This window comes from Nocardioides sp., assembly GCF_050246775.1.
GTDB lineage: Bacteria > Actinomycetota > Actinomycetes > Propionibacteriales > Nocardioidaceae > Nocardioides.
Map to the genome: position 1 here is coordinate 169064 of NZ_JBFWVK010000003.1, position 57467 is coordinate 226530.

At 70.1% G+C, this 57467-nt stretch carries 50 protein-coding genes (2 of these 50 running past the window's edge); 16 read left to right on the forward strand and 34 right to left on the reverse strand.

Annotated features, from left to right (window positions below):
• Positions 1-290 carry the 5' portion of a DUF302 domain-containing protein gene (locus tag AB7I40_RS15820; protein ID WP_428345733.1) on the reverse strand. Its footprint begins 115 nt before the window's first position, so the window shows 290 of its 405 coding nt (coding positions 1-290); the start codon lies at positions 288-290; the stop codon falls past the left edge of the window.
• A 178-nt stretch (positions 291-468) separates the two neighbouring features.
• Positions 469-1050, reverse strand: a complete 582-nt coding sequence (locus AB7I40_RS15825) for a GAF domain-containing protein (protein WP_428345732.1) — start codon at positions 1048-1050, stop codon at positions 469-471.
• 330 nt (positions 1051-1380) lie between these two features.
• Between AB7I40_RS15825 and AB7I40_RS15830 the strand changes: the two genes are divergently transcribed.
• Entirely contained in the window at positions 1381-2394 is a 1014-nt protein-coding gene (locus AB7I40_RS15830) for a LuxR C-terminal-related transcriptional regulator (protein ID WP_428345731.1), read from the forward strand.
• Between the two features lie 5 nt (positions 2395-2399).
• On the opposite strand, the gene AB7I40_RS15835 is transcribed toward AB7I40_RS15830, so the two are convergent.
• Together AB7I40_RS15835 and AB7I40_RS15840 are read right to left on the reverse strand one after the other, a co-directional pair.
• Positions 2400-3266: a hypothetical protein gene (locus tag AB7I40_RS15835; protein ID WP_428345730.1), complete on the reverse strand. Its 867-nt coding sequence runs from the start codon at positions 3264-3266 to the stop codon at positions 2400-2402.
• Positions 3267-3326: 60 nt separating this feature from the next.
• Positions 3327-3767, reverse strand: coding sequence for an OsmC family peroxiredoxin (locus AB7I40_RS15840; RefSeq protein WP_428345729.1), 441 nt, complete (start codon positions 3765-3767; stop codon positions 3327-3329).
• 79 nt (positions 3768-3846) lie between these two features.
• On the opposite strand from AB7I40_RS15840, the gene AB7I40_RS15845 reads away from it, so the two are divergent.
• The 3 genes from AB7I40_RS15845 (at position 3847) to AB7I40_RS15855 (ending at position 10419) form a co-directional block, all read left to right on the forward strand.
• A complete protein-coding gene (locus AB7I40_RS15845; RefSeq protein WP_428345728.1) occupies positions 3847-4281 on the forward strand; it encodes a MarR family winged helix-turn-helix transcriptional regulator in 435 nt (144 codons plus the stop codon).
• 74 nt (positions 4282-4355) lie between these two features.
• A complete protein-coding gene (locus tag AB7I40_RS15850; RefSeq protein WP_428345727.1) occupies positions 4356-9596 on the forward strand; it encodes a CHAT domain-containing protein in 5241 nt (1746 codons plus the stop codon).
• A gap of 34 nt (positions 9597-9630) precedes the next feature.
• Positions 9631-10419 (forward strand): caspase family protein, encoded by a 789-nt coding sequence (locus tag AB7I40_RS15855; protein ID WP_428345726.1) that lies wholly within the window; start codon positions 9631-9633, stop codon positions 10417-10419.
• On the opposite strand, the gene AB7I40_RS15860 is transcribed toward AB7I40_RS15855, so the two are convergent.
• The gene (locus tag AB7I40_RS15860; RefSeq protein WP_428345725.1) at positions 10420-11814 is read right to left on the reverse strand and encodes an NAD-dependent succinate-semialdehyde dehydrogenase; all 1395 of its coding nucleotides are present in this window, start codon (positions 11812-11814) and stop codon (positions 10420-10422) included.
• A gap of 74 nt (positions 11815-11888) precedes the next feature.
• Here AB7I40_RS15860 and AB7I40_RS15865 point away from each other — a divergent pair, with 74 nt between their 5' ends.
• Positions 11889-12488, forward strand: a complete 600-nt coding sequence (locus AB7I40_RS15865) for a hypothetical protein (protein ID WP_428345724.1) — start codon at positions 11889-11891, stop codon at positions 12486-12488.
• A 3-nt stretch (positions 12489-12491) separates the two neighbouring features.
• On the opposite strand, the gene AB7I40_RS15870 is transcribed toward AB7I40_RS15865, so the two are convergent.
• The 3 genes from AB7I40_RS15870 to AB7I40_RS15880 are packed head-to-tail and all read right to left on the reverse strand — an operon-like array spanning position 12492 to position 14917.
• Entirely contained in the window at positions 12492-13586 is a 1095-nt protein-coding gene (locus AB7I40_RS15870) for a potassium channel family protein (RefSeq protein ID WP_428345723.1), read from the reverse strand.
• Positions 13587-13596: 10 nt separating this feature from the next.
• On the reverse strand, positions 13597-13947 hold the full coding sequence (locus AB7I40_RS15875) for a hypothetical protein (RefSeq protein ID WP_428345722.1): 351 nt from the start codon (positions 13945-13947) through the stop codon (positions 13597-13599).
• A 4-nt stretch (positions 13948-13951) separates the two neighbouring features.
• Positions 13952-14917, reverse strand: a complete 966-nt coding sequence (locus tag AB7I40_RS15880) for a YihY/virulence factor BrkB family protein (RefSeq protein ID WP_428345721.1) — start codon at positions 14915-14917, stop codon at positions 13952-13954.
• Positions 14918-14935: 18 nt separating this feature from the next.
• Here AB7I40_RS15880 and AB7I40_RS15885 point away from each other — a divergent pair, with 18 nt between their 5' ends.
• Positions 14936-16573, forward strand: a complete 1638-nt coding sequence (locus AB7I40_RS15885; protein ID WP_428345720.1) for an acyl-CoA dehydrogenase family protein — start codon at positions 14936-14938, stop codon at positions 16571-16573.
• Positions 16574-16627: 54 nt separating this feature from the next.
• Here AB7I40_RS15885 and AB7I40_RS15890 read toward each other — a convergent pair whose 3' ends face one another.
• Complete coding sequence (locus tag AB7I40_RS15890; protein ID WP_428345719.1) at positions 16628-17986, reverse strand: cation:dicarboxylate symporter family transporter; 1359 nt, start codon at positions 17984-17986, stop codon at positions 16628-16630.
• A 136-nt stretch (positions 17987-18122) separates the two neighbouring features.
• Between AB7I40_RS15890 and AB7I40_RS15895 the strand changes: the two genes are divergently transcribed.
• Both AB7I40_RS15895 and AB7I40_RS15900 read left to right on the forward strand, forming a co-directional pair.
• Complete coding sequence (locus tag AB7I40_RS15895) at positions 18123-19730, forward strand: sensor histidine kinase (RefSeq protein WP_428345718.1); 1608 nt, start codon at positions 18123-18125, stop codon at positions 19728-19730.
• The gene (locus AB7I40_RS15900) at positions 19697-20416 is read left to right on the forward strand and encodes a response regulator (RefSeq protein WP_428345717.1); all 720 of its coding nucleotides are present in this window, start codon (positions 19697-19699) and stop codon (positions 20414-20416) included. Before AB7I40_RS15895 ends, AB7I40_RS15900 begins: the two co-directional genes overlap by 34 nt.
• Before the next feature lie 21 nt (positions 20417-20437).
• Here the strand turns inward: AB7I40_RS15900 and AB7I40_RS15905 are convergent, their stop codons facing one another.
• The gene (locus AB7I40_RS15905; RefSeq protein WP_428345716.1) at positions 20438-21883 is read right to left on the reverse strand and encodes a glycine hydroxymethyltransferase; all 1446 of its coding nucleotides are present in this window, start codon (positions 21881-21883) and stop codon (positions 20438-20440) included.
• 421 nt (positions 21884-22304) lie between these two features.
• On the opposite strand from AB7I40_RS15905, the gene AB7I40_RS15910 reads away from it, so the two are divergent.
• The 3 genes from AB7I40_RS15910 to AB7I40_RS15920 all read left to right on the forward strand — a co-directional run bounded on the left by AB7I40_RS15910 (position 22305) and on the right by AB7I40_RS15920 (position 25714).
• Positions 22305-24005: a nitrite/sulfite reductase gene (locus tag AB7I40_RS15910; RefSeq protein WP_428345715.1), complete on the forward strand. Its 1701-nt coding sequence runs from the start codon at positions 22305-22307 to the stop codon at positions 24003-24005.
• Between the two features lie 160 nt (positions 24006-24165).
• A complete protein-coding gene (locus AB7I40_RS15915; protein WP_428345714.1) occupies positions 24166-24912 on the forward strand; it encodes a phosphoadenylyl-sulfate reductase in 747 nt (248 codons plus the stop codon).
• Between the two features lie 58 nt (positions 24913-24970).
• Positions 24971-25714 carry a sirohydrochlorin chelatase gene (locus tag AB7I40_RS15920; protein WP_428345713.1) on the forward strand — a complete coding sequence of 248 codons (744 nt, stop codon included), beginning with the start codon at positions 24971-24973 and terminating at the stop codon, positions 25712-25714.
• 165 nt (positions 25715-25879) lie between these two features.
• On the opposite strand, the gene AB7I40_RS15925 is transcribed toward AB7I40_RS15920, so the two are convergent.
• The 14 genes from AB7I40_RS15925 to AB7I40_RS15990 all read right to left on the reverse strand — a co-directional run bounded on the left by AB7I40_RS15925 (position 25880) and on the right by AB7I40_RS15990 (position 36478).
• Positions 25880-26260 (reverse strand): DUF3037 domain-containing protein, encoded by a 381-nt coding sequence (locus AB7I40_RS15925; protein ID WP_428345712.1) that lies wholly within the window; start codon positions 26258-26260, stop codon positions 25880-25882.
• Complete coding sequence (locus AB7I40_RS15930) at positions 26257-27027, reverse strand: HipA family kinase (protein ID WP_428345711.1); 771 nt, start codon at positions 27025-27027, stop codon at positions 26257-26259. Before AB7I40_RS15930 ends, AB7I40_RS15925 begins: the two co-directional genes overlap by 4 nt.
• On the reverse strand, positions 27024-27869 hold the full coding sequence (locus tag AB7I40_RS15935) for a PPK2 family polyphosphate kinase (RefSeq protein WP_428345710.1): 846 nt from the start codon (positions 27867-27869) through the stop codon (positions 27024-27026). Before AB7I40_RS15935 ends, AB7I40_RS15930 begins: the two co-directional genes overlap by 4 nt.
• 168 nt (positions 27870-28037) lie before the next feature.
• Positions 28038-28754, reverse strand: a complete 717-nt coding sequence (locus tag AB7I40_RS15940; RefSeq protein WP_428345709.1) for a GNAT family N-acetyltransferase — start codon at positions 28752-28754, stop codon at positions 28038-28040.
• 13 nt (positions 28755-28767) lie between these two features.
• Positions 28768-29256, reverse strand: coding sequence for a phosphoribosyltransferase (locus AB7I40_RS15945; RefSeq protein WP_428345708.1), 489 nt, complete (start codon positions 29254-29256; stop codon positions 28768-28770).
• Between the two features lie 22 nt (positions 29257-29278).
• Positions 29279-29908, reverse strand: coding sequence for a regulatory protein RecX (locus AB7I40_RS15950; RefSeq protein WP_428345707.1), 630 nt, complete (start codon positions 29906-29908; stop codon positions 29279-29281).
• Entirely contained in the window at positions 29892-30941 is a 1050-nt protein-coding gene (gene recA, locus AB7I40_RS15955) for a recombinase RecA (protein WP_428345892.1), read from the reverse strand. Before recA ends, AB7I40_RS15950 begins: the two co-directional genes overlap by 17 nt.
• 197 nt (positions 30942-31138) lie before the next feature.
• Positions 31139-32260: a sensor histidine kinase gene (locus AB7I40_RS15960; RefSeq protein ID WP_428345706.1), complete on the reverse strand. Its 1122-nt coding sequence runs from the start codon at positions 32258-32260 to the stop codon at positions 31139-31141.
• A complete protein-coding gene (locus AB7I40_RS15965) occupies positions 32257-32934 on the reverse strand; it encodes a response regulator transcription factor (RefSeq protein WP_428345705.1) in 678 nt (225 codons plus the stop codon). The genes AB7I40_RS15960 and AB7I40_RS15965 overlap by 4 nt, the downstream gene beginning before the upstream one ends.
• Positions 32909-33349, reverse strand: a complete 441-nt coding sequence (locus AB7I40_RS15970; RefSeq protein ID WP_428345704.1) for a hypothetical protein — start codon at positions 33347-33349, stop codon at positions 32909-32911. The genes AB7I40_RS15965 and AB7I40_RS15970 overlap by 26 nt, the downstream gene beginning before the upstream one ends.
• Complete coding sequence (locus tag AB7I40_RS15975) at positions 33346-34500, reverse strand: molybdopterin-dependent oxidoreductase (RefSeq protein WP_428345703.1); 1155 nt, start codon at positions 34498-34500, stop codon at positions 33346-33348. Before AB7I40_RS15975 ends, AB7I40_RS15970 begins: the two co-directional genes overlap by 4 nt.
• 3 nt (positions 34501-34503) lie before the next feature.
• On the reverse strand, positions 34504-35154 hold the full coding sequence (locus tag AB7I40_RS15980) for a class I SAM-dependent DNA methyltransferase (RefSeq protein WP_428345702.1): 651 nt from the start codon (positions 35152-35154) through the stop codon (positions 34504-34506).
• Positions 35151-35825 carry a TIGR04282 family arsenosugar biosynthesis glycosyltransferase gene (locus tag AB7I40_RS15985; RefSeq protein ID WP_428345701.1) on the reverse strand — a complete coding sequence of 225 codons (675 nt, stop codon included), beginning with the start codon at positions 35823-35825 and terminating at the stop codon, positions 35151-35153. The genes AB7I40_RS15980 and AB7I40_RS15985 overlap by 4 nt, the downstream gene beginning before the upstream one ends.
• Positions 35822-36478, reverse strand: a complete 657-nt coding sequence (locus AB7I40_RS15990) for a glycosyltransferase family 2 protein (protein WP_428345700.1) — start codon at positions 36476-36478, stop codon at positions 35822-35824. The genes AB7I40_RS15985 and AB7I40_RS15990 overlap by 4 nt, the downstream gene beginning before the upstream one ends.
• Before the next feature lie 113 nt (positions 36479-36591).
• On the opposite strand from AB7I40_RS15990, the gene AB7I40_RS15995 reads away from it, so the two are divergent.
• Positions 36592-37917 carry a hypothetical protein gene (locus tag AB7I40_RS15995; protein ID WP_428345699.1) on the forward strand — a complete coding sequence of 442 codons (1326 nt, stop codon included), beginning with the start codon at positions 36592-36594 and terminating at the stop codon, positions 37915-37917.
• 29 nt (positions 37918-37946) lie between these two features.
• On the opposite strand, the gene AB7I40_RS16000 is transcribed toward AB7I40_RS15995, so the two are convergent.
• The 4 genes from AB7I40_RS16000 to AB7I40_RS16015 all read right to left on the reverse strand — a co-directional run bounded on the left by AB7I40_RS16000 (position 37947) and on the right by AB7I40_RS16015 (position 40655).
• Positions 37947-38984 carry an NAD-dependent epimerase/dehydratase family protein gene (locus AB7I40_RS16000; protein WP_428345698.1) on the reverse strand — a complete coding sequence of 346 codons (1038 nt, stop codon included), beginning with the start codon at positions 38982-38984 and terminating at the stop codon, positions 37947-37949.
• Entirely contained in the window at positions 38981-39769 is a 789-nt protein-coding gene (locus tag AB7I40_RS16005) for an S-methyl-5'-thioadenosine phosphorylase (RefSeq protein ID WP_428345697.1), read from the reverse strand. The genes AB7I40_RS16000 and AB7I40_RS16005 overlap by 4 nt, the downstream gene beginning before the upstream one ends.
• A gap of 71 nt (positions 39770-39840) precedes the next feature.
• On the reverse strand, positions 39841-40035 hold the full coding sequence (locus AB7I40_RS16010) for a DUF3046 domain-containing protein (protein ID WP_428345696.1): 195 nt from the start codon (positions 40033-40035) through the stop codon (positions 39841-39843).
• On the reverse strand, positions 40032-40655 hold the full coding sequence (locus AB7I40_RS16015; protein ID WP_428345695.1) for a class I SAM-dependent methyltransferase: 624 nt from the start codon (positions 40653-40655) through the stop codon (positions 40032-40034). The genes AB7I40_RS16010 and AB7I40_RS16015 overlap by 4 nt, the downstream gene beginning before the upstream one ends.
• A 48-nt stretch (positions 40656-40703) precedes the next feature.
• Between AB7I40_RS16015 and AB7I40_RS16020 the strand changes: the two genes are divergently transcribed.
• The 3 genes from AB7I40_RS16020 to AB7I40_RS16030 are packed head-to-tail and all read left to right on the forward strand — an operon-like array spanning position 40704 to position 46589.
• The gene (locus tag AB7I40_RS16020; protein WP_428345694.1) at positions 40704-41189 is read left to right on the forward strand and encodes an N-acetyltransferase family protein; all 486 of its coding nucleotides are present in this window, start codon (positions 40704-40706) and stop codon (positions 41187-41189) included.
• Between the two features lie 38 nt (positions 41190-41227).
• Positions 41228-45820: an ATP-dependent helicase gene (locus AB7I40_RS16025; protein ID WP_428345693.1), complete on the forward strand. Its 4593-nt coding sequence runs from the start codon at positions 41228-41230 to the stop codon at positions 45818-45820.
• Positions 45813-46589 carry a DNA-formamidopyrimidine glycosylase family protein gene (locus tag AB7I40_RS16030; protein WP_428345692.1) on the forward strand — a complete coding sequence of 259 codons (777 nt, stop codon included), beginning with the start codon at positions 45813-45815 and terminating at the stop codon, positions 46587-46589. The genes AB7I40_RS16025 and AB7I40_RS16030 overlap by 8 nt, the downstream gene beginning before the upstream one ends.
• A 4-nt stretch (positions 46590-46593) precedes the next feature.
• Here AB7I40_RS16030 and AB7I40_RS16035 read toward each other — a convergent pair whose 3' ends face one another.
• On the reverse strand, positions 46594-46902 hold the full coding sequence (locus AB7I40_RS16035; RefSeq protein WP_428345691.1) for a helix-turn-helix domain-containing protein: 309 nt from the start codon (positions 46900-46902) through the stop codon (positions 46594-46596).
• A gap of 34 nt (positions 46903-46936) precedes the next feature.
• A complete protein-coding gene (locus AB7I40_RS16040; RefSeq protein ID WP_428345690.1) occupies positions 46937-47455 on the reverse strand; it encodes a CinA family protein in 519 nt (172 codons plus the stop codon).
• A 37-nt stretch (positions 47456-47492) separates the two neighbouring features.
• On the opposite strand from AB7I40_RS16040, the gene AB7I40_RS16045 reads away from it, so the two are divergent.
• A complete protein-coding gene (locus AB7I40_RS16045; RefSeq protein WP_428348107.1) occupies positions 47493-49346 on the forward strand; it encodes a glycoside hydrolase family 15 protein in 1854 nt (617 codons plus the stop codon).
• On the opposite strand, the gene AB7I40_RS16050 is transcribed toward AB7I40_RS16045, so the two are convergent.
• The 4 genes from AB7I40_RS16050 to AB7I40_RS16065 all read right to left on the reverse strand — a co-directional run.
• Positions 49324-54552 (reverse strand): ExeM/NucH family extracellular endonuclease, encoded by a 5229-nt coding sequence (locus AB7I40_RS16050; protein ID WP_428348108.1) that lies wholly within the window; start codon positions 54550-54552, stop codon positions 49324-49326. The two genes, AB7I40_RS16045 and AB7I40_RS16050, sit on opposite strands and share 23 nt — an antisense overlap.
• Before the next feature lie 154 nt (positions 54553-54706).
• The gene (pgsA, locus tag AB7I40_RS16055) at positions 54707-55339 is read right to left on the reverse strand and encodes a CDP-diacylglycerol--glycerol-3-phosphate 3-phosphatidyltransferase (RefSeq protein WP_428347774.1); all 633 of its coding nucleotides are present in this window, start codon (positions 55337-55339) and stop codon (positions 54707-54709) included.
• Positions 55339-56793: a 30S ribosomal protein S12 methylthiotransferase RimO gene (gene rimO, locus AB7I40_RS16060; protein WP_428347773.1), complete on the reverse strand. Its 1455-nt coding sequence runs from the start codon at positions 56791-56793 to the stop codon at positions 55339-55341. Before rimO ends, pgsA begins: the two co-directional genes overlap by 1 nt.
• A 97-nt stretch (positions 56794-56890) precedes the next feature.
• Positions 56891-57467, reverse strand: partial view of a helix-turn-helix domain-containing protein gene (locus AB7I40_RS16065; protein ID WP_428347772.1) — the end only. The gene runs 1283 nt beyond the window's last position; the window shows 577 of its 1860 coding nt (coding positions 1284-1860); its start codon lies beyond the right edge, outside the window — the gene reads right to left on this strand; it ends in the stop codon at positions 56891-56893.

The window sequence follows — 57467 nt, forward strand, 5'->3', positions numbered from 1 at the left end:
TCGAACGCCTCGACGATGCAGGTCTGGTCGTCCAGAGCGCGGACGACCACGTTGCACGGGAGCACCGCGGCCAGCGACGGGTTCTTGAGCAGCGCCTGGTGGGCCAGCTGAGGTCGGCAGGCACCCAAGATGACCTGCGGAGCCACGTCGACGTCGAGCTTGGCCTTCATCGTCGCCCGGATGTCGATCTCGGTGAGCACCCCGAACCCCTGGTCGGCAAGCGCGGTCCGCACCGCCTCCACCGCATCCGCGTAGGGACGGTTCGTGGTGACGCTGATCGTGAAGCTCATCGATCTCTCCTCGGGGGCTCGGGGAATCCGTGCTCCGCCAGCGTAGCAAATACCCATGGGGGTATGCCATTCGCGACCGCGCACCGACACAACGATGCAGGCTGCATGGTTGTGACGCGCACGAGGCTGGTTCGACCGACGCAACCGTGCACCGTGCACGGTTGGTGCAGTCGCGGACTCAGGGGCGACTGAAGCGCAGCACCCTGGCCGCGGCAGCAGCCGTGACGCCGGCCCGGATCGCGATCTCGGCGAGGAGCTGCCGGGCGGTGCGCAGGTCCAGGTTGCGATCGGCGGCCAGCAGCCCGACCGTCACGTCGACGTCCTTGCGGTCCGCCAACTGCTGAGGTGCCTCCCGCGCGCGTCGCCTCGTGCTGAACGAAAGATCGCCATTGGACACGACCCCGCTGACCGAGGCACCCAAAGCACGGGCCAACTCCTCGTGATGACCGTCGAAAGCATCCGCCGTGGCGGCATAGAGCGACAGGCCGGCCACCACCCTGCCGGACTCGACGATGGGCAGCGACAGGCTGCTCTCGATGCAGTCCTCCGCGATCGCCCGTTGCGCGGGCACCCGCGAGGCGCTTCGGTCGCGGGCGACGAGCGTGAACGTCAGCTCGTCCTCGACCATGGTCATGCTCATGGCCACGCATTGCGGCACGATCCGCCGTACCAGCCGGCCCATCTGCAGCAGGTCGTCGCGAGGATCGTCGTCGCGCATGTACTCATCCAGCGCAACATCAGTCTCGGGCACTGGCTCCATGGCGACACTCCCTCCGAGATTTGCGGACGTTGGGGTCCATGTGCCCGAACCAGCCAGCACCATGCACGCTCACCCCTGCGGCGTACTCGTTGTCGACCGTACGCCGGGGGCCTACGCGCTGCACTCCGCCCGTGAGTCCACCGAGACGTGCCCGTGCCGCCCCCACCCAACCAAAGTGGACGGTTCGTCGGGAACAAATCCACCCCCCTAGGGGTGAGGAGACGGCACTCAATTCCTGACACAGTGCTCTGCGGCCCTGCGCCGCCATGCGGGTCCCGCGTCATCTGGCGGGGCTGTGCGTCCTGACGTCCACACAGAACAGGCGGTCCCTTGCCCCACCGGTTGCCCCAACTCGAACAGGCGTACGCCGCGGTCGCCGCGGCGGAGTCGTTCCACACGTTGGTCACGGCAGCCGAATCCGCCGTGCTGGCCCTCGGCGGCACCGGGGTCTCGGTCGGGGTGTTGAACGGGTCCCGCGTCGCCATCGTCTATCGCGGTGCCGACTCCCCGGCCCTGGAGGACCTGGACTCAGTGCTGGCGAACGCGGACCGGCCGGCGCCGTCGGCCATGCGCTCGGGTGAAGCGGTCTTCCTGTCCAACCAGGAGGTCACCACCCTCACCTACCCTGCGACCGCCGACCTCATGTCGCAGATCGAGTTCGAGGCGGCCGCCTGCCTGCCACTGCAGACCGACACCGAGCCGCTGGGCTTCCTGGTGGCGCACTACCTGGGTGAGCAGGACTTCGACGAGTTCCTGCGAGCCCAGTTCGCCACCCTGGCCGCCACCTGCTCCGGAGCGCTCAATCGGCTGGTCAACATCAGCACCCTCGACGGGCACCTGCCAGCCGCACTGGCGAAGGTGGAGCAGGCCAAAGGCATGCTCATCGAGCGCTGCGGCCTGTCCGAGCCTGCCGCGGCGGTGGCTCTCCAGGCGATGGCCGCGGAGTCGAAGCTGGGGATCCGCGAGGTTGCTGAGCTGCTGATGGCGCGCCGCCGGGTGCCCGGTCTCCAGGCCACGGCAGCGATGGCCGAGGCGGTGCGAGGCGTCTCTCCCGCCACCTCGGGCGGCCCCCTCCCGGCGACTGCGCCTGCCGAGGAGGAGTCCATCCTGTCGGCCAGGGAGTCCGAGCTGATGGCACTGATCACCGCCGGTGCCACCAACCGGGAGATCGCGACCCGGATGCACCTGAGCATCAACTCGGTGAAGACCTACATCCGCTCGGCCTACCGCAAGATCAACGTGACCAGCAGGTCGCAGGCCGTGCTCTGGGGCGTGCGCAACGGATACCTGTCCCACGAGCAGGACCATGGCGATCCCGATGCGGATCAGTCAGTGATGGACTGACCGGCTCAGTGCCGGGCGATCCAGAGCCACTCGTTGACGCCCTCGGCACCGAACACCAGCGCACCACGCCTGGTGAACGTCACCGCCTCACCGAACGTGTGTGCGTCGGGCAGCTTGAACTGCACCCCGGCGCCGCCGACCTTCGAGTAGACGAACGCCGAGTGGTACTGCCGCAACACGAACCTGTTCCCACCCGGTGCGAAGTCGGCTCCGCTCAGGCCTCGGGGGGCGTCGGCCACCTTCACCAGCGCGTTGGGTCGGGTCCGCGACAGGGTGACGGGCGCCCGGTAGATCGCCGCCCCTGATGTGGCCTTGGTGATGATGAAGACCCGGCCCGTGCGCGGCTGGACCATCATGGCCTCGGCGTTGTGCGCACCGTCGGGGTAGGTCAGCACGTAGGAGGTGTGCCGCAGCGCCCGGCTGGCCAGTCGCTTCGGCTCCTTGACGCGTACGACGTTCACCGCGCTGCGGTTGCCGCCGATGTCACCGAACCACAGCGTGTGGCCGGGCCCGGAGTCCATGTCCTCCCAGTCCTTGGCAGGTGCGCCGGGCACACCGAAGGCGGCCTGGGTGCGCCCCCCGACGCCGATCGCGAAGAACCGGGCTCCCCCGCCGGAGTCGTTGTGCACGAACAGGGTCTGGCGTGGGTAGGTGCTGCGCGACATCCCGCTGTTCTCGGTGATCCTGGCGTCCTTCACAACGGCCAACCGGGTCACCGACTCCCAGGCCCGGGCGCTGGTGGAGGGGGCGGGCCGGGCGGACGTCGGAGCGAGGAGAGCAGCAAGGACAAGGCCCGCCGCCAGGGTGACTGCGAGGGGCAGAACCAGGCGACGGGCCGTGAGCGAGGAGGCGTTCGTGGTGGTCCGGGGCATCAGGATCCTTCGAGAGGCGACGAGTCAGCCGTCCACTCTAGCCAGAGGTCCCCGGAGTCGTCAGCCCTCGAGCGCAGCGTCGAGGGTGATCTCGACGCCGGTGAGGGCCTTGCTGACCGGACAGGTCGCCTTCGCGTCCTGCGCCGCCTGCTCGAAGCCGGCGGCGTCGAGCCCGTCGACCTCGCCGCGCACGGTGAGCGTGATGCCGGTCAGGCGGAACCCGCCGGCCGGGTCCGGCCCGAGCGAGACGTCGGCCTGGACGTCGAGGGCCTGCGGGGTGCCGCCGGCAGCGGCAACGAGGGCGGAGAGCTGCATGGCGTAGCAGGAGGAGTGTGCCGCGGCGATCAGCTCCTCGGGGCTGGTGGTGCCGTCCGCGTCCTCGGCGGCGCGTTTGGGGAACGAGACGTCATAGGTGCCGACGTGTGAGCTGGAGAGTTCGACCTGACCGGATCCTTGCTCCAGCGATCCGGTCCAGGCGGTACGAGCAGTACGAGTGGGCATGAATAGTCCTCTTCCCGAATTGTCTTGTGCACAAGTTACGTTGACACAACCTACACCCCTGCCATGAGAGACTGAGGCCATGGCCACGACGCAGCAGCCCCCCGCGCTCGAGGAGCTGCTGTGCTTCGACCTCTACGCCGCATCGCGGGCCGTGACCAACCTCTACCGACCGCTCCTGAACGAACTCGGCCTCACCTATCCCCAGTGGCTGGTCCTGGTCGTCCTGTGGGGCGCCGGGTCGTGCACGGTCAAGGACCTGGGTGAGCAGCTTCGCCTCGACCACGGCACCCTGACTCCCCTGCTGCGCCGGATGGAGGCCCGCGGGCTGGTCACCCGGCGCCGTGGCAGCGTGGACGAACGGTTCGTGCAGATCGCGCTGACCCCGGCCGGCGAGGCGCTCCGCTCGGAGTCGGCCCGGATCCACTGCGCGATCGGCGAGAGCCTCGGCCTCGACGAGTCCCAGGCAGCCGCCCTGCAGGGCACGCTGCGCGCACTTGCCGCGCACGCCAAGTAGCGGTATCACAGAGGAACCAGGGTTCTCCTCCCCTGTGGAGACGCAGTGTCTCCGTCGACCTAAGAGGGGTCGCCATGTCCAGTGGCCTGACCGTCCGGGGCTACCCCCGTGAAGGCGATGACCGTGCGCCGGACGCCTTCGAGGAGCTGTACGGCGCCCAGGTGAGATATCGCCGACGCGACGAGGTCACCACCCGCGCGGGCGGGGCCCGCGGAGCCCAGCGCCAGATCGACCTGGACGGGGCCGACGACGACATCCTCGAGATCGAGACCTCCGACGGACTGGTGCACTTCACCACGCTTGGCGCCGCACGCAGCAGGGCCAGCAGCCGTGGCAATACCGAGCTTGAAGAGCTGGTGCCCGTCGGCCGGGGCGCCAGCCCCATCAGCGGGGTGACCCGCTCCTCGTTCGACGTGATCGATCCTGACGTCAAGGCCGCCCTGGCCCTCCTCAGGAAGACCCTGGACGAGGTGTCTCCCGAACGCGTCGCCAAGGCGCTCCTGGACCCGGTGGCCCGGGCCGCGATGCAGCGGGTCTCGGAGTGGATCGACCGGCCCTGTGCCGACGACGCACCCGAGGCCATCCGTCGCAAGAAGGCGAAGCGACGCGGCCTCTACCGGATCGACCGAGCACTGCGGCTCGATCCCGACGACCGGTGCGAGGCGGAGACCGACGACTCCAGCGAGCCCGTCCTGGTGCTGCTCCACGGCACCTTCTCCCACACCGAGGCGGCGTTCGGTGGACTGCGGGAGAAGGACGAGTGGGCCACGCTCTCCACGAGGTACGGCGATCGCATGTTCGCGCTGGAGCACGCGACCCTGAGCAAGACCCCCGTCGAGAACGCGTTGGACGCCGCGCGCCTGCTGCCCCGCGGCTCGAAGCTCCACCTGGTGAGCCACTCCAGGGGTGGACTCGTCGGCGAGGCGCTCTCCCTGAGCCACTACCTGCGCGAGTCCGACGCCGAGTTCGACAGCATCCTGGCCCGCCTGGCCAAGTCCGACAGCAGCACTCCCGACCTGGAGGCGCTCCCGGCGCTGCGGGCGGTGATGACCGAGCGGGACCTCAGCGTGGAGAGGTTCGCCCGAGTGGCCTGCCCGGCGCGTGGGACCATCCTGGCCTCGCGCCGTGTGGACCAGTACGCGACCTACCTCTTCAACGCCATGCGGCTCCTGCCCGGCGTCCCCGGCACCGGGGTCGTCGAGGCGATCAAGCTCCTGTTGCTCACCTTCCTGGACCAGCGCGCCGACGTACGAGCCGTGCCAGGGCTGGAGGCCCAGATGCCGGAGTCCGCGTTCATCGCCGCGCTGAACACCTGCCCCGGCCCCGGTGCCACCGACCACCTGGGGGTCATTGCCGGCGACGTCGAGGGCAGCGGCCTGCTCAAGCGGCTCAAGGTCCTCGGCGCCGATCTGTTCTTCCGCGAGGACCACGACATGGTGGTGAACACCGGCGCCATGTCGCGTGGGGTGCCGCGGCTCAACGGCGCCCGCCTGGCCAGCTTCAAGGGCCCTGCCTACTCGCACTCGAACTACTTCACCGATCCGGCGGCCCGGGGCGCGCTCGAGCGCTGGATGACCTCCGACAAGCCGGACGGCGTACCGGGCTTCTCCGAGATCAAGCCCGAGGTACGCCGCGGTCCCACCAGAGGGGTCGCGGCCACCCAGGTCACCGGCACCGTCGTGCTGGTCCCGGACGCCTTCGGCTCGACCCTCAGCGTGGCGGGCACCCAGTTCTGGCCCGATCCGGTGGCGCTCAGCGGTGCGGGACTCGACACGTTCCTGGACCACGACGGCCCATGGGAGAGCACCGGACTCGTCCCGGCGTACGACGCCCTCGCGAGCATGCTCGACACCCACCTGCAGGCCTTCCCCTACAGTCCCGGTGAGGACCTGGCATCGGCAGCGGACCGACTCAACGAGACCATCGCCGCGCACGCGGGCGCCGGGCCGGTGCACGTGATCGCCCACGGTGCCGGGTGCCGCATCCTCCTCGCCGCCGACGCCGCAAGCGCTGCTCCCGGTGACGCCCACCCCGCGCGGGCACCCGGCAGGCTCGGGCGGCGCATCCTGCTCAGCCCCCCACTCGAGGGGAGTGCGCTGGCGGGTGCCCGCGCCGCCGGCCGCGAGGCGCTCACAGCGGGGCTTGCGCTGATCAGCGGCGAGGACCCAGCAGCCATCGCGGCTCGACTCGAGGCACGGCTCGGCCTCGCCGGTGCGGCCGTCGCCTCGCAACCGCTGCCCGAGGCCGCGTGGGGCAGCTACTGCGCCGTCTTCGGCCGGGCCGCCTACACGTGGACCACCGGGCCCGACGGGGAGCTCCAGTTCACCGACTCCGGCGATGGTCACACCGTCCTGCGCCAGCCCCCGGCCGGGCTGAGCTCGCACTATCGCTGGGTGCCGTTCGACCAGCTGGTGCGCGACGACGGTGTGCTCACCCTGGTCCTGCGACTCCTCGCGGACCCGGCGGCGGTCCCCCCTGACCCGTTCCCGGCCGCCGGCGCGGAGGTGAGCCCGGCTCCGGAGTCCTTCCCGGTGCTGTTCCCCACCGATGCGGACCTGGTCTGGGCCTCGATGGGGGCTCCGGTGCCTCCCGAGCGCGAGCAGACCGTCCTCAGTGTGCGGGTGGTGCACGGCAACCTCGCCGGAGCGAGCGAGAAGCTGATCGTGGGCACCCAGTTCGGCACCCCCATCGCCGGAGCGGAGAAGGCCCTCGACGCCCGGCTGGACGGCGTCCTGGCCCGCCATCGGCTGCTCCGCCAGTATCCGGGCCCACGCGGCACCTGCCAGCTGTTCGTGCGTCCCGAGACCGCCGGACCAGGCGCTGCGGTCATCGGACTGGGAGATCCCGGGGACCTGAGCCCCGGGGACCTGACCGCCGGGGTCACCCAGGCGTGCCTGCGCCTGGTCGCCGCCCAGACCGACGACGACGCCGGCTCGCTGGCCATCGCCACGGTCCTGATCGGCACGATGGGCCCAGGAGCGCTGGCGGTGCCCTCGTCGGTCAATGCCGCCATCACCGGCGTACGCCGGGCCAACCGACGCCTGAGCGATCTCGGCCTGCCCCACCACGTGAACTCGCTGACCATCTACGAGCTCTACGAGGACCGGGCCATCGAGGCCCTCACGGCCGCCAAGCGGCTCGAACCGGACAGGACCGCCAACGAGGACGACCTCCTGAAGATCGACCCCCTGCTCAACGAGGGCACCGACCGCAGATCGGGAAGTCCGCGCTCGGACTACAACTCCGACCGGTGGCGCACCATCCGGGTCAGTGGGGTGGAGCCCAGCGACAGTGCCGACCCGCTGTGGGCACTGTCCTTCACCGAGACCGGGCGCAGCGCCGGCGCCGCCACCCAGGTCACGACCGCGCAACGCCGGATCATCGACGCGCTGGTCGAGCAGTCGGTGGGGTCGTCCTCGGTCGACGAGCAGATCAACAACACGCTCTACGAGCTGCTGGTGCCCCGCTCGATGAAGGGCCAGGGACGGCCGAGCGAGAACGTGATGTACATGCTCGACGAGCACGCGGCGGCGTTGCCGTTCGAGATGCTCGCCACCCGGTCCTTCGACGACGGAGTGGTGCCCATGGCCATCGAGGTGGGCATGGTCCGGCGCCTGGAGTCCACCCGGATCCGGGACCTCGTCCGGCCCTCACCGGGGCGCAAGGCACTGGTCATCGGAGATCCCTACCTCGGTGAGGGCGAGGGGGCGCCGCAGCTCGCGGGCGCAGTTCGCGAGGCCCGCGCAGTGGCCGACCTGCTGGAGTCGCGCGGGTGGGAGGTGCGCGCCTTGATCCCCGACGACAAGGGCGGCCGCGTCGACACCCAGATGGTGCTCAACGCTCTGTTCGCGCACGAGTACCGCATCATCCACATCGCTGCACACGGCCGCTACGACGCCGATCACCCCGAACGCAGTGGTGTCCGGATCGGTCCGGACGACTACCTCACCGCCGCCGAGTTCGAGCAGATGCAGACCACGCCGGACCTGGTCTTCCTGAACTGCTGCCACCTGGGCAGCGGGGTGGGCCGTGCTGACAAACTGGCCGCCAGCGTCTCGCGCAAGCTGATCGACAACGGGATCCGGGCAGTGGTGGCTGCGGGCTGGGCGGTCGATGACGCGGCCGCGTCCCGGTTCGCCCACACCTTCTACGACCACATGCTGGAGGGCGACAACCTGGGCGCCGCCGCGTTGCAAGCCAGGAAACGCATCCATGACGAGTTCGCCTCCACCACCAACACCTGGGGCGCCTACCAGGTGTACGGCGAGCCGGCCTTCCAGCTGGAGCGCGAGCGGCGCTCGACGCGCACCGGTGACCTGAGTTCGCGCCGGGGCTTCCGCGAGCAGCTGCAGGCCATCACCGAGCTCTCCACCATGGCCTGCCCGGAATCCACAGCGGACCTGGTGCGGCAGCTGAACGACCTGGTGCGAGACGGCCAGCGCTGGATCCGCGGCCAGGAGCACCAGTCCATCGGTGAGGCCTGGCGCGCGCTCGGCGACTACGACCAGGCGATCACGGCGTACGGCGAAGCGATGGCCACCGGAGGGTCCGGGGCGGGCTTCGATGTGATCGCGCAGCTGAGCACGGCGCACGCCCATCGCGGAGCTGACCGGTTGCGCTGCCACCAGCCCGATTCCGAGCGGGACTTCGCCAAGGCGACCGAGCTGCTCGGCCTATGGCGCAACCTGGCGTCGTGCACGAAGGAGTCGGCCGGCAACGCCCAACTCCTGATGGCCGAGGCGACCGTCGACCAGCATCGCCTGTGGCGACTGGCCGCCCCGGGACAGCCCCGAGACGGGGTGGCCGAGGCCCTGCTCAGCGCCGCATCGACGTTCCGCGACGCCAGCAGGGCGCAGGAGGCCGTGGCGCCCGGCGGCAAGGACGCCCAGTACGCGCAGCTGTCGGCGGTGATCCTCGAGTACCTCGCCGCGGCCAACCAGCCCCGAAGCCGGACGCTGTCGCGCAAGTGCGCCGGCTGGGCCGAGGAGATCGAGGGTGTGAAGACGGCCGCCGAGGCCGCACCCTGGTCGGCTGCGCCCTACGAGCGCACTCGGGCGGCCGATGCCCTGCTCGCCCACCACGTCGTCACCGGGACTCCGGACCAGAGCGTGGTCGCCGAGACCTACGGGCGGATCTTCGAGCAGGGGGTGAGCACCCGCGAGCGGGAGACCATCGTGCGCTGGATCGAACTCATCCAGGCCTGTCTGCCACCGCAGTTCAAGGAGGCGAACGAGCGGCGCTCGAGCCTCGAAGGGATCCGGCGCGCGCTCATGCCGTGGTCCGCACCGTCGGAGCAACGCTTGGACGGGCGCTGACCCACCACCACCCATCACTCACGAAGGAACTCCCATGGCCGGTCACGCACTGCACATCGGACTCAACCACGTCGATCCCGCCCAGTACGACGGGTGGGACGGCGAGCTCCAGGGCTGCCTCAACGACGCTGCCAGCATGAAGGCGCTGGCAGAGGCGGCGGGGTTCAGCACCTCGACCCTGATCGACGGGGAGGCCACCTCGGTCGGCGTGGTGTCCGCGCTCGCCTCCCTGGCCGCACAGGCTGCGCCAGGTGACCTGTGCCTGGTCAGCTACTCAGGTCACGGCGGCCAGGTCGACGACACCGACGGCGACGAGGACGAGGGCCAGGACGAGACCTGGGTGCTCTTCGACCGCCAGCTGCTCGACGACGAGCTCCGCGTCGCCTGGTCGCAGTTCCCGGCCGGCGTCCGCATCCTCGTGATCAGCGACAGCTGCCACAGCGGGACCGTCGTCCGCGACGACGTCGACACCCGGATCTCGCGCGGGATGCCGGACGAGGTCTGCAGTCGCGACAACGAGCTGCGCCGCTCGACGTACCGGACCGTCCAGGCACAGCTGGCCGGACGCGGTGAGGTCGAGGTCGCCTCGTCCGTGCTGCTGATCTCCGGGTGCCAGGACGACGAGGTGTCCTTCGACGGTGCCGGCAACGGCGCCTTCACCCAGAGCCTGCTCGAGGTCTGGGCGGAGTCCGCCTTCCAGGGCGACTACCCGGCGTTCCACGCAGCCATCGTGGCCAACATGACGACCCAGCAGACACCCAACCTGAACTCCGACCTCGTGACGGACCCGGCGTTCTTGACGCAGCGGCCGTTCACGGTGTGATCAGTCGGCGACGTAGAACATCCGCTTGTTGACGAACTCGTCCATCCCGAGGGGACCCAGCTCGCGACCGAAGCCGCTGCGCTTCACCCCACCGAAGGGCACCTCGGCGCCCTCACCGGCAGGTGAGTTCACGTTGGACATCCCGACCTCGAGGCGGGCCGCCACGCGCTTGGCGCGCTCGGGGTCGGTGCTGAAGACGGCTCCACCGAGGCCGTAGGGCGTGTCGTTGGCCAGGGCCAGCGCCTCGTCGTCACTGGTGACCGAGTAGACGACCGCAACCGGACCGAAGAGCTCTTCCTTGTAGGCACGCATCTCCGGGGTGATCCCGGTGAGGACGGCCGGTGAGTAGTACGCCGCCGGTCCCTCGCTCAGGACACCGCCGGCGTGCAGGGTGGCGCCCTTGCTCACCGCGTCCTCCACCTGGGCGGCCAGGTTCTCGGCCGCGGCGCGCGAGGACAGCGGGGCGAAGGTGCCCTCGGCCTCCTCGACCGGGTCGCCGGGGACCAGGTCCTTGGCATGCTCGGTCAGCCGGGCGACGAAGTCGTCGAACACGTCCTGCATGACGATCATCCGCTTGTTGGAGTTGCAGGCCTGGCCGGTGTTGCTGATCCGGGTCTCCCAGGCGGTGTCCGCGTCGGCCTTCACGTCGGCGGAGTCCAGCACGACGTAGGGGTCGGAGCCGCCGAGCTCCAGGACGCACTTCTTGAGGTTCTTGCCGGCGATCGAGGCCACGACGGCGCCGGCCCGCTCCGAACCGGTCAGGGAGACCCCGGCGATGCGTGGGTCGCCGATGATCGTCTCGATCTGCTCGTACGACGCGAACAGGTTCACGTAGGCGCCTTCGGGAAGCCCGGAGTCCTTCATGATCTGGGCGACCGCGAGGGCCGACTTCGGGACCGATTCAGCGTGCTTGAGGATGATCGTGTTGCCGAGCATCAGGTTGGGCGCTGCGAAGCGCGCGATCTGGTAGAAGGGGTAGTTCCACGGCATGATCCCCAGCAGCGCTCCGATCGGCAGCTTCTGGACGACCGCCTTGCCACCGGAGAAGGTCTTGATCGGCTGGTCGGCGGCCAGCGTCGGGCCCTCGGTGGCGAAGTAGTCGAAGATCTCGCCACAGAACTCAGCCTCCCCGTGGGACTCCGAGAGCGGCTTGCCCATCTCCTCGGTGGCGATGGCAGCCAGGTCCGCAGCACGCTCGACGAACAGCTCGCCGATCCGCTTCACCGTGGCGGCACGCTCCTCGATCGGCACATCCCGCCAGATGTCGTAGGCCGCATGCGTGGCCGCGAGGGCAGCCTCCACCTCGGCATCGGTGGCCTTCTCGAAGGTCTCCACGACCTCGCCGGTGGCGGGGTTGACGACCTGGTAGTCGGGTCCTGTGGTGCTGGTGCTCATGGCTGTCTCCCTGTTCGAGCTGCGCTTCGTTGCGCCGAGATCCGCGTCCGTTGCTCCGACCCTACATTTGAGTCATGAGCCGACGCATCCAGGTGGCCCCGATCGGTGTCCTCGCCGCCACAGCGCTGGCCTACCTACGCTGGATCCGTCCGTGGCAGCTGACCTGGGGAGCCACGGCGGCCGAGGCCGTCCGCGCGCTACCCGGCGACGACCTGGTCCCCCGGCCGTCGTTCGCCGCGACCCGCGCGATCAGCATCCAGGCTCCCCCGGAGAGGGTGTGGCCGTGGCTGGTGCAGGTCGGGATGAACCGGGCCGGCTGGTACAGCTACGACCTCATCGACAACCTCGGACGGCCCAGCGCCGTCACGATCCTTCCGCAGTTCCAGGACCTCGCGGTCGGGGACACCGTGCCGATGAGCCCATCGGGCCGGGTGAGCTTCCCGGTCCTGGCCATGAGCGCGCCGTACTCGATGGTCTGGGGCACAGCCGACGACCTGACCTGGACCTGGCAGTTGGACCGCGAGCCGGACGGAAGCACCCGGCTGCTGAGCCGGATGCGGTGTCGCTACCGATGGACCAGCCCGATGATCCTGGTGCACCTCGGACTGGAGTTCGGCGATATCGTGATGATGCGCCGGATGCTGCTCAACCTGCGCGGTCGAGCCGAGGCGTGAGGCTCAGTCCTCGGTCTCGGTCGAGGTGGTCTCGTTGTGGGTGCCGGGGCGCGGCGCCCACGGCAGCTCGCGCGCCGGGCGTACGACGACCAGGCGATCGCCGCGAGCCAGCTGGGTCACCACCGGGTCGAAGTAGCGGTAGACCTTCTCGTCACGCACCACGGAGATGACCTGGTCGGGCAGCTGCTGCGGCTGCTTGCCGACCTCGTTGACCAGGAGCTCGCGCTCAGCGACCTCGAGGCCGTCGCCGTAGGTCATCAGGTCCTCCATCACCGACCCGAGCGTCGGGGACAGCGTGGAGAGCCCGAGCAGCCGACCGACCGCGTCCGCCGAGGTGATGACGGAGTCAGCACCGCTCTGCTTCATCAGGGGGACGTTCTCCTCCTCCCGGACCGCCGCCACGATGTAGGCGTCCGGGTTGAGCTGGCGCACAGTGAGGGCGGCCAGCACGTTGGTGGCGTCGGTGTCGGTGGTGATGATCACCTGGCTGGCCCGCTCCACGCCGGCCCGGCGCAGCACCTGGCGACGGGTGGCGTCACCGGTCACGATCGCGATGCCGTCCCCGGCCGCGTCCGCGACCGCCGAGGGCGACGGGTCCACGATCATGACCCCCTCGCGCGGCTTGCCGTTGTTGACCAGGGTCTCGACGGCGCTGCGGCCCTTGGTGCCGTAGCCGACCACCACGATGTGCTCGTCCATGTACTTCTTCCTCCACCGGGAGACCCGGAACATCTCGCGACCCTGCGAGGCAAGGACCTCGAGGGTGGTGCCGATCAGCAGGACCAGGAACGCGATGCGCAACGGCGTGATCACGAAGGCGTTGATCAGTCGTGCGCCCTCGGACGTGGGAGCGATGTCGCCGTAGCCGGTGGTGCTCAGCGTGACGGTCGTGTAGTAGATCGAGTCGATGAACCCGACCTTGCCGGTCGGGTCGTTGGCATCGGTGTAACCCCTGCGGTCGACATAGACCAGCAGCACCGTGCCCGCGAGGATGGCCAACGCGAGCAGGAGCCGTTTGCCCAGCTCCCACCACGGCGAGCGCGTCGTCTCCGGCAGCTGGATGCGGCCGAGCGCCGGCTCGGGAGTATCTCGGGACACAGGGGTGAACCTAGTCCACGACGTCGCCGTAGATCAGCACGGTGCCGCCCGACTCGGAGTCGGGAGACTGTGCGGTCCGCATCGTGACGAAGCGGAAGCTGTCACCCTTGACCGGCTTGGCCGCGCCAGGGGGTCGCTGCCAGGACCCGCAGAGGACACCGTCCTCGTCGACACCCGCCTGCTCGGCGACGGCATCGCCGGTGAGGCAGAGCGTGGTCGTCGTTGCGTCGTAGGACTCCACGACCCCGGTGGCGCGGTCGGGTGCCTCCGGTCCGGCGACCACTCCGATGAGATAGCCGCCGAGGAGCGCCAGGGCGCCACCGGCGACGACCACCGGCAGCGGCAGGTTCACATTGGCCACGTGCTCATCCTTCCACGTCGTCGATGACCGCCGGCTCCGCCCGGCCGATGCGGCTGCGGAGTCTGGCCACGACTTCCTTGCGGGCGTTGGTGGTGGACATCTGGGGGAAGACGGTGTCGAAGGCCGCGTTGAGGGCGGCCCCGATCAGGACCGCGATCGAGAGCAGGTAGAGCCAGAGCAGGACCGCGATCGGCGCGGAGAGCGGGCCGTAGATCGACATCGAGTCCTTGGCCGTCAGGGTCAGCAGCTCGCGCAGCGCCCAGGAGCCCAGCACCCAGCAGGTCAGCGAGAAGCACGCCCCCGGGAGGTTGAAGCTCCAGGAGGTCCGCACCGGCACCGAGACGTGGTAGAGCGTGGCCAGGAAGCAGACGCACAGCACGATGACGATCGGCCAGTAGAGGTCACTGAGGAAGTCCAGCCGCGGCGGCAGCACCTCGTCGACCAGCCCCGGCCCAGCGATGATCAGCGGCAGCGTGATCGCGCCGGTCAGCAGGCCGAGGACGTAGAGCCCGAAGGACAGGGCCCGGGTCTTGACGATCCCCCGGTGCCCGCCGAGGCCGTGCATGATCGTGATCGTGTCCACGAACACGTTGAGCGCTCGCGATCCCGACCAGAGGGCGAGCACGAACCCGATGGAGATCACGTCGTACCGGCCTCCGCGCAGCACGTCGTTGATCGTCGGCGTGATGATCTTGTCGACCACGCCGTCGGTCAGGGCACGCGAGGAGAAGTCGATGATCGCGTTGCTGACGTCCTCGATCTGGGCGTCGGTGAACCGCTCGGAGACGAAGCCGATGGCGCCGGCCAGCGCGAAGATGAGGGGCGGGATCGACAGCACCGCGAAGAACGCAGCCTCCGCCGCCAGACCGGTGACCCGGTAGCGCAGGCAGGAGCTGACGGTGGCGACGAGGAGTTCCCACAGCTTGCCCCGGACCCGGAGCCAGAGGCTCGGATTCTCGGTGGGACTCATGAGGCCTACGGTAACGACATGGACGCACGGATCCGGGAAGCCACCAACCAGTCACCACCGCTGACGGGTCACAATGTCGTCACGTCCGACCTGGCCCTCACCGAGGCGGTCATCCGGCACGGCTCGAGGTCGCTCCTGGATGACTTGGAGGAGCTGGGCGCCGAGGCCGGCACGGCTGAAGCCCGCGAGCACGGCCGGCTCGCCAACGTCCATCACCCGGAGCTGACGACCTACGACCGCTACGGCACCCGGATCGACGAGGTCGGCTTCCACCCGTCCTGGCACTGGCTGATGGAGCGCGCCGTCGGGCACGGACTGGCCGCCGCGCCGTGGGTCTCGGACGCACCCCACGCCCACGTCCGCCGAGCCGCCGGATTCTTCGCCTGGTCGCAGACAGAGCCGGGGCACGGCTGCCCGATCTCCATGACCTACGCCGCCGTTCCGGCGCTGCAGGTCGACCCGTCGCTGGCTGCCGACTGGACCCCCCTGCTCGCCTCGACCACCTATGACCCGGGGCTGCGCGCGCCGGCGTCGAAGGCCGGTGTGCTGGCCGGCATGGGGATGACCGAGAAGCAAGGTGGCTCCGACGTCCGGGCCAACGTGACCGTGGCGCGCCCGGTCGCCGACTCCGGCGACTACACCCTGCACGGGCACAAGTGGTTCACCTCGGCGCCCATGAACGACGTGTTCCTGGTGCTGGCCCAGGCACCGGGCGGCCTGACCTGCTTCCTGGTCCCCCGCGTGCTGCCCTCGGGGGAACGCAACAGCCTGGACGTCGTACGCGTCAAGGACAAGCTGGGCAACCGCTCCAACGCGTCCTGCGAGCTCGAGTTCGACGGGACCTGGGCGCAGCGGCTCGGCGATGAGGGCCGCGGCGTGCGCACCATCCTGGAGATGGTGGCCGCGACCCGGCTGGACTGCGTCCTCGGGTCGGCCTCGCTCATGCGGCGGGCCCTGGCCGAGGCGTCCTGGCACGTGGCGCACCGCTCGGCGTTCGGCTCACGGCTGGCCGACAAGCCGCTCATGCAGAACGTGATCGCCGACCTGGCGGTGGAGTCGGAGGCGGCCACCGCGCTGGCGATCAGGTTGGCGGCGGCGGTGGACGGCGCCGCTGACCCGCACGAGGCGGCGCTACGCCGGATCGCCCTGCCGCTGGCCAAGTTCTGGGTGTGCAAGCGCACCCCGTTCATGGTCGCGGAGGCGCTCGAGTGCCTGGGCGGCAACGGGTACGTCGAGGAGTCCGGGATGCCGCTGCTGTTCCGGGAATCGCCGCTGAACTCGATCTGGGAGGGTTCTGGCAACGTCAACGCGCTCGACGTACTCCGGGCGTTGTCGCGCGAACCGGAGTCCCTCCAGGCCTGGATCACCGAGGTCGGTCTCGCCCGTGGCAACGACTCCCGCCTGGACCGTGCGGTGGACGACACGCTGGCCCTGCTGGGCGAGAGCTTCTCCCGCGAGGCGGGAGCCCGCCGACTGGCCGGGGCGATGGCGGCCTGCCTCCAGGGCTCCCTGCTGGTGCGGTTCGCCCCCGCCGAGGTGGCCGACGCGTTCTGCAGCAGCCGCCTGGGCGCCGGGTATCTCGGCACCTTCGGCATGCTCCAGAGCGCCGACCTGGTCTCGATCGTGGAGCGCACCACCCCCACCCTTCCCCGTTGAGTGGGGCCTGGCGGCCCGTCGGGTGGAGCCCGTGGCCCCACCCGACGGCCGTTCTCAGACCAGTTGCTTCTCGGTCACGACCGGTGCAGGGGTCTCGTGATCCTCACCATCGAGCATGGTGGCCTCGTCGAACGGGTCCTGTCCGGCCAGCACCCGATCCAAGCGACCCCGGTCGAGCCCGCCGGTCCAGTGACCGATCAGCACCGTGGCCACCGCGTTGCCGGCGAAGTTCGTCACAGCCCGGGCCTCGGACATGAACCGGTCGATCCCGACGATCAGGCCGACGCCGTCCACCAGTTCGGGGCGGTGCGAGCTCAGCCCCCCGGCCAGGGTCGCCATGCCGGCGCCGGTCACGCCGGCTGCCCCCTTCGAGGCGATCATCATGAAGACCAGCAGGGAGATCTGCTCGCCGATGCTCAGCGGGTCGCCCAGCGCCTCGGCGATGAACAGCGAGGCCATGGTCAGGTAGATCGCGGTGCCGTCCAGGTTGAACGAGTAGCCGGTCGGCACGACCACACCGACGGTGGGCTTGTCGACCCCGGCGTGCTCCATCTTCGCGATCAGACGCGGCAGCGCGGACTCCGAGGACGACGTCGAGACGATCAGCAGGAACTCGCGGCCGAGATACTTGAGCAGCGAGAAGATGTTCACTCCCGAGGCCACCTTCAGCAGGGTGCCGAGGATGCCGAACACGAACAGCGCGCAGGTGAGGTAGAACGCGACCATCAGCACCGCCAGGCTCTTCAGCGCATCCACCCCGGTCTCGCCGACGACCGCCGCCATCGCACCGAACGCGCCCACGGGCGCGGCCCACATGATCATCGCCAGGACGCGGAACACGAGGCGCTGGAGATGCCCGACACCACGCAGGATCGGCTCGCCGGCACGCCCCATGCCCTGGAGTGCGAACCCGACCAGCAGCGCCACCATCAGCGTCTCCAACACCTCACCGGAGGTCAGGGACGAAAGCATGGAGTCGGGAATGATGCCGAGGAGGAAGTCCACGGTGCTGCCGTGTCCCCCAGCTGCCTGGGCCTGCCCCGCATCAGAGACGGCGCCGTCGATCTGCAGGCCGTCGCCCGGGTGGAGGAGGTTGCCGACGACCAGGCCGATGGCCAGGGCGAACGTCGACATCACGATGAAGTAGCCGAGCGCCAACCCTCCGACCTTGCCGACCCTGGCCGCGCTGGCCACCGAACCGACGCCGATCACGATGGTGCAGAAGATCACCGGCTGGATCATCATTCGGATCAGGGCCACGAACGCCTGGCCCAAGGGCTTGAGCTCCACCGCGAACGACGGCCAGATGATCCCGACCAGGATGCCGAGGCCGACGGCGCCGATCACAGCGAGATAGAGATAGTGGGTCTTGTCCTTGCGGGCCGTGCCGGACGGCTGTTGCGTCACGCTCATCTTTTCCTCCTGGATCGGCCCCGGTACGCCCGGGTGGCATCCATCGCATCGTGTCGAGGCCTGTGACCCGCGTCACCGTTGTGGTCGTTGTGTTCGCCGTCACCCCGAGATCCTCGAGTGGGGCACAATGCGGCATATGCGCACACGACAGCAGCTGTCGGTCGCCCGCCAGATCCTGCTGCTCCAGGTGGCCGTGGTGCTCGTGCTGGTGGTCACCGCACTGGCCCTCGCGGCGTACGACGCCCGGCGCGACGCCCGCAACAGCGCCACCGACCAGGCGGTGGTCGTGGCGCGGGCCGTCGCGGACTCCCCCACCGTGGTCGGGGCGATCCCCCAGAGCGACCCGGCGGCGTCGGCGATCCTGCAGCCGTTCGCCGAGGACGTGCGCGCCGACACCGGCGTCGACTTCATCACCATCATGCGGCTCGACCGCACCCGGCTGACGCACCCTGACCCGACCAAGATCGGCCTGCCTTTCGTCGGCGACCTGGGCGAGGCCCCGCAGGGCACGGTGTTCACCCAGGAGTACCCCGGGACCCTCGGCCCCTCGATGCGCGCCGTGGTGCCGGTCCTCGACGACGGCCGCGTCATCGCGCTGACCTCGGTGGGAATCACGGTGGAGAAGATCGATCGTCAGCTGCGCCATGACCTGCTCCTGATCCTCGTCGCCGGGCTGCTCGTCCTCGTGGTCGGCCTGGCCGGCGCCTGGATGGTCAGCCGGCGGCTCCGCCGCCAGACCCACGGGCTCGGCGAACGCGAGATCACCCGGATGTTCGAGTACTACAGCGCCGTACTCCATGCCGTCCGCGAGGGGCTCCTGCTGCTCGACGACCAGGGCCGGGTCCAGCTGGTCAACGACGAGGCCAGGCGGCTGCTCGACCTCCCCGAGGACGTGGTGGGCCAATCCGTCCACGACCTCGGGCTGCCACCCGGGCTGGTGGCGGCGGCCCTCAGCCGCAACGCCGAATCCGACGACATCTACGTCGCCGGCGATCACGTGCTGGTCGTCAGCTCGGCGCCCGCGGCCTGGGAGGGACAGGACGTCGGGGCCGTCGTGTCCCTGCGCGACCACACCGAGCTGCGGTCGGTCACCGGGGAGCTGGCCGTCGTCCGGGGACTCACCGAATCGCTGCGATCGCAGACCCACGAGTCGGCCAACCGGCTGCACACGGTGGTCTCGCTCATCGAGATGGGCCGGCCCGAGGATGCCATCGCCTTCGCCACCGAAGAGCTCCAGGTGGCGCAGATGCTGACCGACCGCGTCGTGGGCGCGGTCGGCGACCCCGTCGTCGGTGCGCTGCTGCTCGGCAAGACCTCGGAGGCGGCCGAGCGCGGCATCGACCTCACGATCACCGGCGAGCTGCCGACCGAGCACGGGATCGCCTCGCGCGACCTGGTCACGGTGCTCGGCAACCTCATCGACAACGCCTTCGACGCCGTGACCGGTCAAGCCGAGCGCCGGGTCCGAGTGAGTCTGTCCAGCACCGACCTGGTCGTCGACATCGCTGTCGGCGACAGCGGGGCCGGTCTCGACGAACAGGAGGCCGCCCACGTCCTCGAGCGCGGCTGGACCACCAAGACCTCGGCTGCGCAGGACGGCGGCCGCGGGGTCGGCCTGGCGCTGGTCGCGCAGGTGGCCCGGCGCCACGGCGGCACGATCGACATCGGCCGCTCACCGCTGGGCGGGGCCGAGTTCACCGTTGCCCTGGCGTGGAGCACGTCGTCCGAGCCGGTGACCACGTGAGCCTCGTCCGGGTCCTGGTCGTGGAGGATGAGGCGCTCGCTGCTGAGGCGCACGCGGCGTACGTCGGTCGCGTCGACGGCTTCGAGGTCGCCGGGGTGGCGCGATCGGCCGCGGAGGCCGCCCGACACCTGTCCGGTGACGGCCAGGTCGACCTGATCCTGCTCGATATGCACCTGCCCGACGGGCACGGCCTCGGGCTCCTGCAGAAGCTCCGTGCGGCCGGCCACCTCTGCGACGTGATCGCAGTGACCTCGGCCCGCGACTCCGAGGTCGTGCGGCACGCGGTGGCGCAGGGCGTGGTGCTCTACCTGCTCAAGCCGTTCACGTTCGCGACGTTCCGCGAGAAGCTGGAGCAGTACGCCGCCTACCGCGACCAGCTGGCCGCCGTACCGGACGAGGTGCTGCAGGACGAGGTCGACCAGCTGCTCGGCGCCCTGCGCACCACTGCCACGGGCAAGGTCCTGCCGAAGGGGATGAGTGCCGAGACGATGCGCGACGTCACCCGAGGGCTGCGGGACTCACCCGTCGCATTGTCCGCCTCCGAGGTGGCCGAGATGGTCGGTGCCGCCCGCGTCACCGCGCGGCGCTACCTCGAGCACCTTGCGGACTCCGGGCTGGTCGACCGGGCGCCGCGGTACGGCGGCGGCGGCCGCCCGGAGGTGGAGTACCGCTGGACCCCCCGTTGAGTGGTCCCTTGCGTCCACGCCTCAGCTGAGGACGAGGCCGGGGTACAGCGGGTGCTTGTCCAGCATCTCGGCAGACGCGGCCTTGGTGCGGTCGGCAACCCCGTCGGCCAGGGTGTACGTCGCCTTGGACGGTGCACCAGCCTTGTTGGTCCCCGGCTGGGTGTTGCTCAGCACGTCGATCATCAGCTCGGCGACCCGGTCGAACTCGTCATGTCCGAAGCCCCGGGTGGTCAGCGCCGGCGTACCCAGCCGGACACCGGAGGTGTACCAGGCGCCGTTCGGGTCCGCGGGCACGGAGTTGCGGTTGGTCACCACGCCGGCATCCAGCAGCGCCGACTCGGCCTGCCGCCCGGTCAGGCCGAAGGAGGAGACGTCCAGCAGCACGATGTGGTTGTCGGTGCCGTCGGTGACGAGCTTGGCGCCGCGCGACATGAACCCGTCGGCGAGCGACTTGGCGTTGTCGGCGATGTTCTGCGCGTAGGTCTGGAAGGAGGGCTGTCGCGCCTCGGCCAGCGCGACCGCCTTGGCGGCCATGACGTGCGACAGCGGACCGCCCAGCACCATCGGGCAACCCCGGTCGACCGAGGAGGCGTACTCCTCCTGGGCCAGGACCAGACCACCACGCGGACCACGCAGCGACTTGTGCGTCGTGGTCGTGGTGATGTGGGCGTAGGGAATCGGGTCCTCCTCGCCGGTGAACACCTTGCCCGCGACCAGCCCGGCGAAGTGCGCCATGTCGACCATGAGGGTCGCGCCCACCTCGTCGGCGATCTCGCGCATCTTGGCGAAGTTCACCCGCCGCGGGTAGGCCGAGTAGCCGGCCACGAGCACGAGCGGGCGGAACTCCCGTGCCTTGGCGGCGACCACGTCGTAGTCGAGCAACCCGGTGACCGGGTCGGTGCCGTACTGCTGCTGGTGGAACATCTTGCCGCTGATGTTGGGGCGGAAGCCGTGGGTCAGGTGACCGCCGGCATCCAGCGACATCCCGAGCAGGCGCTGGTGGCCGAACTCCGCGCGCAGCGTCTCCCAGTCCTCCTCGGAGAGCTCGTTGACGTTCTTGGCGCCGAACTTCTCCAGCCACGGGCCTTCGACCCGGTGGGCCAGGATCGACCAGAAGGCGACCAGGTTGGCGTCGATCCCGGAGTGCGGCTGGGCATAGGCGTACTCGGCACCGAAGAGCTCGCGGGCGTGCTCGGCGGCGAGCGCCTCGACGGTGTCGACGTTCTGACAGCCGGCGTAGAACCGGTGACCGACCGTGCCCTCGGCATACTTGTCACTGAACCAGGTGCCCATCGTCAGCAGCACCGCCGGAGACGCGTAGTTCTCACTGGCGATCAGCTTCAGGGAGGCTCGCTGGTCAGCCAGTTCCTTGCGGGTGGCGTCGGCGATGCGGGGTTCGACGGAGGCAATGACCTCGAGGGCCTGGCTGTAGGCGCTGCTGGTCAACTGCGACAAGGAATCGGTCATGGCGACATGCTAGTGACCTGCCCCACGCTTCGGATGTGCGGATCCGCTGTACATCTGCGACAGGTCGATGTTACTCGTGTGTACATCTGCGACAGGTCGATGGCGTATCTCACATGGTGGCGCTACATCTCACGCCATGAGATTTCAACTTGTGGAAACGGCGTCCGACCCGTGAGACTCGTTTCATGATCAGTGCTGCAACGAGCGCCTTCCTCGTGGTTCGACGCCACGTGGACCTCGGCCGCACCGGCAGCATGATGTGTTGGCCCTGCTGACCTGAGTCGCCCCAGGCACCTGGCGCGACCGCCCGACACCCACCGTGACACCGGACTGGGCGCCGGACGCCGGCCAGCAGATGCCCCGCAACGAAGCGGGACATCCCGACCAGCGGATCGAGCGTCTCCTTGAGACAAGGATGAGCATGACTGAGCAGGCTCCCGCCCGCCGACCCCGCCCCAAGCGCGGTGAAGGACAGTGGGCTCTCGGCTACCGCGAGCCGCTGAACGCCAACGAACAGTTCAAGAAGGACGACGACGCGCTCAACGTGCGCGCCCGGATCGAGAACATCTACTCCAAGCGCGGCTTCGCCTCGATCGACCCCAACGACCTGCGCGGCCGGATGCGCTGGTGGGGGCTCTACACCCAGCGGGCGCCCGGCTTCGACGGCGGCAAGACCGCCACCCTGGAGCCCTGGGAGCTCGACGACTCCTACTTCATGATGAGGGTCCGCTCCGACGGCGCACTGCTCACCGCCGACGCCGTCCGCGCGCTCGGGACCGTCTCGCAGGACTTCGCCCGCGACACCGCCGACGTCACCGATCGCGAGAACATCCAGTACCACTGGATCCGCATCGAGGACGTGCCCGCGGTCTGGGAGCGACTCGAGGCTGCCGGCCTCGACACCCAGGAAGCCTGCGGGGACTCGCCCCGGCCGTTCCTGGGCTCCCCTGTCGCCGGGGTGGCCGCAGACGAGATCATCGACGGCACCGCCGCGCTCGAGGAGATCAAGCGCCGCTTCATCGGCAACAAGGACTTCTCCAACCTCCCGCGCAAGTTCAAGACCGCGCTCACCGGACACCCGAGCCACGACGTGTCCCCCGAGACCAACGACGTCTCCTTCGTCGGGACCGTGCACCCCGAACACGGGCCCGGCTTCGACCTCTGGGTCGGAGGCGGCCTGTCCACCAACCCGATGCTGGCCCAGAAGCTCGGCGTCTGGATCCCGCTCGAGGAGGTGGCCGACGCCTGGGAGGGCGTGGCCTCCATCTTCCGCGACTACGGCTACCGCCGGCTCCGCTCGCGTGCCCGCCTCAAGTTCCTGGTCGCCGACTGGGGCAAGGAGAAGTTCCGCGAGATCCTCGAGACCGAGTACCTCCACCGCGCACTCGTCGACTGCCCCTCCCCCGAGGTGCCCGTGCAGCAGGCCGACCACATCGGCGTCCACGCGCAGAAGGACGGCAAGTTCTACGTCGGCATCGCACCGACCGCCGGACGCGTGTCCGGCACGGCGCTGGTAGCGCTCGCCGACCTCATCGAGGAGTACGGCGCGGCCGGGGCCCGGCTCACGGCGTACCAGAAGCTCGTCGTGCTCGGCGTGGAGGCTGACCGCGTCGACGCCTTCGTGGCGGCTGCCGAGAAGATCGGGCTCAGCGCCAATCCGTCGAACTGGCGACGCAACACGATGGCCTGCACCGGCATCGAGTTCTGCAAGCTCGCCATCGTCGACACCAAGGACCGCGCTCGCGACCTGGTCGACGAGCTCGAGAAGCGCTTCCCCGATCTCGACACGCCCATCACCATCAACGTCAACGGCTGCCCGAACGCCTGTGCGCGCACCCAGGTCGCCGACTTCGGCCTCAAGGGCCAGTTGGTGATGGACGCCGACGGCAACCAGGTCGAGGGCTTCCAGGTGCACCTCGGCGGCGCGCTCGGGCTCAACGCCAACTTCGGCCGCAAGCTGCGCGCGCACAAGGTGACGAGTGCAGGGCTGGACGACTACGTCACCGAGGTGGTCACCGCCTACCTCGGCGATCGCACCGAGGGCGAGTCGTTCGCGGTCTGGGCCGCGCGCGCCGACGAGGTGCACCTGCGCGGCGAGAAGGCCCTGGAGCCGGTCACATGACCGAGCGTGCGATTCCCTTCCACTGCCCCTACTGCGGTGACCAGAACCTGTGGCCCCACGAGGCGGCGGCCGGGTCCTGGGAATGCCGGGACTGCCAACGCGCCTTCTCCTTGAAGATGATCGGCCAACTGCGGCCGCAGCCATCTCGAGGGGAGACGTCATGACGACCGCCACGACCGCCGCGGCCCGCCGCTTCAAGGGCACCCACACCGACGGGCGCACACCCGAGGAGCTGCGCGAGCTCGTCTCCCATGTGGGCGCCGAGCTCGAGCTCGCACCGGCCGAGCACATCATCGAGTGGGCCGTCGCGACGTTCGGCGACCGCTTCTGCGTCACCTCCTCGATGGGTGACGCCGTCCTGGCCGACCTGGCCTCCAAGGTCGCACCCGGACTCGACGTCGTGTTCCTGGACACCGGCTACCACTTCGCCGAGACCATCGGCACCCGCGACGCCGTCGAAGCCACCTTGCCGGTCAACCTGCTCACCATCACCCCGGTGCAGAGCGTCGCCGAACAGGACGCGCAGCACGGCAAGGACCTCTTCGCCCGCGACCCCGACCTGTGCTGCAAGCTGCGCAAGGTGCAGCCGCTCGCCGACTCGCTGGCGGAGTACGACGCGTGGGCGACCGGGCTGCGTCGTGCCGAGACCCACAACCGGGTCATCGCGCCGGTCGTGGGCTGGGACGCCAAGAAGGGCAAGGTGAAGGTCTCCCCCCTGGCCCGCTGGAGCGACGAGCAGGTCGAGGCCTACATCATCGAGAACAACGTGCTGGTCAACCCGCTGGTCTACGACGGCTACCCGTCGATCGGCTGCTGGCCGTGCACCCGTCGCGTCGCCCCGGGCGAGGACGCCCGCAGCGGACGGTGGGCCGGCACCGGCAAGACCGAATGCGGGATCCACTCATGAACGCCACACCCGACAACGTCGTCGACCCCACCCCCCTCACCGAAGGGAGGCCATTCTGATGGCTGCCCCTGCACTGGTTGCCCTGGCGCACGGAAGTCGTGACGCCCGGTCCGCCAAGACCATCAACGCCCTCGTCGCCGAGGTCCGCTCCATGCGCCCGGACCTCAAGATCGACACGGCCTTCCTCGAGCTCGCCAAGCCGTCCTTCACGACCGTCGTCGACCGACTCGTCCGCAGCGGCCACGAGGAGATCGTCGTGGTTCCGCTGCTCCTCACCGAGGCCTACCACGCGAAGGTCGACGTGCCCTCAGCCGTCGCCGAGGCACAGGCGCGCCATGAGGGGCTGCAGATCCGGGCCACCGCCGTACTCGGTCTGGAGAAGTCGTTCCTCGAGGTCCTCGACCTGCGGATGCGCGAGGCCCTCAAGACGGCCCGGGTGCGTGAGCTCGACGCCCTGGTGCTGGCTGCTGCGGGTTCCTCCGACCCGCTCGCCAACCAGTCGGTCGCCCGTCTCGCGCGCGTGTGGGCCGCGCACCACAAGCTGCCCGTGACGGCGGCGTTCGCATCGAGCGCTCCGCCGGCCACCGGGGAGGCCGTGCGCGCCTTCCGCGCCCAGGGCAAGCGGCACGTGGCCGTCGCGTCGCTGTTCCTCGCCCCCGGATTCCTCCCGGACCGAGCCGCCGAACTGGCCCTGGAAGCCGGCGCGATCGCCGTCTCCGCACCGCTGGGCGCTCACCCGGAGCTCGCTCGCACGGTGCTGGCGCGCTACGCGGTCGGCGCCGTCGAGCTCGTCCCGGTCTGACCGAGGGATCCCCGGCTGCCCGGGGAAACTCGCGGTTGTCAGCAATTGCACCGGCTGACAACCGCGAGAGATGCCTGACCGATGATGCTGCTGGGCCGCATGTGAATGTCCCTCAGTCACCTGGAGGGCCGGAAGCCATGACTCCACGGCCCAGCGCGGATCGATTCAACCGACGAGGCGTTGGACCAGTCGGTCGAGCTCGCCGGCCGGGTCCGCGGTGAGTCCCCCGTGGACCGGGCCAGGCTGCAGCACGGTGCTGCGTGGCGCCTTGAGGAAGCCGAAGCGTTGGCTGATCGACCCGGTCGCAGCTGAGCCGCCCCGTTCGTCCCCGGCGCACACGCCTTCCACGAACGTCAGCGCATCACACACCTGGTCGAAGTCCAACCCGGGAGCCAATGCAGCGAGGCGGTCACGGTCGACCTCCCACCTCGCCGCCAGGTAGTCGGCCGACTGGCAGTGCAGCACCACTCCCACATTGACGAACTCCTCACGATCCGCCCGGGGCACGCAGCGCAGCACGACGTACTGATAGGCCACGAGACTCACGGCGTACCCCCGACCGTGGGCAGCCACGCGCGCGTGCCCAAGCGGGCCATGAGGAACGAGACGTACGCCGCCCGGAGGGCCGCCGGGCTCTCGGCTCCCGGCACCGGCTCGAACCACTCGTCGGGCACCTGCTCGAGTACGGCGCCGAACACCGACTCGTCGAGCATCCCGCTGATCTCGGCATCAGCCGCCGCCACTCCCCCGACGTAGCGGCCGAGCACGTGGTCGGTGAAGTCCCACGGCTGCTGGGCGAACCGCTCCGCAGAGGTCACGCCACCGCTCCAGGCGTGATGGAAGTAGAGCGCCGCCCCATGGTCGATGACCCACAGGTCGTCGTGCCAGAGCAAGAGGTTCGGGTTGCGCCAGCTGCGGTCCACATTGGCGCAGAAGGCGTCGAGCCAGATCACCTTGGCAGCCTGCGCCGCATGGGTGTCCAGGTCACCGTCGTAGCCGAAAGCGCCGGGCAGGAAGTCGATGCCGAGATTGAGCCCGAGGCTGGCGTTGAGCAGGTCCTGGACCTCCTCGTCAGCCTCGTACCGGGCGATGTCCGCGCCCAGGGAGAGCGCGACCTGGCGAGGCGTACGCAACCCGACCCGGGCGGCAAGCTCGCCGACGATCACCTCCGCGACCAGCACGCGCAGACCCTGGCCGGCACCGCGGAACTTGCAGACATAGGTGCCGAGGTCGTCGGCCTCCACGATCCCGGGCAGGCTGCCGCCCTCCCTCAGCGGGGTGACGTAGCGAGTGACCGCAACAGTCTCGATCACTCGGGTGGCACCTCCTCGAGGAGCCGCTTGCGCTCGGTCTCGACATCGAAGTCGGCGGCCGGCCACCGGGGTTCGATCTCGCGCAACGCCTCCAGCAGCAGCTGACCGATGGCCAGGTTGCGGAACCACTTCTTGTCACTGGGCACGACGTGCCACGGGGCAGCGTCGGTGTTGGTGCGCTCCAGCGCGATCTCGTAGGCCTCCCGGTACGCCGGCCACAGGGCACGCTCGTCGAGATCCCCAGGGTTGTACTTGTAGTACTTCGTGGGATCGTCGAGGCGGGCCAGCAGACGCGCCTTCTGCTCATCGGGCGAAATGTGGAGCATGCACTTCACCAGCTGCACACCCTGGTCCACCAAGCCCTGCTCGAAGTCGTTGATCGCACCATAGCGGCGCTCGATCTCATCAGCCGCCGCGAAGCCGCGGACGCGTGCGATCAGCACGTCCTCGTAGTGGGAGCGGTCGAAGACGCCGATGAAGCCCGGCGACGGGAGTGCGCGCTCGATGCGCCACAAGAAGTCATGGGCCTTCTCCTCGGCGGTGGGTGCTTTGAAGCTGGTGATCCTGACGCCCTGCGGGTCCACCAGACCGACGGTGTGGCGCAGCACCCCGCCCTTGCCGGAGGTGTCCATGCCCTGCAGCACCAGCAGCAGGCTGCGGTGCGAGCCGGCGGTGCGCGCGGCGAACAACCGCTCCTGGAGCTCGGACAGTTCCGGGCCGAGCTCGGCCAGGGCCTCCTCGCCGTCACTCTTGTCCCCGTCGAACGCACCGGTGTGGTCGGTGGGGATGCTGGTCAGGTCCACTGGCCCCTGAGGCAGCATCGGCAGGGTGGGCTCGCTCATGGCGCCAGCCTAGTCAGCGACCCGTCGCAGATGTACACGGCAAACGGAGCGCGTCGGTACATCTGCGACAGGTCAGCGCGATCTCGACGCACATCTGCGACAGGTCAGCGCGATCTCGACGTACATCTGCGACAGGTCAGCGCGAATTCGACGTACATCTACGACAGGTCAGCCGAGGACGCGGCGCAGGTCAAGGCTGCAGCCCACCACGGTGTCCACGCTCCCGTCGACCTGAGGCTCGTCGAACCACACCCCCTGTGCGAAGCCGACCTTGTCCAGCACCCGCAAGGACGCCACGTTGCGGTGGTCAGGGGCCGCGAAACACGTCGTCGCCTCAGGAAAGCGATGGTGGGTCCGCTCCAGCCACGCCCACAGCATGCGGGTGCCGATCCCGCGCCCGACCCAGTGCTCGTCCCCCACGAGATAGTCCACACCGATCGCGTCGGCGTCCGGGGCCAGAACGGCGTAGTCGGGGTAGTCGGCAATCCGGTAGTCCTGGACGAATCCAACCGATCGTCCGTTCACCTCGACCACCCACATCCGGGTCGGGGTCATGCCGTCGATCCCGGGACCATAGGCGTCGGTGATGGCCTCCAGGGTGGGCTCACCGTCCGAGACCCACCAGCGTTGCACGTGCTCGCTCTGTCGCCACCGGGTCACCACGGGAAGGTCGCCGCGCGACATGGCACGGAGTGTGACGTGGAGATCCGGGTCGACCGCGAACTCCTTCACCTCCCCGGACAGGTCGCGAGCCACGGGGACACCGGGCACGGTCGCGGCGATCCGTCGCGCTGCCACGGCCCAGGACTCACCTGCTCGGGCCACGCCGGAAAGCTCGCGCCCACCGTGATGTACGACGACGTGCGTGGAAGTCGCCTCAGGCATGGTCGGAGCGTACTCAGGCTGAGGCCACTCCGGCGTGAACCGGGGGCAATGACGACCACGGAAAGTCGATCCAGGCCGAGGTGTGGCGCCAAGAGTAGGTGGGGACGATGACCGTCTGAGGCTTGTCGTAGATCACAGCCGTGCGGGCCTCGGCGACGTGACCTGCGCAGAAGTCCTGCACCAGCTCGAGCGTGCGACCGGTGTCGGCAACGTCGTCGGCGATCAACACCTTCATGCCGGACAGGTCGATCGCCGCCGGCGTGGGCGGCAACATGATCGGCATCTCGAGGCGCTCGTCGATGCCGGTGTAGAACTCCACGTTGACGACCGAGAGGTTCTTGACCTCGAGGGCGTAGCCCAGACCCATCCCGAGGGCGAGTCCGCCCCGGGCGATCGAGAGGATCAGGTCGGGCTCGTAGCCGTCGTCGACGACGGCCTGGGCCAGGTCTCGGACTGCGACACCGAACTGTTCATAGGTCAGGACCTCGCGCTCGTCGCTCACCTGCCCATCGTGCCGTACAGGGTCAGGGCGCGTCACTGTGGAGGTCGCGAAGCTCGTCACGGACAACCGAGAAGGCGAGACCGGGTGCATAGCCCTTGCGGGCCAGCATGGCGACCAGCCGCCGGGTGCGGACGGTGTCGTCCAGGGCCTGCATCGAGCGAAGCTTGCGTCGCACCAGGACGCGGGCTGCCTCGAGCTCGTCGTCCGGGTCGATCTCGTCGAGTGCCTCACGGGCGATCTCGTCGTCGATGCCCTTGCGGCGCAGCTCCTGGGCAAGGGCGCGCCTGGCCAGCCCCTTGCCCGGTTGACGCGAGGCGATCCAGGCCCGGGCGAACGCCTCGTCGTTGATCAGCCCGACCTCCTCGAACCGATCGAGCAGCCTGGTGGCGACATCATCGGGCACGAACTTGGCCTTCAGTTTGTCGCTGAGCTCTCGGCGGCTGCGCGCCGCCCCTGTGAGTTGATCGAGCAGGATCTTGCGGGCCACCGACTCCGGGTCGGCATCCGGTCCGAGTGCGACCGGGTCGGGCGGCGCGGGAGGACCTCCCCCCGCGCTCCCCGTCCACGCTGCCACCCCTAGAGCGACGTCGCCCTGCCACGACTCTGCCTGCGGCGCGGGCACGACGTCGCCGATCTCAGAAGGTGTCGACACCGACAGGCTGCTCCACCGGGTCGGCCTCGGCGTCGACCTGCGGACCGATCCCGAGCTTCTCGAGGATCTTCTTCTCCAGCTCGTTGGCCAGGTCGGGGTTGTCCTTGAGGAAACTGCGAGCGTTTTCCTTGCCCTGGCCGAGCTGATCGCCCTCGTAGGTGTACCAAGCGCCGGCCTTGCGGACCAGTCCCGCCTCCACGCCGACGTCGATCAGGCCACCCTCACGGCTGATGCCCTTGCCGTACATGATGTCGAACTCGGCCTGCTTGAACGGCGGCGCGACCTTGTTCTTCACGACCTTGACGCGGGTGCGGTTGCCGACCATGTCGGTGCCGTCCTTCAACGTCTCGATCCGACGCACGTCGAGACGCACCGAGGAGTAGAACTTCAGGGCCCGGCCACCCGTGGTCGTCTCCGGGGAGCCGAACATCACGCCGATCTTCTCGCGCAGCTGGTTGATGAAGATCATCGTCGTGTTGGAGTTGTTGAGGGCCCCGGTCATCTTGCGCAGCGCCTGGCTCATCAACCGCGCCTGCAGGCCCACGTGGCTGTCGCCCATCTCGCCCTCGATCTCGGCGCGGGGCACGAGCGCGGCGACCGAGTCGATCACGATCAGCGACAGGGCTCCGGACCGCACCAGCATGTCGGCGATCTCGAGCGCCTGCTCGCCGGAGTCGGGCTGGGAGACCAGCAGGGCATCGGTGTCGACGCCCAGGTTCTTCGCGTAGTCGGGGTCGAGCGCGTGCTCGGCGTCGATGAACGCCACGATCCCGCCCATGCGCTGAGCGTTGGCCACCGCGTGCAGGGCGACCGTCGTCTTTCCGGAGGACTCCGGACCGTAAATCTCGACGACCCGGCCGCGGGGCAGACCGCCGAGGCCCAGCGCCACGTCGAGGGCGATCGCCCCGGTGGGGATCACTTCCAGAGGGGCGCGCGTCTCGTCGCCGAGGCGCATGACCGAGCCCTTGCCGAACTGCCGCTCGATGTTGGCGAGCGCGGCGTCGAGGGCCTTCTCGCGGTCTCCACTTGCCATGTTGTCCATCCGTCCGTCTGTGAGGTTCTTGCGCGACTTCTTCATTGCCGCAGACGCTAGAGGAGCCCGCCGACAGTCCGCGATGACGCGATGACTGCCTGTGGAGAACCTGTTCCAACCGTCGCCTTGTGGACAGATCGTAGCCCGAACAGGTGTTCGATCGCGCCAGTCGGCACGGCGTGTCGAGCCGCGAATCCTCAGACCGGGAGATGCACCAGGAACCGGCAGCCCAGCGACTCGTTCTCCACCGCGACGCGACCCTCGTGGGCCTCCACGATCCCCTTGACGATGGCCAGCCCCAACCCAGCCCCCCGGCTGGCCGAGGAGTCACCGGGTGACGGCGTACGCGCCGGCTCGCCCTGCCAGGCGACGTCGAAGACGCGGGCCATGTCGTTGGCCGACAATCCCCCGCAGCCGTCGGTGACACTGAGCTCGACCCCGCCGGGCACGGAACGGCCGTGGATCTCGACCACTCCGTCCGAGGGCGTGTGCCGGATCGCGTTCATCACGAGGTTCGAGACGACCCGGGAGATGCCCGCCGGGTCGGCGGTGACCGCGATGCCGTCCTCGACACTGCCACCCAGGCGGACCCCGCGCTCACGGGCCAGCGGATCGGCACCGGCGATCGCCTCGCTGATCAGGTCGCCCAGGACCACGGGCTCGGGATGCATGCGCAACACGCCTGCGTGGATGCGCGACAACTCGAACAGGTCGTCGACCATGCGGACCATCCGGTCGACCTCGATCCGGATCTGGCGCTGGTAGCGCGCAGGGTCCTCGGCGAGTCCGTCCTCCAGGGCCTCGGTCATCGCGCGCATCCCCGCCAGCGGGGTCCGCAGGTCGTGCGAGACCCACGAGATGAGCTCGCGCCGGGACTCCTCGAGGCGAGCCTCACGGGCGCGGGACTCGGCCAGCCTCGCGCTCGTCGCGGCCAACTCGTCGGCCAGCTCCCGGAACTCGCTCGGCCCCCTGGAGTTCGAGGCGACATGCCCCTGCTCCCCGATGGTGCGGGCATCCTGACGCAGAGCGCGCGACCAGTGCGCGAACGCCTCACCGACGGCCATGGCGACGGTCACCGCCACCACCCCGGCGACCGCGCCCACCCAGAGGACCACGGAGAAGTCGTGGTCGGAGATGAACATCGCTCGCGCCGTACCCACGAGTCCGGCCAGCACGGCCGCGACCGCGACGACCGCGACTCCGGCCGTGAGCCAGCGCAGCGAGCGACGTCGGACGAACCAGGCCAGCACCAACCCGATGACGCCCACGCCACCGGACCACGCCGCCGCAGTCAGGACGATCTGCGCCTCGGTGCTCATGACGCCTCCCAGCGGTAGCCCACGCCCCACACGGTGACCAACCGCACGGGACGGGTCGGGTCGGACTCGATCTTCTCCCGGAGACGCCGCACGTGCACGGTCACGGTGGACTGGTCACCGAAGGACCAGCCCCAGACCTGCTGGAGCAGCTCGTCTCGGGAGTACGCCGTGTTCGGGTTGGCCATCAGGAAGCGCAGCAGGTCGAACTCGCGCGAGGTCAGCGACAGCACCACACCGTCCAGGGTGGCGACATGGCTGCCGGTGTCGAGCACCAGGCCGTTGTCGGTGAAGGTCTCCGGCTCGGTCGGGCGCTCGCCGGAGCGCCGCAGCACGGAGTCGACGCGCAGGGCGAGCTCACGTGGGCTGAACGGCTTGGTCACGTAGTCGTCGGCTCCGTGCTCCAACCCGATCACGCGGTCGGTCTCGGACCCGAGGGCGGTCAGCATGATGACCGGCACGTCGCTCGTGGTCCGCAGCCGACGACACACCTCGAGCCCGTCGATGCCGGGCATCATCAGGTCCAGGACCACCAGGTCGGCGGGAGTCTCGCGCATCGCCTGCAGGGCGGACTCACCGTCGACCGCCTCGATCACGTCGTGGCGGTGGGCACGCAGGTAGGACACGACCACCTCGCGAACGGTGTGGTCGTCATCGACCACGAGAACTCTCGCCACCACCGCTCCTCGTCGTGCGTCGGTTGCGGGAGGCCAGCACGCTCGCCAGCACCACCGCAGCCAAGGTTAGCCCCGCGATCACCAGCCAGGCCGGGACGTAGGCGCGGTCCAGCAGGGAGGTGTTGTCCGCTCGAGCCCCGAAGCGGCCCAGCACCGGGATCGCCACGACCGTCAAGGTGCCCAGCACGACCAGGGCCACGGTGGCCGGCGCCCGTGCTGCGGCGGGCAGCAGACGTGCCGCCACCAGGCACACCGCGAGTACGACGGGCGCCAGGATGCCGTCGTGCGCGATGACTCCCCCGGCTGCCCACAGAGCCGTGGCGAACAGGTTGTCCAAGCCCAGCTGGAGCAGCAGGAAGAGACCGTACAGTCCCACCAGCACTCCGGGCGCACCGATCAGCAGCCGGGTCCTCACGCGATCACATCCAGTCGCGAGACCCACTTCGTCTGCAGCACACCCGGCCGGTTGGGGGCGATCAGCCGGCAGGGGAAGCCGTGGTCGATGGCCAGGGTCTCCCCGTTGAGCTGGAGCGCCAGCAGGGTGCGCGAGTCGTCGGCGAAGTTCCCCTGGAGCTCGGTGACGCTGTAGCCGCCCTTCTGCTGAAGTGACTCGACCCTGATGTCGCTTGCCGCGGGTGCCAGCACCAGGTCGAGGAGGTCACGCACGCGCACCCCGGTCCAGGTGGCGTTCGCGCTCCAGCCCTCCACACAGGCGATGGGGAGATCCTCGGTGCGCTGGACCATCGCCTCGAGGTCTGCACGGGACAGCTCGACCTCGCTGCCGGCGTACCCGACGGTGAGGCGGTAGGCGTCGCTGAAGGCGACCAGCTTCACGTCGGCGGCGCGCGCCGAGCGGTTGACCGGGAGGTCCTGGGGGCCGTCGCCCGAGCGGACGCCGAAGACCGACACCTGGCGCAGGATCGGCACGGTGCTGCCGGCCGTGGCCAGCACGGCGACTCCGGAGGCCGCCCAGGTCGTGCGCAGCAGTCCGCGCCGCGACAGCACCCCGTCATCGTGCGAGGTCGTGGCCCGGTCCTGGCTGCCGTCCTCGACGTCGGCGGTCAGCGCGGCGCGGATCACCGGCAGCTTCACCGCGATGTGCACCACCAGGGCGCCGATGGCCACCCAGGCCATCGCGTAGTGGGTGTCGCGGAAGTGGAAGCTCCACGGGTACCACTGCGCGGCGTTGGCCAGTCCCGAGGCGAGCTGGAAGATGCCCGCTGCGACCAGCACCAGGATGGAGATCCGCTCCAGGCCGTGCAGCGCCAACTCGCGCCTCTGCTTCGGAGGTCGGGTGAGCAGCTTGGGGAAGACCGTCCAGAGCTTCACCAGGAGCAGCGGGATCGCGGCCGTCCCCGAGATCACGTGCACGCCCTGGGTCACGCGGTAGCCCCAGGCGGGGCTGGTCGGGAACGGGAACCACGGGTGGTGTGCCTGCGCGACATGGCTGATCACGCCGGTGAGGAACGCCAGGGTGAAACAGACCCCCAGCCACAGCCCGATCCGGGCCGCGACCGCTGGGCTGCGCAGTCGCGAGGTGAAGTCCTCCTCAGCGGGCAGACGCATCGCTCAGCCCTCCCGGGTCAGCACGGCGAACCAGCGGCCGGCGTACTCGTGCGTGGCCAGCACGCTCAGGTCCGCGGCGAAGGCGAGGGCGCCGATCGCCTCGGCCCCGACGACGGTCCAGGCGAAGGGGCGGCTGGACTGGTTCGCGGTCCGCAGCATCACCGATGCGGTCTGGATGCCGAGACCGTACGGCGCCAGGTCGACCACCACGCGCCCCCGTGGCGCGAGGAGGGTGTGGACCCGGCGCAGCAGGCGTTCGGGGTTGCCGCCGATGCCGATGTTGCCGTCGGCCAGGAGGGCTGTCTCCCAGCGGCCCTCACCGGGCAGCGGCCCGAAGACGTCGCGACGCAGGGCGGTGACGCCACGGGCCCTGGTCTGCTCGATGGCCTCCTCGACCACGTCCACGCCGAGCACGCTGCGTCCGAGCTCGGCGAGGTGGGCCGCCATCCGTCCGGGGCCACAGCCGATGTCGAGGGTGGCTCCGAGGCAGTGCGCGAGGACGGCACGGTCGGAGGCAGTCACGGTCCGCGACCAGTGGTCGACCGGCAGTGGGCTGGGATCCGGTCCCAGGCCGACCACGTCGCAGGGCACACCGCGCAGCGCGGAGGCGAAGACCTCGGTGAACGGCTCGTCGGTGAGGGGGGCGGTGGTCATGACGGGCTCCCGGGTGAGGTGGCCCGAGCCTGGTGCCAGGCTCGGGCGAAGCGGCTGCCGGGCACCTGCTCGGCGACCACCACGGCGTCGGCGACGGTGTCGACGTCGCGCAGGGTGTGGGTGGTGCCCACGTCGAGGCCGGCGGATTCGAGGGCGTCACGGGTGTGGCGCAAGGTCTGCGGCGTCGACATCGGTACGCCGACCAGCAGCGCGGCGTCGGAGGGATTGCGCAGGGCAAGCACCCACCAGCCGCCGTCCTCGGCGGGACCGAGCACGGCGTCGTGATGGGCCAGCGTGTCCGACACCTCCAGCAGGAGGCCGGCGTCGACCTGGGGGGTGTCCATGCCGATCTGCACGATCGGACCCGGGCCGGCGTCCAGGTGGGCGTGCGCGAGCCTGCTGCCGAAGTCGCCCTGGTGCTGGGCGAAGACCGTCCAGTGTTGGACGTGGCGGGCGATGGTGTCGCCTGCGACCGCCTCGGCCAGCCTGCCCTCGAGCGCCAGGTGGCAGTTCGTGGCGCCGAAGGCCTGGGTACAGGCGGCCAGGGTGTCGAGCAGGGCGGCTGCTGCCACGTCGGCGGCCGCAGCCATGCCGATGTCGGAGCCCAGTCGGGTCTTGGAGACGCCGGCGACGGGCGCCTTGGCCACCACCAGGCCGCGGGGCGCCGTCATGACAGCACCTTGTAGAAGTCGCGGGCCGTGCGCAGGGTCCCGCGCACCGAACCGGAGACCTTCGACTTGGTGCCTGCCGCACGCGGCAGGTAGGCGATCTCGCGTTCGGTGATCCGCCAGCCGGCGAGGGTCGCCTTGTGCAGGAGCTCGACGGGGTAGCCGAAACGACGGTCCTGGACGTCGAGGTCGACCAGCGCTTGGCGTCGGCACACCCGCATGGGGGCGATGTCGTGCACCGAGAGGCCGACGCGGCGGCGCATCCACCACACGATCAGTCCGTTGCCGGCCCGGGCGTGCCAGGGCCAGACACCGCGAGCGACCGGACGACGTCGTCCCACGGCCAGATCGGCGCGACCGGCCTTGACGTCCTCCAGGAGGCCGAGCAGCTCCTCGGGGTCGAACGACCCGTCGCCGTCCATGAAGGCGACGTACTCCCGGGTCGCCGCGACCAGACCGGCGTGCACGGCCGCTCCGTAGCCGGGCTGGGACTCGTGGACCACGGTGGCGCCCAGGTCTCGCGCCACCTCCGCGGTGGCATCGGTCGATCCGTTGTCCACGACCGTCACCGCGAGGCCTGCCGGCACGAGGGGCAGCAGCGCGGTCAGCGCTGGCGCCTCGTCCTTGCAGGGGAGGATCAGGTCACAGTCGTCCATGTCCCTCACCGTAGGAGTCAGCACCGCCCGAGAACCGCGAAAAGCCTTACGAAGCCCTGACGTCGACCCGGTCGGGCCCCGCCTGGTCGCAGTACCCACCTAGTCTCGGAGCCATGCCCACCCTCCTACGCTCACGAGCACGCTCACGAGCAGCGGTGGGCTTCGCGATCGCGTCGGTGGTGGTCCTGGCCGCCATGGTGCTGCCGGGCCTCCTGGGCTGGGACGTGCGCACCCACTCGAAGGCCGTCAACCCGGTGCCGCCCCTGCACTCGACCTGGGACCCCAAGGTCGGCCTCGGCACGGTGCCCGCCGTACTGCTGGCTCTGCTGTCGTGGCGCTATGCCATCGACCTGGCCGAGCGCCTGAGCTGGCGTCGGCTGCTGCTGGCCTCCTGGGTCCTCGCCGCCGCCTGGATGGTGTCACTGGCGTTCGTGGACGGCCCCGAGGGCATCAGCCGATCGCTGGGCAACCCCTATGAATACCTGGAGACGGCGCGCGCGGTCCAGGACGTGCCGGCGATGCTGCACGAGTTCGTGTCCCGGATCCCGATGGATGCGCCGGACAACTGGGTGACCCACGTGGCCGGCCACCCTCCCGGGGCCCTGCTGTTCTTCGTCCTGCTGGACCGGGTCGGTCTCGGCGGGGACTTCGCTGCGGGACTGGTGGTGACCCTCGTCGGCGCCACCACCAGCGCCGGCGTCCTGGTGACGGTGCGCGCGCTGGGCGCCGAGGCGATGGCCCGGCGAGCAGCGCCGTTCCTCGTCCTGGGCCCGGCCGCGATCTGGATGGCGGTCTCGGCCGACGCCGTGTTCGCCGCGGTCGCCGCCTGGGGACTGGCCGCTCTCGCGATCGGCGCGGTACGCCGTTCGTGGACGCACTCGATGCTGGCCGGCCTACTGCTGGGCACGTGCGTGCTGATGTCCTACGGCCTGCCACTGCTCGGGATCCTGGCGGTGACGATCCTGGTCCTCGCCCGCACCTGGCGGCCGCTGCCCGTGGCAGTCGCCGCCGCCCTGGCCGTGGTGCTGGCCTTCGCTGCCCTCGGGTTCCGGTTGTGGGAGGCCTATCCGGTGTTGCGCGAGCGCTACTGGGACGGGATCGCGAGTGATCGCCCGGCGTCGTACTGGATCTGGGCCAACCTCGCCGTGCTGGTCCTCAGCGCGGGTCCACTGGTGGCTGCCGGCTGGGCCCAGCTCACCGAGCGCTCATCGTGGACGCCCCCGACGATCGCGGCGCTGGCGACCGCAGCCACGGCCAGCATCGTGATCGCGGACCTGTCGCAGATGAGCAAGGCGGAGGTGGAGCGGATCTGGTTGCCGTTCGTGCCGTGGATGCTGTTGGCTGCGGCGTTGCTCCCGGAGCGCTGGCGGCGCTGGGGGCTCGCCTGCCAGCTGCTGGTCGCGCTGGCCCTCCAGCACCTGCTCTACACGTCCTGGTAGCCGGCACGCCCAACCGGACGAAGCCGGCGCTAGTCCCGCAGCGGAGCGGTCGCGAACTCCGGCAGCCCCACGCCCGGCGCGATCTCGGCAGCGAAGCCGAGCTCGCGGCGTGCCAGCTCCGGGGAGGCGACCACGTGCCGCACGTCGCCCAGTCGGTAGCCGCCGGTCACCTCTGCCCGCAGGTCCGAACCGGTGCCCTCGAGGACGAGGCCGGCGACCGTGGCGATGGACACAGGTTCACCGGAGCACACGTTGTAGGCCGCGAACCGGCCCGGTTCGGTGACGGCCCGCAGCGCAAGGAGGTTGGCGCGCGCCACGTCGGCCACGTGCACGAAGTCACGCATCTGGGCGCCGTCCTCGTAGACCTTCGGCGCCTCGCCACGCTCGATCGAGGACCTGAACATCGCCGCGACGCCGGAGTACGGCGTGTCGCGCGGCATGCCCGGACCGTAGACGTTGTGGTAGCGCAGCGCGATCGCTGCCGCATCGGCCTGCCGCACCCACGACGAGGTGTAGTGCTCCTGAGCCAGCTTGCTGGCCGCGTAGCTGCTGCGCGGGTCGAGCCTCGCGTCCTCGTCCACCAGCTCCCAGGTCAGGGCCTGGCCGCAGACCGGGCACAGGTTCTCGAACCGGCCCTCGTCCAGGTCGAGCACGGTGCGCGGCGGCGGCTGCTGGTGACCGTGGGTGGCACACGCGTAACGGCCCTCGCCGTAGACCACCATCGAACTGGCCAGCACGAGGCGGTGAACCCCCGCCTCGTGCATCGCGGCCAGCAGCGCCGCGGTCCCGAGGTCGTTGTGGGAGGCGTACGCCGGGAGGTCGGACACCGTGACACCGGCACCCACGACCGCAGCCTGGTGGCACACGGCGTCGACACCGTCGAGCAGGGCCGACCAGGAGGCCACGTCGCGCACGTCCACCTGGTGGGTGCCCTCGGGGGCGCGGGCGGCCCCGTGCGCCTGCGGTAGCATCAGGTCCACCCGGACGACCTCGTCGCCGGCCTCGTCGAGCTGAGCGCCGATCGCGCTGCCGATGAAGCCAGCAGATCCGGTGAGCAGGATCTTCATGGCAGGTCGTAGGTGAGGTCGAGGCCGTCGGCCCACGATGCGCAGGCGCAGCCGCTCGGGTCGGGAAGCCGGCCGATGGCGGAGGCCAGCAGCGCCTTCAGGCGTTCGATGTTGCGCCCGAACATCGCGAACACCTCCGCCTGGCCCACACCGGCGCCCTCCTCGACCCCGGCGTCCATGTCGGTGACCAGGGCGACGGCCGAGTAGCACATCTGCAGCTCCCGAGCCAGGACGGCCTCGGGGTGGCCGGTCATGTTGATCAGCGTCCATCCCTGGGCGGCGTAGTGCCTCGACTCGGCACGCGTGGAGAACCGGGGACCTTCGACCACGACCATCGTGCCGCCGAGCGACACCGCCGGGTCGACCGCGGCCACCGCCTTCGACAAGGGCGCGCAGTAGGGGTCGGCGAACGGCACGTGGATGGCCCCGGTCTCGACGTACGACCCGATCCGGCCCGAGGTGCGATCCACGAGCTGGTCGGGGATGACCACGTCGCCTGGCGCAACCTCCTCGCGCAGGCCGCCCACGGCACACGGAGCCAGGACCTGACGCACGCCGAGTGAGCGCAACGCCCAGAGGTTGGCCCGGTAGTTGATCCGGTGCGGCGGGAACTCGTGTCCGGCACCGTGCCGGGGCAGGAAGGCCACCGATCGCCCGGAGACCTCTCCGAGGGCCAGCTCGGCCGAGGGGGCGCCGTACGGCGTGTCGACGGTGATCGTTCGGGGCCGGTCGAGGAACGAGTAGAAGCCACTGCCGCCGATGATGGCTACGTCTGCGCTGGTCACGGCCCCACCCTGTCATCCGTGGCCGAGGTTCCCCAACGCCGCGGGCCGGCCGTCAGGAATCCGTAAGCGGTTCAGCGCTCGCTCACCGGGAGGTCCAGGGCCTCCCACACCGCGGCCCACACGGCCTTGGGCGGCACCCCACCGTCCAGGGCCTCGACCGCCGTCCGTCCGCCCAAGGCGCTCAACACCTGCTGATCGGCCCAGAACTGGGCGACCCCAGGACCCAGGGCGGACTCCATCCGGGCCCAGAACTCCGTGTGCCTCACCGGCGCCTCGCCCAGATCTCCAGCCAGATGTCCCCGGACTTGCCACGCTCGCGTCCCACCTCGTCGACCAGCCAGCCCGACGCCTCCAGGGCCTCGCGGACCTCGTGCGAGCGCCAGTAGACGAAGTAGCGCGGCGCACCGACGTGGCCGTGGGTCGACCACTCCTCCCCGTCGCCCTCCTTGAACGAGGCGTAGAGCAGCCCGTCGGAGCGGGTGGCGTCCGCCAGCCGTCCACTGACGATCGGCAGGTCCTCGCGCGCCACGTGCAACAGGCAGGCATCAGCCCACACGGCGTCGTACCGCTCGAGGGGCCGCACCGGGTCGAAGAGGTCGTCGGTCAACGGGTCGACGACGTCGGCGTCGTGGCCGGTCGCTCGCAGGAGGCGCACGAACTCGCGGCTCACATCGGTACGGCGCACACTGAGCCCGGCCGCCTCGAGCAGGAGAGCGTCGTGACCAGGGCCGCTGCCGATCTCCAGCACACGTGCTCCACTGGGCAGTTCGTCGGCGAACCGCTGCACGATGGCCTGCAGGGCCGCCGTCGTCACCGCCGTCGCGTCGCGATAGGCCGCGGCGTAGGCGTCGTACGCCGCCACGGTGTCGCGCTGCGGAGTGCTCACGGTCGACATCTTTCCAGCCGGAGGCTCGGGAGTGGCAAACTTCGCCACATGCAGGTGCGCGTGGCGACGACGGACGACCTGCCGTCGGTGGCCGCGATCTACGACCACGAAGTGACCGCGAGCGTGTCGACCTTCGACCTCGAGCCCCGGCCTGCCACGTACTGGCAGGACCGGCTGGCCAGCCGGGAGCCGGGAGACCACCTGCTGGTCGCGACCGAGGGTGAGGTCGTGCTGGGCTTCGCGTACTCGTCGGCCTACCGACCGCGGCCCGGGTTCCGCCACACCCGGGAGACCTCGATCTACCTGCATCCAGAAGCCCGCGGGCGGGGCGTCGGTCGCAGGCTGTACGCCGAACTCCTGGGCCTCCTGGAGGACGACGGAGTGCACAGCGTGCTGGCCATCGTCGCCCTGCCCAACGATGCCAGCGAGCGCCTCCATGTGGCCGCAGGGTTCGAGAAGGTCGGCGTGATGCGCGAGGTCGGCTGGAAGTTCGGGCGCTGGATCGACGTCGCCTGGTACCAGCTCCACCCGTGAGCGGGGGCGTTGTCGGTGCCGTAGGTCAAGATGGGCCGGTGAGCACGAACGACCCTCTCGCTGGCTTCAGTGAGCCGACCCGCACCTGGTTCGCGGCCGCCTTCGCCGAGCCGACCCCGGCCCAGGTCGGGGCCTGGGATGCCGTGGGTCGTGGCCAGCACGCCCTCGTCGTGGCTCCGACGGGGTCCGGCAAGACCCTCTCGGCGTTCCTGTGGTCGCTCGACCGGCTCCTGAGCGCCCCGCTGCCGGAGAAGCAGCAGCGCTGCCGGATCCTCTACGTCTCCCCGCTCAAGGCGCTGGCCGTCGACGTCGAGCGCAACCTGCGCGCGCCGCTCACCGGGATCCGGCACACCGCCGACCGACTCGGCACACCCGTCGCGGAGGTCTCGGTCGGACTGCGATCGGGTGACACCTCGGCCGCCGACCGGCGCAGACTGACCACGACGCCGCCGGACATCATGATCACCACCCCCGAGTCGTTCTTCCTGATGCTGACCTCCCAGGCCCGTGAGTCGCTGCGCAGCGTCCAGACCGTGATCATCGACGAGGTGCACGCGGTGGCCGGCACCAAGCGCGGCGCCCACCTGGCGGTGTCCCTGGAGCGACTCGACGCCCTGCTCACCACGCCCGCCCAACGCATCGGGCTCTCCGCGACGGTGCGCCCGCTCGAGGAGGTGGCGCGGTTCCTGGGCGGCACAGCACCGGTCGAGATCGTCGCACCGGTCTCCAGCAAGGAGTGGGACCTGACCGTCGTGGTCCCGGTCGAGGACATGACCGAGATCGGCCAGCCGATCGAGGACGAGGGTGGCGGTTCCGCGGCCGGCGGCACGCGGCGTACGTCGCTGTGGCCGCATGTGGAGGAGCGAGTCGCCGACCTGATCGGGGAGCACCGCTCGACGATCGTGTTCGCCAACTCACGCAGACTGGCCGAGCGCCTGACCGCACGCCTCAACGAGATCGCGGCCGATCGGGCCGGCCTGGGCCCGGACGGCCCGGTGAGCCCACCGGCCGAGATCATGGCCCAGTCCGGTGTCTCGACCAGCTCCACCGACAACCCGAGCGTCCCGGTGATCGCCCGGGCCCACCACGGATCGGTGAGCAAGGAGCAGCGGGCACTGATCGAGGAGGACCTCAAGCGCGGGCGGTTGCCCTGTGTCGTGGCCACCAGCAGCCTCGAACTGGGCATCGACATGGGCGCGGTGGACCTCGTCATCCAGATCGAGTCACCCCCCTCGGTCGCCAGTGCTCTGCAGCGGGTCGGACGGGCCGGTCACCAGGTGGGCGAGGTGTCACGGGGCATCCTGTTCCCCAAGCATCGCGGTGACCTGGCCCAGACGGCGGTGGCCGTCGTGCGCATGCGCACCGGCGAGATCGAATCGCTTCGGGTGCCCGCCAACCCGCTCGACGTCCTGGCCCAGCAGGTGGTGGCCGCCGTCGCCCTGGAAGCGTGGGACGTCGACCGGCTCTACGAGCTGTTCCGCCACACCGCGAGCTTCACCTCGCTCCCCCGCAGCGCCTACGACGCCACTCTCGACCTGCTGGCCGGCCGCTACCCCTCCGACGAGTTCGCCGAGCTGCGCCCGCGCATCGTGTGGGATCGGATCACCGGACAGATCACCGGGCGCCCCGGCGCCCAGCGCCTCGCGGTCACCAGCGGCGGCACCATCCCCGACCGGGGGCTCTTCGGGGTCTTCCTTGTCGGCGGGGAGGGCCCGGGCCGTCGGGTCGGGGAGCTGGATGAGGAGATGGTCTACGAGTCACGGGTCGGCGACGTCTTCGCGCTCGGTGCCACGTCGTGGCGGATCGAGGACATCACCCATGACCGGGTCCTGGTGAGCCCGGCCCCCGGTGTCCCGGGTCGGCTGCCCTTCTGGAAGGGCGACGGCCTCGGCAGACCCGCGGAGCTGGGTGAAGCCGTAGGTGCGTGGACGCGTGAGCTCGGATCCATGAAGAGGGACGCGGCGCTGGCTGAGGCCACGGCGGCCGGGCTCGACGACTGGGCTGCCAACAACCTGGTCACCTACCTCACCGAGCAGCGCGAGGCGACCCAGGTGCTGCCGAGCGATCGCACACTGGTGGTGGAGCGGTTCCGTGACGAGCTGGGCGACTGGCGACTGGTGGTGCACTCGCCCTATGGCACCCCCGTGCACGCACCCTGGGCCCTGGCGATCAACACGAGGCTGCGCGAACGCTACGGGGTCGAGGCGTCGGCGGTCGCTTCCGACGACGGGATCGTGTTGCGCATCCCGGACACCGACGTCGAGCCGCCGGGTGGTGAGGTGGTCGTCTTCGAACCGGACGAGATCGAACAGCTCGTCACGGCTGAGGTGGGCGGCTCCTCCCTGTTCGCCTCGAGGTTCCGCGAGTGCGCGGCGCGGGCCCTGCTGCTGCCCCGTCGTGATCCCGGGCGTCGGTCACCGCTGTGGCAACAACGCCAGCGCAGCGCCCAGCTGCTCGACGTGGCCTCGAAGTACCCCGCCTTCCCCATCGTGCTCGAAGCTGTGCGCGAGGTCTTGCAGGACGTCTACGACCTGCCCTCGCTGATCGGGCTGATGAAGAAGGTCGAGCGGCGCGAGGTGCGGGTGGTCGACGTGACCACCCAGTCACCCTCGCCCTACGCACGCAGCCTGCTGTTCGGCTACGTCGCCCAGTTCGTCTACGAGGGGGACTCCCCCATCGCCGAACGCCGAGCGGCCGCCCTGAGCCTCGACCAGGGTCTCCTGGCCGAGCTGCTGGGTCGTGCCGAGCTGCGCGAGCTCCTCGATCCCGATGTCCTGACCGAGGTCGAGGCCGAGCTTCAGCGACTCGCCCCGGACCGTCGAGCCCGCGATGCCGAAGGGGTGGCCGACCTGCTGCGCCTCCTGGGACCGCTGTCCACTGACGAGGTCGGCGAGCGTTGCGTCAACGCTGCGGACGCCCGAGGCTGGCTGTCGGTCCTGACCGAGTCACGTCGGGTGGTGCCGATCCGGATGGCCGGTGCCGAGCGCTGGGCCGCGGTCGAGGACGTAGCCAGACTGCGCGACGGCTTGGGCGTTCCGGTCCCACCCGGCACTCCGGAGGTGTTCGCCGAGGCGGTGGAGGACCCCCTGGCCGACCTGGTGTCCCGCTACGCGCGCACCCACGGGCCCTTCACGACCCCCGATGTCGCCGAACGGCTGGGGCTCGGCACCGCGGTGGTCCGCCACACCCTGCAACGGCTTGCTGCTTCCGGGCGGCTGCTCGAAGGCGAGTTCCGACCCTCCGGCTCGGGCAGCGAGTGGTGCGACGCCGAGGTGCTGCGCCGACTGCGGCGGCGCTCCCTGGCCCGCCTGCGCCACGAGGTGGAGCCGGTCGAGCCCGCGGTCCTGGGACGGTTCCTGCCTGCGTGGCAGCACCTGGTCCCCACAAACTCGACCGGCAGCAGCCGTCGCGGTTCGCTGCGTGGCGTGGACGGCGTCGTCAGCGCCATCGAGCAGCTCGCCGGCTGTCCCGTGCCGGCCTCTGCACTTGAGCCGCTGGTGCTCTCGGCTCGGGTCGTCGACTACGAGCCCGCGATGCTCGATGAGCTGAGCGCGACCGGTGAGGTGATCTGGGCCGGACACTCTCCGCTGCCCGGCAACGACGGCTGGGTGTCGGTGCATCTGGCCGACCAGGCGGCCCTGACCCTCCCCGCACCAGGTGAGCTCGAGCTCACCGAGGCGCACCAGGCGGTGCTGGACGCGCTCGCTCCGGGTGGCGCCTGGTTCTTCAGGCAGCTGTCGAGTGCCGTCGGCAGCCAGGACGACCGCGCGCTGTCGACCGCGCTCTGGGACCTGGTGTGGGCGGGCCGCGTCACCAACGACACCCTGGCACCGTTGCGGGCGCTGACCAGTTCCGGCCGCACCACCCACCGCACCCGTCGTACGCCGCCGCGAGCGCGCGGCGCCCGGGGGCGCCCCGGCCTCCCGACCCGGTCGGGTCCGCCAGAGACGGCCGGCCGCTGGTCCGTGCTGCCCGCGGTCGACACCGACCCCACCAAACGGGCCCACGCCGTCGCGGAGGCGCTGCTCGACCGGCACGGGGTCGTCACCCGGGGAGCGGTGATGAGCGAACGGGTGGCTGGCGGATTCGCAGCGGTCTACCGCGTGCTGACCGCCTTCGAGGACTCCGGTCGCTGCCGTCGGGGCTATTTCGTCGACGGCCTCGGCGCTGCCCAGTTCGGCACGGTCGGCGCGATCGACCGGCTGCGGACCTACGTCGAGATCCCACCTGACGCCAAGCCCGCTGCGGTGACCCTGGCCGCCACCGACCCGGCCAATCCCTACGGAGCCGCCCTCCCGTGGCCTGAGCGGGTGGACGGCGAGACCGGTCATCGGCCGGGTCGCAAGGCCGGCGCCCTCGTGGTGCTGGTGGACGGCGCGTTGGGGCTCTACGTCGAGCGTGGCGGCCGCACCCTGCTCACCTTCACCGAGTCCCCCGACCGGCTGGGACCTGCGTGTCAGGCGCTCGCCGACGCGGTCCGCCGCGGAGCGCTGGGACGCCTCACCGTGGAGAAGGCCGACGGTTCGGCGCTCCTGGGACGCTCGGACAACGCACTGCGCACCGCTTTGGAGGATGCTGGGTTCGTGGCCACCCCCCGAGGACTCCGGATCCGAGAGGGGACGCGTGCCTGAAGGCGACACCGTGTGGAGGGCCGCCCGCTCACTCGACCGGGCGCTGGCGGGGCACGTGCTGACCCGCACGACGTTCCGCGTGCCGCAGCTCGCCACCGTCGACCTGACCGGGGGGATCCTGAGGCGCACGCTGTCACGCGGCAAGCACCTGTTGACCCACATCGACGACGCCCCCCAGCACTGGACGCTGCACACCCACTTCAAGATGGAGGGCTCGTGGCACATCTACCAGCACGGCCAGCGCTGGCGTCGCCCGGCCCATGAGGCCCGGGTCGTGTTGGAGACGGTCGACCGCGTGTGCGTCGGCTTCGCCCTCGGCATCGTCGAGCTGCTGCCCCGCTCGGAGGAGGAGCGCGCTGTGGGACACCTCGGTCCCGACCTGCTCGGCGACGACTGGGATGTCGAGGAGGCCGTGCGTCGCCTCTGCCTTCAGCCCGATCGGCCCGTGGGTGAGGCCCTCCTGGATCAGCGCAACCTGGCCGGCATCGGCAACATCTACCGCAATGAGCTCTGCTTCCTGGCCGGGATCCGCCCCACCCGGCACGTCGCTGACGTCCCCGACCTGCCGCGCCTGGTCAAGCGCGCGAAGGCGCTGCTGGAGGCCAACAAGGAGCGCACCGAGCAGACCACCACAGGCGATCTGGGCAAGGGTCGACGCAGCTGGGTCTACCGCCAGCGGCAGTGTCGTCGCTGTGGCACAGCCGTCGAGGTCGCCCAGGACGACCGCGACCGGGCGATGTACTGGTGCCCCCAGTGCCAGCCCGGGTGAGAGCTCAGGCGGCGGAGGCGACCACGTCGCGGTTGTGGGCACCGACCTTGATCGGCGTCGCCGCGATCAGCAGCGCGGCCTCCTCGAGCGCCACGGCATCACTGACGTCGCGCAGCACATCGGAGAGCGGCACGTCGAGAGCCGAGCACAGGGATGCCAGGAGCTCTGAGGAGGCTTCCTTCTGGCCACGCTCGATCTCGGAGATGTAGCCCAAGCTCACCCTGGCCTCTGCGGAGACCTCACGCAGGGTCATGCCACGCTGCATCCGCTGACCGCGGAGCACTTCGCCCAGAAGGCGACGAAACAGCACCATGAGCGTGGTCCTTTCCAAGTCGATAGGGGCAACGCTACCCGAGGGGGGTTTCTTCCCCTACGGAACTCCCCCGATCCGTGGACACCTGTTCGCTGAGGGCAGACAGCGCAGCCTGCACCGTCTGTGCCCGGATCGCGTCGCGATCACCGTCCAGCGCGCAGGCCACGTGACCCACACCTGCCGGTCCGGCAACCCCCACGAAGACAGTCCCGACAGCCTTGCCCTCCTGGGCCTCCGGGCCGGCGACGCCGGTGGTGCTGACGGCGTACGTCGCGCCGGTCAACGCCCGCACCCCCACGGCCATGGCCTCGGCGCACTCGGGGGAGACCACACCGGGGCCGGACACCACCGCGGCGGGCACGCCCAGGACCGACACCTTCAGCTCGGTGGCATAGGTCACCACTCCCCCGAGGTAGACCGCCGACGATCCGGACACCGACGTGAACGCAGCCCCGACGAGACCACCGGTCAAAGACTCCGCGGTCGCGACCGTCGCCCGGGCAGCCAGCAACTGAGCCTGAAGGCTGTGCGGTGTCGTCGGCGAAGTCGTCATCTGACGATCGTAGGCGGCCACGGGTACGTTGCCTGACATGACGAACGAGCCCCGGTTGGCCATCGAGGACTACGCACTGCTGGGTGACCGGCACACGGCTGCCCTGGTCGGCACCAACGGCTCCATCGACTGGCTGTGCCTGCCCCGCTTCGACTCCCCGGCCTGCTTCGCCGCCATCCTCGGCACCGAGGACCATGGCCACTGGCAGCTGTGCCCCACCGGCACCTATGCCGTCACCCGGCGCTACCTCGGGCGCTCGGCTGCTCTCGAGACCACGTTCACGACCGCCACCGGCGAGGTGACGCTCCTCGACGTGATGCCCACCGTCGAGGACCGTGCCGACCTCGTGCGCGTCGTCACCGGGGTCAGCGGCACTGTGGAGCTGCAGCACGACTGGGTGGTGCGGATGGAGTACGGCGAGATCCGCCCCTGGGTGCGCCGTGAGATCGTCGAGGGCCAGCAGGTCATCGTGGCCGTCGCCGGACCCGACAAGCTGGTCCTGCGCGGACCGCGGCTGCCCGTCGCGATCGACCACCACCACCAGGACACCTTCGACGTGACGGCCGGAGAGACCCTGAGCTTCTCCACCACGTGGATCCCATCCCACGTGGAGACCCCGGCCGGGCTCGACTACTCCGGACCCATCGCCGACACCATCGCCGAGGCGGAGGACTGGGCAGCAGGCTGCCAGGTCGACGTCCCCCACGCCGACGTCGTACGCCGCTCGCTGCTCACCCTGCGTCTGCTGACCCACGCCGAGACCGGGGGCATCGTGGCCGCGCCCACGACCTCGCTGCCCGAGGACTTCGGCGGGGAGCGCAACTGGGACTACCGGTTCTGCTGGCTGCGAGACGCCGCGCTCACCCTGGAGTCGCTGGTGGACGCCGGCTACACCGACGAGGCGCGCCTGTGGCGCAACTGGCTGCTGCGCGCGGTCGCGGGTGACCCCGAGGACCTGCAGATCATGTACACCGTGGACGGGGGCCGCCGGTTGCCCGAGCGCACCCTGGACCACCTGTCCGGCTATGCCGGCTCCAGCCCGGTGCGGGTCGGCAACGCCGCCGCCGAGCAGCGCCAGAGCGACGTCCTGGGTGAGGTCATGGTGGCGCTCGAACGGGCACGGTTGGGCGGACTCGAGCCCGATCCGCTGGCCTGGGCGCTGCAGCGCGCCCTGATCGACGACCTGGCCCGGCAGTGGCAGGAACCCGACAACGGACTGTGGGAGATCCGAGGTCCGATGCGCCACTTCACCCACTCCCGGGCGATGGTCTGGGCCGCCTTCGACCGCGCGGTGCGCGCCGTGGAGGAGACCGGTGCCACCGGGGACGTCGATCGGTGGCGGGAGATCCGCGATGCGGCCCGCGACGAGGTGCTGACCCGGGGCTTCAACGCGGCGGCCAACACGTTCACCCAGCACTACGAGACGACGGAGGTCGACGCCTCGCTGTTGGTGCTCCCGCTGATCGGGTTCATCGACGGAGACGACCCGCGCATGCTCGGCACGATCGAGGCCATCGAGCGCGACCTGATGCGCGACGGCCTGTTGATGCGCTATCGCACCAGGAGCGGGGTGGACGGGTTGTCCGGTTCCGAGCACCCGTTCCTGGCGTGCTCGTTCTGGCTCGTCTCGGCCTATGCCGCTGCCGGACGGACCGACGACGCGCACGCCCTGTTCGACCGCCTGGTCGGGCTCTGCAACGACGTCGGGCTGCTCTCCGAGGAGTACGACGCCGCCACCGGGACGATGGTCGGGAACTTCCCCCAGGCGTTCAGCCACCTGACCCTGGTCCAGGCCGCGTTCAACCTGGCCAGGGCCGACGCAGGCCGACCCGTCGGCACCCGGAGACCGGGCGCCGACGGTCGACCGGCTACTTCACCACCCGGAAGGTGACCGACTTGGCGACCGCTTGCGCAAGGTCGTTGCCGAGGTAGCGCACCACGATCGTCTTCCTGCCCACCAGCTTGTAGGCAGGCAGGGTGATGGTGGCCCGCCCGGCCGAGAGGGGCGAGGCGTAGGTGGTGCCGTTGGCGGTCACGGTGACCCGTCCAGCGACCACGAAGCCGGGTGCGCTCAGCGTGACCGTGACCACCGGTCGGGTGGTGTTGTGGTGGATGACCCCAGGGGTCACCCGAACCGTCATCGTCGGCTCGGCCTTGACCACCCGCACCGAGGTGGTCGTCGACGACGAGCCCACGTTGTCGTCACCGAGGTAGCGCACCTCGAACTGGCGGACCCCGGTGCTGGGGTAGGGGCCCACGCGCAACTCCGCCGTACCGTCGTCCAGGGTGGCGACGGTGACCAGCGAGCCTCCGGAGTAGATCCCCACCAGGCCCTCCGGCATCACCCCGGGAGCCGACACGATGACCGAGACCCGAGCCGTTCCTGACCGCACCGCGACGGACGCGGGCGCGACCGTTGCCTGGACGGTGGCGACGGCCTTGGCGACCACCAGCCGCACGGTCGTGCTGGAAGCGTCGTGCTGGGAGTCACCGAGGTAGCGCACCGTCAGTGCATGGCTGCCCACGGACAGCGCAGTGCCCGGGATCGTCACCGTGGTCTGGCCCGAGGCCAGGGTCCCGGTGCCGATCACGTCCTCCCCGTCGCTGACCTCGACCGTGCCGGTGGCCGGGATGTCCGAGGTCACGCTCACCTCGACCGACCCGTCCGTGCCGTAGGTCATCGCGTCGGCGGTGGCCGAGACGGTGCTGGCGGTGGCGGTGAGCGGCAGTCCGACCTGGGTGCCGCTCGGCGCGGCGATGACCACGACCGTGGCCCGCCCGGCGAGGTCGTCGGGAGCGGTGAAGGAGACCTCGGCTGCCCCGCCGGTGACCGGGAAGTCCCCGACCTTGCGCGAGGAGGTGGCGGTGCGCAGGTAGACCGCGACCGACGTGTTCTGCGGGCTCCCCAGCGAGGTCAGGTCGAGACGCGACACCTGGAAGGACACGTCGTCGCCCGCGATCACCTGCTCGGGGATGCCACTGGAGACGACCTGCTGGCGGGCGAAGTCGGGGGCGATGCCCGCGTGGTCGCGCAGGTAATCGATCCACAGGTCGCGATCGACCAGGCCGGTGTCCTGATGACTGCTCTGGGTGAAGGCGGCGAAGTTGTCACCACCGGTGCCCAGGAAGGAGAACGTCGACACGGTGTACGTCTGCGACGGGTCGATGGGTTCGTCGTCGACGAGGATCGAGGTGATCCGCGAGCCGGCCGGCTGGGTCGGATCCTGCGTGACCCGGACGTTGTCGGACAGGCCGAGAGCCAGGAACGGCCGCGCGGCACCCGTGGGTTGCCACTGCTGCTCGAGCACATCCTTCAACTGGGCGCCGGTCAGGTCGATCGTCCAGATGTTGTTGACGAACGGCAGCACCCCGTTGGCCTCGGCGTAGGTGACAACGCCATCGGTGTCGGCCGGATTGGTGCCCGGGTTGCCGGCGTACGTCAGGTCGGCGCGCATCCCGCCAGGGTTGACGATGCCGATGTCGGCAGCGCCCATCTCGGCCGGCAGTCCGTCGCGCAGGGCGTTGGCCACCAGATCACCCAGGGCCGACTCCGCGCCCCGGTCCTCGGTGCGCGGGGTGGGCGAGACCCACTTCCCGTCGACGTAGGAGCCGTTGCTGTAGGCACGGCTCACGTCGGCGGTGATGGAGCCCACGGGGACGTTGCCGACCGTTGCGGCGTTGGCCAGGGCGGCGTCGACGATGCTCTTGACCTGTGCCACCCGAGGGTACGCCGCGACGAGGTCGGCGTCAGCGACCGCCGTACGGGCCACGTTGCGGGCGGTGTAGGCCGAGACGTCACCGGTGGCCGGGTCGACGGTCAGTTGGACCTGACCGACGTTGTCGCCGTACTGCCCCGTCTGGATGATCGGGCGGGTGCCCGCCTCGCCGGGGATCGGCGCGTCCCAGGCGTAGGCCTGGTGGGTGTGTCCGTTGAAGATGACGTCGACGGCAGGGATGAGGTCGGCCATCTCGGCGAACTCGCCGCCCTTGGCCAGCTCCGTGGCGTAGTCGGACCCGGCTCCCTGGGTGGCACCGGCGTGGAAGCTGGCGACGATCACCTCAGCCTCGCCGTTGGTGTCGTCGCCGTCGCTGAGCTCACCGGCGACCCGGTTGACCGCGTCGACGGGGTCGCCGAAGTCGAGGTCGGTGATTCCCCCAGGACTCACCAGCGAGCTGGTCTCCTCGGTCACCGCGCCGATCACCCCGACAGTGACCCCCTCGACCTCGAAGGTCGCGTACTCGGGGAGCACCGGGTCCTCGGTGCCCTTGGCGTAGACGTTGGCCCCGAGGTAGTCCCACTGTGCGTTGCGCGCCCCGGGTGCGCCGATCACGCGGTCGCGCAGGTCTGCCCAGCCCTTGTCGAACTCGTGGTTGCCCACCGCCGAGGCGTCGAGTCCCAGCGCGTTGAACATGTCGATGGTCGGCTGGTCCTCCGCCACGGCGGAGGCGAACTCGGAGGCCCCGATGAGGTCACCGGCCCCGACCAGCAGCGTGCTGTCGGCCCCACCCTGCTCGGTGAGCTGCTCCACGGTGCCGGCCCACTTCACCGTGGAGGCGTTGATCCGCCCGTGGAAGTCGTTGACCCCCAGCAGGTTGAGCGTCACGGGGCCGGCCTCGGCGGAGACGTCGAGACCGATGACCTCCGGGTTGTGGTCGGAGGCACGGAACGGGTCGGCGGCGTCGAAGAACTCCGTCGCGTTGTAGTTGAACCGGCTGTACTCGAAGGCGACGGACTCACCGGCGTTGATGTCCCAGAGGTCGACACCGGTCACCAGGGCCTCGGCGGCCGGGTTGGCGAGCACGTGGTCCAGGGAGCCGGACAGGCCGCTGAAGCTGTACGACGTCTCGCCGGCGGTGTCGGACTCGAGGTTGGTGTAGCCGTCGGCGTACAGCACCTGGAGGGGGTCCTCCTCGGTGTAGGAGTTGAAGTCGCCGGTCAGGAAGATGGCGTCGGTGCCACGGTCTGCCGCGAACGCGCTGGCGAAGGTCGACAGCGCCTCGGCCTGTGCGATCCGGTCGACGTTGGCGTTGCCCTGACCGTCCGGGTCCGGGGTGCCCGAGCCCTTGGACTTGAAGTGGTTGACGACGACCGTGAAGGCCGAGGAGTTGGCGGCGCCGGCAGGCTTGAAGGCCTGAGCGAGCGGCTCGCGGGCATTGGCGAACGCCGGTGCACCGACGAGCACCTTCGAGGCTCCCACCAGATCGACCGTGGCGGGCTTGTAGATGAAGGCGGTCCGGATCACGTCCTGCTCGGCCAACGCCGGCAGGTCAGCGGCGGCCGGGGACGGTGCGAAGTCCCAGACCGGTGAGCCCGCCGCGGAGTTCAGCGCGTCGACCAGGGTCGACAGGGCGTCGTCACGGTCGGTCTCACCGAGCAGCTTGACGGAGTTCTCGATCTCCTCCAGCGACACGATGTCGGAGCCGAGCCCGTTGATGGCGGTGACGATCTTGGCCTGTTGACGCTCCAGGTCCTCCGCCTCGGCAGCCCCTCGGGGCCCGTCGGGGGTGCAGTTGTTGTTGGTGACCGGATCGCCGGCCCGGTCGTTGTAGTAGGTGCAGGAGCCACCGGCGGCCACGAAGTCGGTGCCGGTGGTGTTGAAGTAGTTCAGCACGTTGAAGGTGGCCAGCCGCAGGTTGCCGCCGACGGCCTGCGGGGCCGCGTTGTCGAGCCGGGTGTTGGCGAAGTCGGCCAGGGCCGAGCCGTCGTCGGTGACCCGGGCCGTGGGCTGGAAGTTCCAGACGTTGTTGCGGAACTCGAGGATCACCGGCTGCTTGAGGGTCGCGGTCGCCCCGACCCGGATCGGGTTGGCCTTCGTCAACCACGGGAGCGGCGTGCCTTGGTTGGCTGCGCTGAGGAAGTTGAGGCTGGCGGCGTCGTCGAGGGTGACGGCGCGAGCGAGGTTGTCGGCCGTCACGGCCTGGACGCCTGCGGTGTCCTGCGCGTCGACGACGTCGGTGGGCTGGATCAGCGGCGTGTTTCCGGTGGCCAGCCCGATCTCGCCGTACTGGTTGGTCGCGAACGTGTTGGTCACCGTGAACGTGTCGGTGGGCGCCAGCAGCTCGCCCTCGTGCGCCTCACGGCTGGCCTCGGTCGTCGGGTAGGCCGCGACCAGGGGCGTCACCGGAGCGTGGGCATCGGCCAGCTGTACGACGTCGGAGGCGGCGGCCGGGGTGATCTCGGTGGTGCCGGAGAACTCGCTGACCGGGCCCGTCACCTCGAGGAAGTCACCGATCTCGACCGCAGCGGCTGTGGCGGCGCTTCCGTAGACGAACACCGCATCGGAGGCGCCCGGGGTGGCGTCGCTCGCGCCGCCGGTGCCTTCGGTCTGGAGGTAGAAGCCGTTGAAGCCACCGGTGGGATAGGCGGCGGTGACCACGCCGCGGGTGGTCGCGATGTCGCCTGCCAGCGGCGAGGCGGCAGCGTTGGTGCCCTGGATCTCCGCGATGCTCGCCTCGACCTCGTCGGGCGGCTCGACGACGGCTCCGGAGTTCTCGGGGGTGGGTGCTCCCTCGGAGAAGTCCACCGCGTTGTTGTCGGTGTCGGCGCCGAGCGCTCCTCGACTGGCCGAGGTGGTGGCGCTCAGAGCCACCCCGGTGTTCGCCGCCTCGAAGGTGGTGGGGGTGGTGCCGTAGCCGACCATGTCGACCACGCCGGTGTTGCCGGCCAGGTTGCCCACCCCGGTGAAGGGGCTGGTGCTGGCGATCAGCAGCACCACACCGTTGGAGCCCGACATCGTGATGCCCCCACTGGCGTCGGGGGCAGGCATGGCCGCCCCGACAGCTCCACCGGCTTCCTGCACGAGGTAGTGCTCACCGGCGGGGACCGACCCGGTCAGGTTGGTGACGGTCGGAGTCGTGCCCGTCGCGGAGCGGTACTGCACCGACCAGCCGTCGACCGAGATCGCCGCGGAGGTCGGGTTGTAGAGCTCGATGAAGTCATGGGTGACGAGCGCGTCGGTGTTGCCCCCGGCGCCGTACACCTCGCTGATGACCAGGTCGCTGCCCGCCGGGTTGGCCTCGGCCGGGGACCCGAGGAGACCGGCCGAGAGAAGGGCGAGGGCGAGGCCTGAGATGGCCCCACGGCGCAAAGATGACATACGTATGACTCCGCTGCATTGGAGGACGGCAGCCCCAATCGGCGGCCCGAGATTATGCGTCCGGCAACGGCGTACGCCGTGCCTTCGCCCGCACGTTAGCCGTTGTGCCGGAAATGTGGCACCCAGGACGGGTAAATGATTGCCAACGTCCGGGTCACGACTTGGTGACGGTTGCCCGTTGCCGCCACACGTCGCGGAAGAACTCGTAGCCCGACCACAGCGTCATTGCCACTGCGGCGGCCAGGAAGACCTGCGCGGTGTAGAAGACGAACTCGCCCGCGATGCCGAACCTGTCGAAGTTGCCGTCGTGCGCGTCGCCATGGGGCAGCGGCAGGATCAGGCCGGCCAGTGCGAAGCCCTGCAGCACGGTCTTGATCTTGCCGCTCTGCGCGGCCGGGATCACGACGTTCTTGAGCACCGAGAGGCGCAGCAGGGTCACGCTCCACTCGCGCAGCAGGACGACGGCCGTCACCCACCACCAGATGTCCCCGGTGATCGAGAGGCCGACGAACGCCATCCCCGTGATGGCCTTGTCCGCGATGGGGTCGGCGATCTTGCCGAAGTTGGTGACGAGGTTGTACTTGCGGGCGTAGTCGCCGTCGATCTTGTCGGTGACCATGGCGACCGCGAAGATCACGAAGGCCACGCTGCGCCACAGGACCGAGTCGCCGCCGTCGACCAGCAGGGCCCAGCCGAAGAAGGGCACCAGCACGATGCGCAACGTCGTGAGCACGTTGGGGACGTTGAAGTTGCTCACCCGACCAGAGGGAGCCCCGGCGTCGCTCATCAGACCAACGCCTCGGCCAGCAGGTCGACCCCGTCGGTCCCGGTCACGACAGCCTCGACGATGTCGCCGATCCGAGCACCACCGGCTCCGGACACCGTCGTCGTGCCGTCGACCTCGGGGCCCTGCTCCGCGGCCCGTCCCTCGACCACACCGTCGGCCAGCGATTCGATGAGCACCGAGACAGTCTGCCCGATCCGCTCCTCGGCGCGCTGAGCATTGAGCTCCTCGACCAGCGAGGTCACGTGCTCGGTGCGCTCGGCGATGGTGTCGGCATCGAGCTTCCCGTCATAGGAGGCTGCTTCCGTGCCGTCCTCGTCGGAGTAGCCGAACACGCCGGTGACGTCCATCCGGGCCGCTTCCAGGAAGTCGCACAGGACCGCCAGGTCCTCCTCGGTCTCCCCGGGGAACCCGACGATCACGTTGGAGCGCACGCCGGCGCTCGGGCTGAGGGCGCGGATGCGTTCCAGGAGGTCGAGGAAGCTCTCGGGGTCTCCGAATCGCCTCATCCGGCGCAGCACCGTCGCGGAGGCGTGTTGGAAGGAGAGGTCGAAGTAGGGCACCACGCCGGGCGTGGTGGCGATCGCCTCGATCAGGCCCGGTCGGGTCTCGGCCGGCTGGAGGTAGGACACCCGCACCCGCTCCACACCCTCCAGGGCGGTCAGCTCGGGCAGCAGGGTCTCCAGCAGGCGCAGGTCGCCGAGGTCCTTTCCGTAGGAGGTGGAGTTCTCGCTGACCAGGAACAGCTCCTTGACCCCCTGATCGGCCAACCAGCGACCCTCCTGGATGACATCGCTGGGTCGGCGGGACACGAAGCTGCCGCGGAAGCTCGGGATCGCACAGAACGAACAGCGCCGGTCACAGCCACTGGCCAGCTTCAGGGGCGCCATCGGGCCACCCTCGAGACGGCGGCGAACGGTGCGCGGGCCGGTCGCCGGGGCGCCGGTGCCGAGCTCGTCGGTGGAACTGCCGTGACCGGGGACCGAGAGCGCCGAGGCGTCACGGTCGACCGGGCTGATGGCCAGCAGCCGACGGCGGTCCTGCGGAGTGTGGGGGTGGTGGACCTCGCCGGACACGATCGAGCGCAACCGGGCCGCGATGTCAGGATAGTCGTCGAAGCCGAGGATGGCGTCGGCCTCGGGCATCGACTCGGCCAGGTCCTTGCCGTAGCGCTCGGCCAAGCAGCCCACCGCCACGACAGCCTTGGTGCTGCCGGTCTCCTTGAGGTCGGCGGCCGCCAGCAGCGTGTCGACCGAGTCCTTCTTGGCGGCCTCCACGAAGCCGCAGGTGTTGACCACGACGGTGTCGGCGTCCGCCGGGTCGTCGACCAGCCGGAAGCCATCAGCCTCCAGCCGGCCGGCAAGCTCCTCGGAGTCGACCTCGTTGCGCGCGCAGCCGAGCGTCACCATCGCGACAGAGAGCAGGCCGTCGCCGGCTCGAGTGGTGTGAGTAGTCATAGTCGGTGACGAGTATGCCGTCTGGGATGGTCACGACCTAAGCGCGCGGTCCCCACACCCGGGAACCGTGGCCCGACGCGCATGCTGTCCCGGTCTGCTATTTCGCCGTGAACCGGCCCTGTGCGGGCCGTCCGGCAGGACCGAGGCGACCGCGCTCCTTGCCGTCGACGGTGACCTTGAGGGCGCCACCGTCCGACGCCTTCACGCTGATGGGAGGCTGTGCCCTGACCTTGTTGGACTGACCCTTGGTCAGGTCGTCGGTGAAGACGATCTCACCGTTCCCGTCGCGCACCACGACGTGGACCGGGCCCGAGGCCGACACCGTGACCGGGATAGGCGTGGCGATGACCGCGGCCGGCTGGCGCTGCTGGGACACCGACCCGTTCAACGCCGGGGCCGGCTGCTCGAACTCGGCCGGGTCGTCCATGACCAGCCGAGCGATCGACCAGGCGAGCACGAGCGCCATCACGACCCCGATCAGCAGGGACCAGTTCGTCCCGCCCCGGGTGGACCTGATGCTGCCGCCCCTGCCGGTGGCAAGCTCCGCCTCGAACACCCGCCGAGGACTGATCGGCGCATCGGCGTACCGCTCGTCGTAGGTGGCCAGCAGGGGGGAGACGTCGACGCCGAGGACGCGGGCGAGGGTGCGCAGGTGGCCACGGGCGTAGAAGTCG

Coding starts and splice junctions, on each gene's coding strand:
- AB7I40_RS15825 (WP_428345732.1), bottom strand. CDS start 1,050: ATGGAGCCAGTGCCCGAGACTGATGTTGCGCTGGATGAGTACATGCGC.
- AB7I40_RS15835 (WP_428345730.1), bottom strand. CDS start 3,266: ATGCCCCGGACCACCACGAACGCCTCCTCGCTCACGGCCCGTCGCCTG.
- AB7I40_RS15840 (WP_428345729.1), bottom strand. CDS start 3,767: ATGCCCACTCGTACTGCTCGTACCGCCTGGACCGGATCGCTGGAGCAA.
- AB7I40_RS15845 (WP_428345728.1), top strand. CDS start 3,847: ATGGCCACGACGCAGCAGCCCCCCGCGCTCGAGGAGCTGCTGTGCTTC.
- AB7I40_RS15850 (WP_428345727.1), top strand. CDS start 4,356: ATGTCCAGTGGCCTGACCGTCCGGGGCTACCCCCGTGAAGGCGATGAC.
- AB7I40_RS15855 (WP_428345726.1), top strand. CDS start 9,631: ATGGCCGGTCACGCACTGCACATCGGACTCAACCACGTCGATCCCGCC.
- AB7I40_RS15860 (WP_428345725.1), bottom strand. CDS start 11,814: ATGAGCACCAGCACCACAGGACCCGACTACCAGGTCGTCAACCCCGCC.
- AB7I40_RS15865 (WP_428345724.1), top strand. CDS start 11,889: ATGAGCCGACGCATCCAGGTGGCCCCGATCGGTGTCCTCGCCGCCACA.
- AB7I40_RS15880 (WP_428345721.1), bottom strand. CDS start 14,917: ATGAGTCCCACCGAGAATCCGAGCCTCTGGCTCCGGGTCCGGGGCAAG.
- AB7I40_RS15885 (WP_428345720.1), top strand. CDS start 14,936: ATGGACGCACGGATCCGGGAAGCCACCAACCAGTCACCACCGCTGACG.
- AB7I40_RS15890 (WP_428345719.1), bottom strand. CDS start 17,986: ATGAGCGTGACGCAACAGCCGTCCGGCACGGCCCGCAAGGACAAGACC.
- AB7I40_RS15895 (WP_428345718.1), top strand. CDS start 18,123: ATGCGCACACGACAGCAGCTGTCGGTCGCCCGCCAGATCCTGCTGCTC.
- AB7I40_RS15905 (WP_428345716.1), bottom strand. CDS start 21,883: ATGACCGATTCCTTGTCGCAGTTGACCAGCAGCGCCTACAGCCAGGCC.
- AB7I40_RS15910 (WP_428345715.1), top strand. CDS start 22,305: ATGACTGAGCAGGCTCCCGCCCGCCGACCCCGCCCCAAGCGCGGTGAA.
- AB7I40_RS15915 (WP_428345714.1), top strand. CDS start 24,166: ATGACGACCGCCACGACCGCCGCGGCCCGCCGCTTCAAGGGCACCCAC.
- AB7I40_RS15920 (WP_428345713.1), top strand. CDS start 24,971: ATGGCTGCCCCTGCACTGGTTGCCCTGGCGCACGGAAGTCGTGACGCC.
- AB7I40_RS15935 (WP_428345710.1), bottom strand. CDS start 27,869: ATGAGCGAGCCCACCCTGCCGATGCTGCCTCAGGGGCCAGTGGACCTG.
- AB7I40_RS15940 (WP_428345709.1), bottom strand. CDS start 28,754: ATGCCTGAGGCGACTTCCACGCACGTCGTCGTACATCACGGTGGGCGC.
- recA (WP_428345892.1), bottom strand. CDS start 30,941: ATGGCAAGTGGAGACCGCGAGAAGGCCCTCGACGCCGCGCTCGCCAAC.
- AB7I40_RS15960 (WP_428345706.1), bottom strand. CDS start 32,260: ATGAGCACCGAGGCGCAGATCGTCCTGACTGCGGCGGCGTGGTCCGGT.
- AB7I40_RS15975 (WP_428345703.1), bottom strand. CDS start 34,500: ATGCGTCTGCCCGCTGAGGAGGACTTCACCTCGCGACTGCGCAGCCCA.
- AB7I40_RS15980 (WP_428345702.1), bottom strand. CDS start 35,154: ATGACCACCGCCCCCCTCACCGACGAGCCGTTCACCGAGGTCTTCGCC.
- AB7I40_RS15985 (WP_428345701.1), bottom strand. CDS start 35,825: ATGACGGCGCCCCGCGGCCTGGTGGTGGCCAAGGCGCCCGTCGCCGGC.
- AB7I40_RS15990 (WP_428345700.1), bottom strand. CDS start 36,478: ATGGACGACTGTGACCTGATCCTCCCCTGCAAGGACGAGGCGCCAGCG.
- AB7I40_RS15995 (WP_428345699.1), top strand. CDS start 36,592: ATGCCCACCCTCCTACGCTCACGAGCACGCTCACGAGCAGCGGTGGGC.
- AB7I40_RS16000 (WP_428345698.1), bottom strand. CDS start 38,984: ATGAAGATCCTGCTCACCGGATCTGCTGGCTTCATCGGCAGCGCGATC.
- AB7I40_RS16020 (WP_428345694.1), top strand. CDS start 40,704: ATGCAGGTGCGCGTGGCGACGACGGACGACCTGCCGTCGGTGGCCGCG.
- AB7I40_RS16035 (WP_428345691.1), bottom strand. CDS start 46,902: ATGGTGCTGTTTCGTCGCCTTCTGGGCGAAGTGCTCCGCGGTCAGCGG.
- AB7I40_RS16040 (WP_428345690.1), bottom strand. CDS start 47,455: ATGACGACTTCGCCGACGACACCGCACAGCCTTCAGGCTCAGTTGCTG.
- AB7I40_RS16045 (WP_428348107.1), top strand. CDS start 47,493: ATGACGAACGAGCCCCGGTTGGCCATCGAGGACTACGCACTGCTGGGT.
- AB7I40_RS16050 (WP_428348108.1), bottom strand. CDS start 54,552: ATGTCATCTTTGCGCCGTGGGGCCATCTCAGGCCTCGCCCTCGCCCTT.
- pgsA (WP_428347774.1), bottom strand. CDS start 55,339: ATGAGCGACGCCGGGGCTCCCTCTGGTCGGGTGAGCAACTTCAACGTC.
- rimO (WP_428347773.1), bottom strand. CDS start 56,793: ATGACTACTCACACCACTCGAGCCGGCGACGGCCTGCTCTCTGTCGCG.